The organism is Ensifer sp. 22521 (assembly GCF_052044795.1).
GTDB lineage: Bacteria > Pseudomonadota > Alphaproteobacteria > Rhizobiales > Rhizobiaceae > Ensifer.
On the sequence record NZ_JBQENM010000014.1, the window covers coordinates 115344 to 161053 of the forward strand.

The 45710-nt window shown below is 62.4% G+C and carries 13 protein-coding genes; 8 read left to right on the forward strand and 5 right to left on the reverse strand.

What is annotated here, in order from left to right:
- Window positions 1-42: 42 nt before the first annotated feature.
- Complete coding sequence (locus ACTJKE_RS22115; RefSeq protein ID WP_057249556.1) at window positions 43-870, forward strand: bifunctional allantoicase/(S)-ureidoglycine aminohydrolase; 828 nt, start codon at window positions 43-45, stop codon at window positions 868-870.
- 100 nt (window positions 871-970) lie between these two features.
- Here the strand turns inward: ACTJKE_RS22115 and ACTJKE_RS22120 are convergent, their stop codons facing one another.
- Window positions 971-2779, reverse strand: coding sequence for an ABC transporter ATP-binding protein/permease (locus ACTJKE_RS22120; RefSeq protein ID WP_113512333.1), 1809 nt, complete (start codon window positions 2777-2779; stop codon window positions 971-973).
- A gap of 205 nt (window positions 2780-2984) precedes the next feature.
- Between ACTJKE_RS22120 and ACTJKE_RS22125 the strand changes: the two genes are divergently transcribed.
- On the forward strand, window positions 2985-3830 hold the full coding sequence (locus ACTJKE_RS22125; RefSeq protein ID WP_112994930.1) for a methyltransferase domain-containing protein: 846 nt from the start codon (window positions 2985-2987) through the stop codon (window positions 3828-3830).
- Between the two features lie 65 nt (window positions 3831-3895).
- Here the strand turns inward: ACTJKE_RS22125 and ACTJKE_RS22130 are convergent, their stop codons facing one another.
- A complete protein-coding gene (locus ACTJKE_RS22130) occupies window positions 3896-5194 on the reverse strand; it encodes a S41 family peptidase (protein ID WP_440636172.1) in 1299 nt (432 codons plus the stop codon).
- 644 nt (window positions 5195-5838) lie between these two features.
- On the opposite strand from ACTJKE_RS22130, the gene ACTJKE_RS22135 reads away from it, so the two are divergent.
- The 6 genes from ACTJKE_RS22135 (at window position 5839) to ACTJKE_RS22160 (ending at window position 40673) form a co-directional block, all read left to right on the forward strand.
- On the forward strand, window positions 5839-32811 hold the full coding sequence (locus ACTJKE_RS22135) for an LEPR-XLL domain-containing protein (protein WP_440692392.1): 26973 nt from the start codon (window positions 5839-5841) through the stop codon (window positions 32809-32811).
- Window positions 32812-32975: 164 nt separating this feature from the next.
- Complete coding sequence (locus ACTJKE_RS22140; RefSeq protein WP_440692394.1) at window positions 32976-34721, forward strand: HlyD family efflux transporter periplasmic adaptor subunit; 1746 nt, start codon at window positions 32976-32978, stop codon at window positions 34719-34721.
- A gap of 10 nt (window positions 34722-34731) precedes the next feature.
- On the forward strand, window positions 34732-36879 hold the full coding sequence (locus tag ACTJKE_RS22145; RefSeq protein ID WP_440692396.1) for a peptidase M50: 2148 nt from the start codon (window positions 34732-34734) through the stop codon (window positions 36877-36879).
- A gap of 110 nt (window positions 36880-36989) precedes the next feature.
- On the forward strand, window positions 36990-37811 hold the full coding sequence (locus ACTJKE_RS22150) for a SapC family protein (protein WP_113512323.1): 822 nt from the start codon (window positions 36990-36992) through the stop codon (window positions 37809-37811).
- Window positions 37812-37831: 20 nt separating this feature from the next.
- On the forward strand, window positions 37832-39808 hold the full coding sequence (locus ACTJKE_RS22155; RefSeq protein WP_440692398.1) for a preprotein translocase subunit SecA: 1977 nt from the start codon (window positions 37832-37834) through the stop codon (window positions 39806-39808).
- A gap of 4 nt (window positions 39809-39812) precedes the next feature.
- Window positions 39813-40673: an efflux RND transporter periplasmic adaptor subunit gene (locus ACTJKE_RS22160; protein WP_162764656.1), complete on the forward strand. Its 861-nt coding sequence runs from the start codon at window positions 39813-39815 to the stop codon at window positions 40671-40673.
- Window positions 40674-40877: 204 nt separating this feature from the next.
- On the opposite strand, the gene ACTJKE_RS22165 is transcribed toward ACTJKE_RS22160, so the two are convergent.
- The 3 genes from ACTJKE_RS22165 to ACTJKE_RS22175 form a co-directional block, all read right to left on the reverse strand.
- Window positions 40878-42416, reverse strand: coding sequence for an HlyD family type I secretion periplasmic adaptor subunit (locus ACTJKE_RS22165; RefSeq protein ID WP_113512319.1), 1539 nt, complete (start codon window positions 42414-42416; stop codon window positions 40878-40880).
- Window positions 42417-42419: 3 nt separating this feature from the next.
- Window positions 42420-44186, reverse strand: a complete 1767-nt coding sequence (locus ACTJKE_RS22170; RefSeq protein ID WP_440692401.1) for a type I secretion system permease/ATPase — start codon at window positions 44184-44186, stop codon at window positions 42420-42422.
- 61 nt (window positions 44187-44247) lie between these two features.
- A partial coding sequence (locus ACTJKE_RS22175) for a DUF5801 repeats-in-toxin domain-containing protein (RefSeq protein WP_440692403.1) occupies window positions 44248-45710 on the reverse strand: 1463 nt, incomplete at its 5' end.

Here is a 45710-nt window from a genome sequence, read left to right on the forward strand (position 1 = left end):
TGATAAGAGGAGGCGGTGCCTGCCAGCAGACTGAAGGAAGATATGACCAACCGTAGTTACTATGCGCCGCATGGCGGCAACCCGCCGCAAACCCAACTTCTTTCGGATCGCGCGGTCTTCACCGAAGCCTACGCCGTGATTCCAAAGGGGACGATGATGGATATCGTCACCAGCTATCTGCCGTTCTGGGACAAGACCCGGCTGTGGATATTGTCGCGACCGCTCTCCGGTTTTGCTGAAACATTTTCACAATATATCATGGAAATCGCTCCGGGCGGTGGCAGCGACAAGCCCGAACTGGACGAGGGAGCCGAGGGCGCGATCTTCGTCGTCGAAGGCGAATTGACCGTCACGCTCGACGGCAAGGCGCACAAGATGCAGCCGGGCGGCTTCGCCTTCATCCCACCGGCCAGCAACTGGAGCGTTCGCAATGGAAGCGAAGCGCCGGTTCGCTTCCATTGGGTGCGCAAGGCCTATGAGTATGTCGATGGCTTGCCTGTGCCGGAAGCCATCTTCACCAATGAAGCCGAAATCACCCCGTCGCCGATGCCTGGCACCGACGGCAAGTGGGCGACGACGCGCTTCGTCGATCCGGCCGATCTGCGCCACGACATGCACATGACAATCGTCACGTTCGAGCCCGGCGCGATCATTCCCTTCGCCGAGACACACGTCATGGAGCATGGCCTTTACGTGCTGGAAGGCAAGGCGGTCTACCGGCTCAATCAGGATTGGGTCGAGGTCGAGGCCGGCGACTACATGTGGCTTCGCGCCTTCTGCCCGCAGGCCTGCTACGCCGGTGGTCCGGGCAAGTTCCGCTATCTGCTCTACAAGGACGTGAACCGCCATATGAAGCTGCGGGCGCGCTAAGGAAACTTACGCTAGGTAAAGCAAAACCGCGCATTCGACGAATGCGCGGTTTTCTATTTTCCTCAATGCGTTACTGGCGCTTCCGAATGGCTCGCTTGCTTCAATCCACCAATTGCGGATCGGCGGGCTGAAGGCTCCTTGGCTGCAGTCGCCGTAGCGTATTGCCTGCCGGGTTCTTGTCGAGGTGTAGCACGCGGGTGAAGAAGTCATTGCCGCGTTCGGTGCGTCCGATATTGACGATCGCGACACCTTTGAGCTCTTCATCCATGAACTTCAGAACGCGCTGGTAGGCGTCGTCCTCAAGCGTGTCGAGCGCCTCGTCGATGATCAGCCACCGCGGCTTGTGCAAGCTGAGCCGGGCAATCGCCAAAAGGCGCTGTTCCGCTTCGCTGAGGTTCATCTCCTTTCGCGCATCCTGGTCAAGCCGGCCGCTGAGGCGACCAAGCCCGACCTTGGAGAGCACCGCTGCAAGTTCACCCTTGCTGTAGCTATCAGTTGGACCGGGGTAGGCGAGAACTTCGCCCAGGGTCCCGGGTGGGAAGTAAGGTGACTTCGGAACGAAGGCGAGGCCATCATCGACCGGCAGTGCAATGCGGCCGTGACCCCAGGGCCAAAGGCCGGCGATCGCCCGGAAGAATGGCGCCTTCTCCACCTCAGGCGCACCGGTGACAAGCACCCGTTCGCCCGGATCGATTGTCACGCTTTGCTCCCGCAGCGTGATGCAGCCCGTCGGCGAGACGATTTCGATATTGTCGAAACTCATCTGCGACGTTTTCGACGTCTTGAAGTCGATACGTTTGTCGCCCTCGTGCCTTTCGTCGGTCATCAGCAATGCGGAACGGAAGGCGGCAACGCGTAGCAGCGTGGCACGCCAGTCGGCGATCGCGCCGATGTTGTCGACGAACCAGCGCAACGACGCATGCACCTGGTTGAAGGCACCAACCGCCATCATCAGCCCGCCGAAGCTCAGGTCGCCGGCAAAGTAAACCGGTGCCGCAATGACGATCGGGGCAACGACCGTGATCCAGCCATAACCGCCCGTCACCCAGGTCAGGCGTGTCACCGCGCGCAACAGGCCGTAGCTGATCTCGAGCACCGAGGCGAGATCGCGCTGCAACCGCTTCTTTTCATTGGCCTCGCCTGAAGATAGAGACACGGCCTCGATATGCTCGTTAACGCGCATCAGCGAGAAACGCAGCGCCGCCTCACGGGCATAGTGTTCACCGTTCAGCGCCACCAGCGGACGGCCGACCAGCCAGCTTAGCCACGAGGCCGTGCCTGCATAGAGAATGGCGGCCCAGACCATATAGCCAGGTATGGCGAAGGCGTAGCCCGCCACATGGAAGACGAAGCCGTCGGACAGCGACCACAACACGCCGATGAAGCTCACCAGCAAAATACCCGATTGGAAAAGGCCGATTGAAAGCCCGGCTGACAGATCAGTCAGGTGGCGTGCATCCTCATGGATGCGTTGATCCGGGTTGATGCCGATTGCGCCGGCGTTCGCCAGACGAAACGCGCGCGAGGGGCGCATCCATTCGGTTATGAGATCGTCCGTCAGGCCCTCGCGCAGCCGCAGCTTGATGACCTGTCCGAGCCAGGTTTGCAGGACGTTGAGGACGAGAAGCACGCCAGCGATCTGGGCGAAGACGACCAACTGATGAAGAAAGGCGGGCAGGTCGCGTCGCTCGAGCGTGTCGTAGAATGGTTTGTACCATCGATTGAGGATGATCTGGCCGAAGGCTGTCACAACGATAACAACGACGATGGTTATGCTGAGCCAAATGATCTTATTGCGTAGCGGCGAGGCCATGAATGCCCGATGCATCATCCGCAATTGATCACCGAGGGATTGTTCGTCGCTGGGCTGTATCCGGCCGCTATTCTTGACGTTCGTCCGGTTCGACATCGGTGCGAATCTCTCCCTCCCGGTATCTTTAATTGGAATATAGCGTGCCTTACGCTCTCACCCTAGAGCGGATTGTCTAAGCTCACATGTAACCGCGGTCACAAAGGCCCTCGTATCCCGGCGCAAAATTGATTTGTGCCATTCGAAAGCGGGTTCATAGTTTCGCCAGACGACGTCGAAAAACGGCGCCAAGGGAGGAACCTGTATGTCCGCGCATCTCGATCAAATCCGCGATCAGCAAAGAGAAACCTGGGACCGCTTTTCCGCCGGTTGGAAGAAATGGGACGCTCTCGTTCTCGGCTGGCTTGCCCCCTTCGGCCAGGCGATGATCCGCCAAGCAGCGATCAAAGACGGCGATCAGGTGCTTGACGTCGCTGCCGGGACAGGCGAGCCGGGACTGACCGTCGCCGCCTCGATCCCGAACGGGCGCGTCACCGTCACAGATCTATCCGAGCGCATGCTTCAGGTGGCGAGCGAAAACGCCAGGAACCGCGGTCTGACGAACTTTGAAACCAGGATCTGCGACGCCGGCGCATTGCCTTTCTCCGACGCTACGTTCGACGCTGTTCTTTGCCGGTTTGGCTTCATGTTTTTCCCTGATGTTGCGGCAGCAGCCGAACAATTGAAGCGGGTCGCGAAACCGGGTGCACGTGTTTGTGCCGCCGTCTGGGCCTCGCCTGACAAGAACATCTGGGCAACGACGATCATGTCGACCATTGCGCGCCACGTGGAAATGCCGAAGCCGCCGGCGGGAGCGCCCGGCCTGTTCCGCTGTGCGCCCGAGGGCCTGATGACTGCCGTCTTTACTGACGCGGGCCTGCGAGACGTCCGTGAGGAAGAGGTCACGACCACGATGGTTCACGACACGCCCGAAGACTATTGGACCTTCATGACCGAAATCGCCGCACCCGTGGTCGCGGGGTTGGGCCAGGCCGATATTGCAACACGGGAGCGTATCAAGGCTGAGGTTCTGGATCTTGCCCGACAGTCGATCCGGGCGGGCAAAGTCGAATTGCGCTCCACCGCAACAGTCGTCGCCGGTACGTGTTAGCCGCTAGAGCGCGCTTGCGCTCGAGGCTTTGGCGTGAGGCGCCTGGGGCATGAACATTGAGCGGACTAGCGTGTCAACGCTGGGTCGAGTGGCGCGGAAATCCGGCCATTTTTGCCGGCGGCGAGCATCCGGGCCATCCCGTTGATCGCCGCCTCCCGCTGTGGATCCCTTCCTGCCGCATAGGCAAGCGGCGACGCCACCGAAATATCCGGCTCGATGCCGACAGCTTCGAGCCGAAGATCGTTGTCGATCACCGCATCGGAAACCGCGAGTTCGAACAGACTGTCATCCGGCAAGACATAGGCGCGACCTGCGAGCAGGGCGCCCGCCGTCCGTTCACCGACCAGCGGGATGGCATTCTGCCTGAGGGCGTAGGCGAAGAGCTCCAGGCCGCTGCGCGTGCCTTTATCGATCAGCGCGATCACCGGCTTTCGCCAACGGAAGTTTGCGAGTGTCGCATCCCCGCGGCGCGGCACCAACCGGAAGGACGGCGTGTCGCCAACGAAAAGCTCCGCCGCATCGGCAGGGCCACCACCCCAGCGCCCGCGCAAGTCAACGACAACACCCTCGGCGTCCTTGAGGCGGCCGGTCGCAAGCGCTTCCGCGACAATATCGAGGCCATTGCGCGTTGAGAGCGTCCACATCCGCACGTAACCGATCTTGTGGCCATCGCGTTCCTTGAGTGTCATGCTCTCGTCGATCGCCCGCTCGAACATCGGCAGCGGCCGCAAGCGCTCCACCTGGACTTTCGCCGAAATCGGTGCGGCGTCGCGATGGCGTCGAAGCCGGATCTCGACGCTCCGACCTACCTTATCGGCGAAAGAGCCGATTTCCCGGTAGGGGAGCCCGTCCACCGACAGGATCTCGTCACCAACGAGCAGGCCGGCCTTCTCGGCCGGCGATCCATCGTAGACATCGGCAACGAAGCGACGATCACCATCAACGGCCGTCACCATGCCGATGCCGGGATAGCGGACCTCGCCATCCGGCGGAAAGAGGCGGCGCACGTCATTCCGAATTGCGAAACGGAAAATGTCGGAGAGTTCGAAATAGTCGATCGTATCGGGCTTGTAGCGTCCGGTATGCGAGACCCGAAGGCTGGAAAGGACCGATGTGATTGCGTCGTCGACGTCGCTGGGCGAACTCGCGGCCGCGATCGAGTGCAACCTCCCGTCGATTTGTGCCCGGGCAGCGGCGGTAAAGCGGGCCAGCGCCGTTGTGTCGTAGAATTCCTTATCCACCAGTTCGACGACGCGGTCAAACACAGGCTGGCCCGAACGCGTAACGTCGGCAGCGTGGGGAGCAGTCGGCTCCGACAGGAGCAACGAAAAGGTCAGCAACGTACCTGCGAAGCCAGGGCGCATAGCTCGTCCTCCGGTTTCCGATCGCTTGATTATCGGCCAAACACGGCTTCTTGGGAGGCGGCCTGATTGCAAAATCGCGTGATCTCGGCAGTGGCCGCCGGCCGCCCTGTGGTTCCGCTCGTTTTCAGATCGGAGTTCCCGGTGGCAGGCAAGGCGTCGCAACGATCGTAGACTATTGGAGTGCAATTGTTGATTGCAATCCAATCGATCATTAAACGCGAGGCGATTAATCGACACCCGAATGGCGGTCATGTGGCGTACGAACCGGCGCTGAGCAGATCGGGCCTCTGATCACTTTGGGTCATCAAAAAGAGGCGGCCGAATTAGCTCGTAGGAGCTATAAAATCCATTCAAACCAATCCGTTAATGGCGACAGATCTATTATGAAAATTTTGTAACGCAGTTGTCATATGCTTTCCGGTTTAAGTAAAAATCGAGCGGATTATGAAGATTTATTGACTGCGAAAGATTACGGCTTGTCTTTCCGCATTAGAGTTTGTTAACATTCGAATATAGGGGTTTCATTACAGCTTTGAACGCGGGAGGGTGGCATGCCGCTGTCGTCGATGCTTGATTCCAAGAATTCCCGACACCTCCGCCGAAAGTCAGCCGCACAGGATGGGCCACCTCCCCAGGAAACGGCGATGATCGAACGCCTTTTCCGGTGGTTCGGTGGCAGGAAGGCACGAAGCTTCACACCGCGCTCGGAAACCAGCCATCTAACCGGGCTCGCGCTCGAGACGCTTGAGCCCCGTTATCTGTTGTCTGCCGATATCATGCCCTTTGCGGTGGACATGGTCGGTGATGGCGGCGCTGACTACAGCCTGCGCTATGACAACCTGATCCAGGCGGTCCAGGTTTACGACAACAGGTCGAGCCTCCTCGTTGCACAGCGGAATGCTGCGGAAATCGACTATATCCGGGTGACCGGTACTGCTGCGAACGACACGCTGACAATCGATTTCGGCACGGATTTCCTTCAGGCGCTCGATATCGATTTTCAAGGCGGCGCCGGCGACGACAGACTCTCGCTGACCGGCGGCGTGTTCGATCTCGTCGAGTTCGCGGTCGATGGTGCAGGCTCCGGTGTGTTTACCGCCGTAGACGGCGAGATTAGCCATCGGATCGGTATCGGTGGCGTTTCGACCGTGACCGATGCGACAACCGCGCAGGAGCGGATCTTTGCCGACATGACGGGCGAGGGGCAGACTTTGCGTCTCAGCGATGCCGGCACGCCGGGAGACGGGTTCTCGACGCTTGACAGCATCAATGGTGGCGCGCTGGTGTCCTACACCTTTGCTTCGCCTAATCTGAAGCTGACGATCGACACCGGCGCCGGCGACGACACCTTCGTCCATAATGGATTCGACAACGCCGTTTCGGGCAAGGTCCTGCTGAGCGGTGGGGCCGGCAGTGACGCAGTGATCGGACCGCCGGAAGATACCGACTGGAACATAACCGGATTGAATTCCGGCAACGTTTCAGGGGTGTCTTTCGTCGAGGTTGAGAATCTCAGGGGTTCTGCCGACAACGAGGACACCTTCTTCGTTTCAGCTGGCGGCGGTCTGACCGGCGTCATGGACGGTGGTGCCGGCGGCTTCGACAGTCTCGTTCTCGATGGCGGCGTCTTCCATTCCGTCACCTACGTTGCGACCGGTCCCGCGTCCGGCACGATCACCCGCGATGGTCAGGTTCTGCGCTACGATGGCCTGGAGCCGATCACAGACAATACGGTCGTCGCCGATCGTATTATCGCGACCAGCGATTTCGACGACGAAGCAAGGCTGAAGGATAACGGTGACGGCACTCTGACGCTCGAGTCGCTGTCGCTTATCCCGACCTTCGAGAAGGTTACCTTCGCCAAGCCCACCAACAGCCTGACAATCAAACTTGGCGCCGACCTCGGGATCCCGCTGCTGTCGAAGGATGTCCTAACGGTTACCGGTGTCAATCTCGGGGCTGCAAGCTTTACTGTTTTTGGCGAGAACGCTGCCGATACGGCTGGCGATGACGGCAAGGACGAAGTCTTCATCGAGGGGACGAACACATTCGGCGCCCTGGCGGTTCATGCCGAAAAGATCACGGTTTCAGGTGGTGTTTCGGCGACGACGGTCACCCTTGTGGCGCTCGCCGAAGACGACGGCAAAATCACCGGCGGCGCCTATTTCGCGACACCCGAGGCGATCATCGACCTCAGCGGCGCGACCATCACCGCCTCTGGCGCCGTGCAGATCTCGGCGACGGCGGATGCGACCGTTTCGGCTTCGACCGCGGAGGTAGGGCCGCTCGAAGGTGTCATCGTTACCGTTCTGCCGGAGGCGAGGATCAGATTTGACAACAGCACGTTGACGGCCGCGAGCCTGACGGCCGGCAGTTCGGTCAGCATTTCGCTGACCGCGGCAGACGAAGGCGATGCAAGCGAGAACGACACGACCAAGGATGCTGCGGTTTCCGTGACGGTTGTTCTCAGCGATTCCATCACAGAAGTGCTGGGCGGCAGCGCCCTCAACGTATCCGGCGCCGTTTCGCTGACCGCCGACACCCAGCTGGCACTGACGACAACCGCGGATGGCGGCTCGGGCTCCAAGGGCGCGAGCGTTGCCGTTTCGGAAGTGAACGCGACGACGCGCGCCTATATGGCGGGCAACTCGTCGCTCAACGCCAATGGCGGTAACTTGCCCGATTCCGCCGCCTTCAGCGCGACTTTGACCAGCAATGTCAGCACCACCGCGATCTCCAGCGCCGGTGGTTCGAACCAGGGCGATGGCACGAGCGAATCCGAAAAGCGGCTCGCCGACCCGAACCAGGACAGCAATACCTCGGACAAGGCGGCGACCAGCGGCGGCGACATCACCTTTGCAGGTGCCGTCACGGTTTCCGATTACCGGACAACGACGGAAGCCTATCTCGATAGTTCCACCCTCGTTTCCGCAAGCACACTTGCCTTGACGGCGACCTCCACGGAGAGCGTCACGGCAGCCGCCGACGGCTCGGCTACGGGCAGCGCCGGGACCGGCGTCGGCGTGGCTGTCGCGCTTGGCATCGCCGATGTAACCACCCGTGCCTATGTCGCTGGAACGTCGGATCTGACGGCGAGCGCCGTCAACCTCAATGCCACGCTGAATGCCGGCGACAGCTTTGTCGTGACGGCGGAAGCCGGTGCGGGCGGCGCCGAAACCAATGTCGCCGGGGCTCTCGCGATCAACATCATCATGACCGACGTCGAAGCCGTGATCGAGGCCGGTGCGACGGTCGATCTCAATGGCGCGGACCTCAGCCTCACGGCCTCGTCGACCACTCACGCCGAGACGGCCGCCACCCCCAATGGCGATGATCTCGGTGAAGCCGGCGAGACCGGCATCGGTGGCTCGGTGGCTCTTGTCGTCATCGACAACAATTCCATCGCGGAGCTCGAAAACGGTGCGACGGTCACGGCCGCAGACGACGTGACGCTTTCGGCAACCGGCAGCCATGAATCCGAGACGACGGCGGAAGCCGGCGGCACCGGCGGCAGCACCGGCATCGGTGGCGCAGTGGCGATCGACGTGATCGACAACACCACCCGCGCCTCGCTCGGGACGGACGATGTCGAGCTCGACATAACCGGTGATTTCTCGGCAACGGCAACACATCATGGGCTGAGCACGACCACGGCTGACGGCACGGCGATCGGTTCGACCGCGGTCGGCGCCGCGATTGCGCTTGCCTTCGTCGACAACCGTGCGATTTCGACCACGAACCGGAATCTGCGCGCCGACGGTTCGGTCAGCCTGTCGGCGCTCGGCGATGGCTCCAGCAAGGCGGAAGCGAAAGCCAGCGCCAAAGGCGCCGACAAGAACGACGAATCCGCCGATGGCAACACCAAGGCCGATCAGCAGAAGCAGAAGCAGGTAGACTTCGCCAACAGCAAATCCGGCGATGCAGACAACACGAGCCAGACCGCCAATACCGGCGGTGGCAGCGGTGGCGATGTCGGCGTCGCGGCCGCGCTTGCGATCAACGTCTCCGACAGCGAAGCGCTGGCCAGCATCGCCATTGGCCGCACCGTTACGGCTGGCGACGGCGCCGGAACCGGCGGTGTTAGCCTGCAGGCGAAAAACAACATGGATGCCTCGGCCATCGCCGATGGCAGCGCGACGCTCGAAAGCGAAACCTCGGGCACGGCGGTCGGCGCCGCCGTGGCGATCAACGTCGCGGACATGAGCAACAGGGCGATCATCGGCAACGGTGCGGTTGTCAACGCCGACGGCGGCGTCATCCTGTCTGCCACCATGAAGAATGTCGGCGGCGACCAGAAGAACGTCTTCGAAGCGCATTCGACCTCCGGCGCCAGCGGTGGCGACACCGGCGTTGCCGGATCGTTTGCGCTCAACGTGTCGGATGCCACAGCAGAATCGGCGATCCGGCCTTCCGCCAGCGTCACGCTCAGCAGCGACGACGCTTCGCTGACGGTCTCCAATATTTCGGAAAGCAGCGCGGTCGCCGAGGCGGATGCCGAGAGTGCCAGCACCGGCGTCGGAGCCTCCTTCGCCATCAACGCAGCCGACAACACGGCATCGGCCAAGGTCGAAAATTCCGTGGTCCTCACCGGCCTCGACGACCTGACGCTCAACGCCACCGGTAGCCACAAGACCACCACGACGGCGGAATCCGGCGCGACAGCCGAAGATGGTACCGGTGTTGGCGGCGCCATCGCGATCACTGTTGCCGACAATGTGACGGAGGCAAAGCTCGGCACCGGCGGCCTTATCGACCTTGACGGCGCCTTCGCCGCGACCGCGACCCACCATGGCGACAGCGCGACTTCCGCACTCGGCGACGCAATCGCCGGGAATACGGCCGTCGGCGCCGCTATTGCGCTTGCGTTCGTCGATGACAGCGCGACGGCGAGCACCGCCCGCAACATCACCGCGGATGGCAATGTCAGCTTCTCAGCCCATGGCGATGGCGCGAGCAAGGCCGAGGCTACAGCCAGTGCCGCGGGTGCGGACAAGGATAAGGAAAGCGACAGCGGCAACACGACCGCTGACGACCAGAAGAACAAACAAAAGCAACTCGCCAACGAGAAATCGGGCAAGACGAACACGGGTGACAAGTCCGCAACGAGCCAGGGCGGTACCGGCGGGGGCCAGGTAAGCGTCGCCGCAGCGCTCGCCCTCAACGTCTCCTCGTCGCTTGCCGTCGCCTCGATCGGTGATGGCGTCACGATCATTGCCGGGCAAGGTGGGGACACCGGAGCGCTTCAGCTCCAGTCCTCCAACAACATGAATGCCAGTGCCACGGGCGACGGCAAGGCGACGACCACGAGCAGTGGCACCGGCGTCGGAGTCGCCGTTGCCATCAACGTTGCGACCATGCGCAACGAAGCTTCGGTCGGCGCCGGCGCGCACATCACGGCCGACGGCCTCACCGCATCGGCGACGATGAAGACGGTCGGCGGCAATGCCGAGCACAATTTCGGTGCGAAATCCACGTCAGGTGCGAGCGGCGGCGAAACCGGCGTGGCGGGCTCGTTTGCGTTGAGCGTTGCAACCACCAATACGCTCGGCACGATTGGGCTCGACCACGGCGGTGGCGGCACGACGTCCGTGACGCTCACTGGCGGCAATGTCAGCCTGCAGGCAACCAACACGACCAAATCGACGACGGAAGCGACGGCGCATGGTGCCGGCAGCGGCTCAGGAAGCACTGGTGTCGGCGCATCGATAGCGCTTGGTATTTCGCTCAACACGACCTTCGCCGGGATCGAAAACGGCGAAACGATCAGCGGCAACACCGACAACTTCCAGGCATTTGCCACCTCGAACGATACGGTCACCACCACGGCAAAGGCGGGCGCAGCCGGCAACACTGCCGTCGGTGGCGCAATTGCAGTCGCCTACGTGGATAATGACACGGATGCACATATCGGCTCGGGTGCTGGCGGTGCGATCACGCTGACCGGAAATCTCGCCGCGCAGGCGAGCCATGCCAGCACGATCCACACGCTCGGCGACGGCGAAGCGGCCGGCAGCAATGTCGGCGTCGGCGTTTCGCTCGCTTTGAATATCGCCGAAGTGACCAACGATGCCTTTGTCGGCAGGAACTTCTCCGGCCCAAACAATGTCAGTGTCACCGCCACGTCGACTTTCGACACGAAGGCAGAGTCCAAGGCGAGCGCTAAGGGAAATGATACCTCGAAGGCGAATTCCGACCAGGAGAGCAGCAACCAGACGAACATGGCGCAGAACCAGAGTGGCGGCTCGAAGGCGCCGACCCAATCTGGCAGCAGCAGTCTCGGCACCGCCGATAGCAATAGCACGAATGAGACGGGTAAGTCGACACAGGGCGGGACCAGCGTCGCCGCAACGATCGCCGTCAACTTCCTCGACGCCGACAACACCGCGACGATCGCAAGCAATGTCGTGATCGGGTCTTCGGGCGCGATGGAAATCGCTGCGACCATGACCACCGATGCGCGTGCGCTCGGCACGGCGACGGCGACCAACACGAGCGCCAATACCGGCGTTGCCGCCGCTGTCGGCCTCAATATCGCCTTGCTCGACAATACCGCGCAGGTCAATTCCGGCGCCGATCTTACCGCCGGTTCGATCAAGGTGCGGGCAATCACGGCCGATGGCGAAAGGAATACCTTCCAGGCGCGGGCACTGGCAGGCGCCGTCTCGAAGAACACCGCCGTCGGCGGCTCCGTCGCGATCAACTATCTCGACGTCAATTCGAGTGCCATCATCGGCAACAACGCCGATCTCGACGCCAACGCCGGCGGGATCGCTATCAATGCGGTCAGCGTCAACGAGATGCAGAGCATCGCCGGCGGCGCGGCGCTGAGCCTCAATGGCGGCACCGGTGTCGGCGTCGCGGTTTCCATCAATATCGTCAACGATCTCAACACCAAGGCCGACGTCGGGACCGGCGTCGATGCCGAGGCGAGCGGCGCGATTGGTGTCACGGCCCATGCCGAACTGCTGCCGATTACGGAGAGCATTCCTGTCATCGGCAATCTGGCGGTGACCAGCTTTGCTGCCGGCGTTGCGGCAAGCAACGGAACGGCGGTGGGCGGTTCCTCAAGCGTCAACGTCGTCTTCATGGAGACGCATGCCTTCATCAATGACGGCTCCGATTTCGACGGCATTGGCGGGGTGACCGTCGAAGCGACCGATATCTTGACCATGGTCAGTGGTGCTGGCGGCATCGGACTGTCCGGCGGCAGCAATGCCGGTGTCGGCATCGGCCTCGACGTGAATGTCATCATCCGCAATACCAGCGCCTGGGTCGGCGGAACTGCGGATCTAGGTGCCATTGCCGGCAATATCCTCGTCAATGCCGATTCGTTCGACACCATCACCTCGATTGCCGCCACCTTCGGCTTAAGCCTCAGCGGCTCTGGCGTCGCCGCGTCCGTCGGTGTCGTCGTGCTCGACACCTCGACCGAAGCCTATCTCGAGACGGGAACAGCACTCAACAAATCCGAGCTTCATGCCGGCGGAAATGTCTCCGTCAAGGCAACCGGTGACGCCAAGATCTTTGCGCTCGCCGGCGGCATCGCCTTCGGGCAGGGGGCCGGCATCGGCATCGGCGGCACGGTCTTCGTTCACATCGACGATGTGAAAGCCGAGATCCGCGGCCACGCCGACGTTGAAACCGGCGGCCCGGCAGGCCTCGACGTCTCGGCCATTTCGACCGAGGACGTGACCACGATCGCCGCCGCCGGTGGTGTATCGACCAGCAGCGCCGCCGTGGCTGGTTCTGTCGCTGTCACGGTGCTGACGGAAACGACGATCGCGCGCATCGGCTCGAATACGGCGGTCACGGCCCAGTCCGGTGCAAACGATCCGGGTGTTGCCGTCTACGCCTATGGCGAGACGGATCTCCTGACGGTTGCGGGATCGCTTGCTGCGTCCGGCGGCAGCGCCGCAGTTGGCGCCGGCGTGAATATCGCGACATTGATCAAGACCACGCAGGCATCGATCGATTCCGGCATGGATATGGATGCCGATGGCAACATCAAGGTCGAAGCGACCAGCAACGAGGACGTCGGCTCCTTCTCGGTCGCAGCCGGCGGGGCCTCCTCAGCCGCAATCACGGTCTCGGCGGATGTGTTCATCTTCGACGTGAAGACTCGCGCCTTCATCGGCGACGATCCGATCGACGGCATTGGCAATGCGGGCCTGACCGACGTTCGCGCCCTTGGCAGCGTGCTGGTGCAGGCGGTTGATGAAACGGAGCTCGATCTGATCGTCGGCGGCGTTGCCGTCGGCGGCAGCGCCGGCGTCGGTGTCGCAGCCGGTGTGGCCGTCGTCACCAAGACGACGGAATCGTTCATCGGTGAAGACGCGCGCGTGACCGGCGAGGGCCAGCACAGCGTGGCTGCACGCACTGGCCGGTTCGACATCAGCTTTGCCGGATCGCAAAGCATGGGCGATGGCTATGACCCGCAGACCGACGGCCAGGTCAGCAAGGACAGTCTCGAAGCGGGGGTGCCGGTCAAGCAAGGGGGCGGGGGCCTCGGCCAGTTCAATGACCTCGACCAGGATGAGAGCGATGACGGTACCCCAACCGATCCGGGCTTGACCCAGCAGCGGACGGCGACGGCCGCCGTTGATGGCGGCTTCCGCGGGGTGGCGGTTTCGGCAAGCACGAAGGACGATATCGAAACGGCGGCCATCAGCGTCGGCGGCGGCGGGTCCGTCGGTGTCGCCGTCGGTGCGGCGGTCAACGTACTCAACACGACGACGACCGCGCTGATCGGGGAAGGTGCCCGCATCAATCAGGACATGAGCGGCAGCGGCAATGCTGGACAATCGGTTCTGGTCGCGGCGGCGAGCGACTTCAGCCATCTGGGCGTTGGCGCAGGTGCCGCCGTCGGCGGATCTGCTGCTGCCGCTCCGGCCGTCGACGTGTCGGTGGTAACGACGAAAACGACGGCGATCATCGGCGATGACAGTCTGGTCGATGCGAACAATGACGTCGCGGTCATTGCGACGGCGAAGGAGAAGGTTCTCGTCGTCTCCGCCGGTCTGGCGCTCAGCGGTGCCGTCAGCCTTGCCGGCGGCGTCTCGGTCGTCTCGATCGATGCGGACACCTTTGCGCGCATTGGGGATTCGACCGTCGAGGCCGGGGGCGACGTTGCCGTCATGGCCAAGGACGACTCGCAGTTCACCATCGTTTCCGGTGCGGTCGCCATCGGTCTCGCCGGCGGTGGTGCCGCTGGCTCCGTTGGCGTCGTCAACGTCACCAAGGACACTGAAGCGACGATTGGCGAGAATGCCTCGATCGATGCGCGCGCCAACGGCGCGGGCATCGCGAATGTGCTCAACGGCAACATCGCCACGAGCGGTGGCGACCCGACCGGCTTCTCGACGCTTTCGGGTGAGGCCCATGGTGTCATCGTCCAGGCGCAATCGTCCGAAGTCGTCACCCACATAGCCGTTGCCGGCGCGGGCGGGCTTTATGTCGGCATTGCCGGCGCGGTCAGTGTGACAATCATCGATTCCGACACTTTGGCCGCGATCGGCGATGGTGCCGCGATCAACCAGGGCTTTGCCAACTACAAGCTCCACCCGGCCAATGTCGGCCTGGCACAGGGTGTCTACGTCAACGCAGCCAATGATGTTCGTATCACGTCCTTTGCCGGGTCGGCAGCCGTCGGTTTCGTCGGCATTGGCGGCGGCATCGATTTCGGCAGCATCAAGAACGATACGACCGCCTCGATCGGCGCGAATGCCGACATCCTGGCGCGCAACGATGTCGCCGTCAGCGCGGACTCGATCCAGGTCCTCAAGGGCTTTGCCTTCAGCGGCGTTGGCGGCGTCGTCGGCCTCGGTGCGTCGGTGTCCGTCTGGTCGATCGGCCAGGACTTCAAGGACGGTTATACCAACGAGAAAGAAGGCACGTCCGACAATGCTACCACGGGCGGTGGCGACACCGCCGCTTCTGATGCTGGCGAGAAGACCGACGGCGGCGTCGGCGAACTGACCGGTCAGATGACCGGCTTCAGCGGCGACGGAAATGCGCGTACAGCCGATTCCCGCGTCCGGGACAATATGCAGGGCGCATCGAACCGGTTGAGCGACCCATCGTTCTTCTCTGCCGCCGACCTGAATGCTGCCCTGGCTCCAACGAGTGAGGAGCATGGCACCACTGCGACCATCGAAGCCGGTGCGGAGGTGGAAGCCGGCCACGATATCCTGGTCGTATCGCGCCAGAACATGAAGGTCGATCTGCTGATCGGCAACGCCGCCGTCGGTCTGGTCGGCGCCGGCGCAGCTGTTACGGTTCTCAATGTGTCCGAGCAGGTCAAAGCAAAGGCCGGCGGCAATCTCAAAGCCGGCAACCAGATCAAGGTCGAAGCTGAACTCGACGAAGAGATTGATGTAACCACCGTCGCCTTCCAGGGCGGGTTTGTTGGCCTCGGCGCCTCGGTCATCGTTATCAACGATACCAGCCGCGTACAGGCGCGCCTGCTCGATGGAACCGTGGTGGATGGCGCAAACCTGCTGTCGGTTACCGCATCGAACACGCAGGATTTCGACGTCACGACGACGGGCATACAGGCAGGCCTATTGGCGGCCGGCGCCTCCTATGTCGACCTCAATATTGGCGATACCGACGACAACACGATCGAATCTCTGGCGAGCATCGGGGCTGGCAGCCAGATCGGCCAGACCGACACGGTCGGTGCGATCACTGTGCATGCGGACTCGACCGTCGACGCCAAGGCGGAGACCTTTGCGCTCGCCGGCGGTGCGCTCGGCCTCTCGTTCAATTTTGCGCTGATCGATGTCGAGACCAACATCGAAGCATCGATCCTTGGCGGCGCAAACATCGATGCCACCGGCACCGTGACGCTGGAAGCGCTTTCGAGCCACAATGCCAAGGGCGATGTTTTCGCGCTCACCATCGGTATCGGCGCGGTCGGCACGAGCTTCGTGACGGTGAATGTCGTACCGACGACAAGTGCGCTGATCGGTGGCAATTCGACTATTACAGCCGGCGGCATCGTCATGCTCGCCTCCCACAATTTCGCCGGCGAAACGGCGACGGATCGTGGCGCCAAGGCCTTTGCCGAAGCCTCGGGTGGCGGCCTGTTCAGCGGCCAGGGCGCCGTGCCCACCGCCAAGGCCAACGCCATCGTCAACGCTACGATCGGCGCGGGCGGCAGCCTGACCATTACTAACGACATCGATATCAAGTCGCGCCTGCGCAACTACGCCGTCGCCAACACCGAGGCGAATTCCTTCGGTGCGGCCGCTGTCGGTGCAACCGATGCCGAAGCGACCGCTAACGGCCAGTCGAACGCAGCGATGAATGCCAATATCGTTTCGGTTCGCGACATCGGGGTCGACGCGCTTGCGATCAACGGCGCGCTCGCCGTTGCGGAAGCGACAGGCGGCGGCGTCCTCGGGGCGCTGACGCTCAACAGCGCCACGGCAACCGCAAGCCCGTCCTCCGTTGCGGCGACCATCGGCAACAACACGTCCGTTCAGTCCGCACGCCATATCCGGCTCAAGGCACTCGCTAACACGGAAGGGGATTCGAAGGTCGTCGGCGTGACGATCGGCGGCGTTTTCGGCGCCGGCGATTCCGATGCCACGACCAATGTCAGCCCGACCGTCTCCAGCACCATTGGCACTGGCAGCGTCATCAATGCGACCGGCACGGTTTCGGTCGAGGCGATTGCAGCGCCCATTCCGGGCACGCAGCCCGACTATGCAGTCGTCGACGCCGATGGTGTCGCCAACACCATCACCGTCAACAACCATGGTCTCGTGACCGGCGATACCGTCGAATACGATGCCGGCAGCGGTGGCGCGGTGATCCCCGGTCTTAACTGGCCTGATCCGCAGGATCCGGCGGTCAACCGTCAGTACAACGTCATCAACGTCATCGATGGCGGCAATGTCGACCCGAACAAGCTATACTTCGGCTCGACTTTCAATGCCGCAAGCATCGATTCCGAAACCGAGATTATTACTTTCCAGGGTGCGCATAACTTCATCAGCGGCGATGCCGTGCGTTACTATGCCGGGCCCGACGAAACGGTTAACAGCTTCGGCCTGACAGAAGGCAATCTCTACTACGTATTGGTTATCGACGAGTCCCATATCAAACTGGTCAATACGCATGACAAGGCGGTCAACCCGCAAAACTACTTCAAGAACTTCCAGCCCGACGACATCGCCGGCAATCAGATCACGATCTCCGGTCATGGGTTCACCAATGGCATGGCCGTCACCTATGACGCGCCCGACGCCAAGACCTTCGTCAGCCGGCAGGTCGATGTCCATCCGACGGCACTCAATCCCGATGGCTCACCGATTGACGACGGCACGCAGAACAACATTCGCTTCTTTGACGACAACGGCAACGCGCTGAACCATGGGTTCAGCGAGGGCGAGCACGTCGTCTACAACGTCGAAACGGAAACGGGAGCGCCCGGAACGCCGATCGGGGGGCTGTCTGATGGCCAGACCTACCGTGTCCACGTCGTCAATTCGACGACGATCCAACTGAAACGCAATGACGTGGTCACCGAACAGGTTCAGTTCGTCCGCAATGGGGCCGGCGACCGGATCATCCGTACCGATGGCGAGAACTGGGCCGATTTCGGTTTTGGAACTGGTACTCTGTTCATCAGCGGCGCCGGTGCCAACAGCGGTACCTACACCGTTACCGGCGTCAGCGGCAGCACGCTGATCCTGTCGGTCGTCAACAGTGTTACTGAAACGACGCTCACCAAGACCTTCGATCAGTCGATCATCACGCTCACGCCCAACAAGGCGAAGACTGCCGACGACATCCATTCGCTGATCAACGCCAAGAATCTGCCAATCGGCGGGCTCGAAGACGGCAAGACCTATTATGTCCGTGGCGTCAGCGGGCCCGGCGACGATACCTTCGAACTGTGGGACGCGCCTTCCGGCGGCACGCAGATGACGTTGACGCCGACCGGGCTTTCCGGCCCCTACGCCAACCATCGCATTGGCGCGCTGGCCGTCGACATATCGAGCGACAGCACGAGCGAGCAACAGCTTCGGATCGACATCAACGATGCAGTGACGTCGGTAGCTGGCGGCCAGTTCCTGTTCGGCCCAGGCGAGGTCTCGCTCAGCGAAATCGCGCCGCAGTCAGGCGACGGCGTATCCTCGGCCTATTCAAAGGGTTCCGGCGGCGGCTTTGTTGGCGTCAACGGCAATGACGCCAATATCACCAGCAATCCGAACGTGACCGCCACGATATCGGCGACGCTTGTAACGACGAGCGGCGATGTCTCGATCACCACATCGGCCACCACCAATACGACGGCGCACGCGGTCAACGGCACCGGCGGCTTCGTCGCCGTCGGCGACGCGGATGCCAACAGCTACCAGGACATCAACAGTGTTGCCTCGGTTGGGGACGGCACGCGCATCGTCGCCGGCAAGAACGTCACCGTTGCATCCAGCACCAATGCCAATACCGGAGCCTCGTCGCATGCGAGCGCCGGCGGTGCCGTTGGCTTGGCTTCGCCGACGACCGTAGTCTGGATCGAGTACAACAGTGCCGCGACGATCGGCGCCGACGCGATCGTCGTCGCCGGCGAACTGGCACGGCTAACCGCCTATTCCGAAGCCGGCGTTTCCGCCAAGTCGACCGGTTCAGGCGTCGGCTTCGGCGGAGATGGCGACGCCGTCACGCATGTCTATATCGGTGTTGCGGATCCGAACCCCGATCCGGATCAGGCCGACACGATCGCAACGCTCGGCGACCGGGCTGTTCTGAGCGCCAAGCGGGCCGTTGCCAGCGCGAAAGTCGGGCGCTTCGACGTCTTCGCCGGCAGCGACGGCCGCGGCGCCGGCTTCTATGGCGAAGGCCAGGCCGAAAGCACCATAACGGCCCGGCCGAAGGCGGAAGTGCACATCAATGCCGACGCCGAACTGACCGGCTGGGAGGGCGTCGACCTCGTCACCCGCTACGACAACGTCAAGACGCATGCCAAGTCCTATGCCCGTGCCACAGGCCTTTTCGGCTTCGTCGATTCCGATGCGCACAACGACACCGACGTGGCGTCGAAGATATTCGGCGCCGCCGGCGCTCTGATCACGGCCGGCCCGCGCGACAATGCGGATGGTGTTCTCGGCCATCCGGATTACCCGCAGGAGCCCGCGGCATCGAGCGAACACCTGGCGCTCTATGCTTCCACCGTCAACGGCTCGATCTCGCAGACGGATGACGCCGACCACAGCAAGCGTTCGCTTGCCGCCGGCGGCTCCGATGGCAGCAGCCCCGACGAGCGGCCGCAACAGATCGACTTCAATTCGGATGTCCTCATTCTCTCCGGCCGCTCGCCAGAACTGGTTGTCAAACAGCTCGTCATCGGTGCTGACGGCCAGATCGACGTCGCGGTCGAGGTGACCGTCAACGATAGCGCCAGCGGTGGTGGCAGCAGCGAAGGAGAGGGCAATACGATCCAGAGCGCCGACATCGTCGTCAACGACATCGTCAATCCCGGCCCGGGCGACGTCGTCTTCGATTCCGACACGATGGTCGGTTCCGGCGGCACTTGGACGTTCCGCGACACGCTGCAGCGCGTTACGATCCGCAACGAGTCCGACAAGGACATCGTCATCAACAACATCGATGTCGTCACCGACGAGCAGCCGCTTGCCTGGTTGAACCCGTCGAAGACAGTGACCCTGACGTTCAACATCGAGCGCGAGGTGGCGCCGACGCTGATTGAGATCACCGACACGGGCGGCCGGTCGGATATCTATATCAACGGCACCATCGAAAACCCGATCGGGACCACCTCGATCGTCAATACCGACGGATCGGTTTTCGCGACCAACGATCGCGGTGTGCTCGGCAGCGACGGCCGGGAATCCCTGATCCGCACGCACATCCTCAATATCCGGGCGGACGAAAACGTCGGCACGACAGGGAACCGCGTCAACATCGACATCGTCGACAGCGCCGGCCTGCCGCAGCTTGTCACCTTCGATACCGGCCGTGTCAGCGGCTTGACGGAGCAGATCTTCCTCGGGCACGAAAACCGCTTCTATACCGGCCAACTCGTGCGCTATGACGCGGTCAGCACAGCGATCGGTGGGCTCGTCGATGGCGGCTACTACTATGTCATCGCTTCCTCCGACGGCCTGAGCGTCAGGCTGGCAAGCACGCTGGCGAATTCCCTCGCCGGTGTCGCGATCAATCTTTCGCCGAGCGGGCCGCTCACCAACCAGCACAGCCTGATTGCGGCGGAGACATTTACCGTCGATGCCGTCCAGAACATCAACCTCGACCTCAAGGCCCTGTTGCGCGAAGACCTCGGCGGCGGCTACTACATTGTCGAAATCGACCGGATAAGCGCCGGCGATAGCGCCAATGTGCTGCTACAGGCGAGCCTCGAGCAGAGCGGCGCAGGCGCCTCGGGCGGCGTGCTCGTCAAGGCGCCGAGCCAGGCAGCCGGGATCACCCATTACAATTTCTTCCGGCCGGACAGCGGCCTTCCTGAAGAGCTGAGCCGCGGCGTTTTCGGAACCGGCAACATGCCGATCGCTTCCACCTACGACTTCCGTGGCATCGATCCGGCTACCGGCAATCGGTCTCTGCCCGGCCTCCAGGCCGGAGCGGTCACCAGCGGTGGCGATATCATCGTCGCTGCAGCAAATCCCGATCCCGGCGCAACGACGATCAATGTCCTCGGAATCACCGAAATCACCGGAAACGGCGATATCGATGTGGTGACCAACGGCTATATCGCCTTGAGCGAAAAGACCGGCGACATGCGCGTCGAGCGGATCAAGTCGACCGCGTCGGACGTTCTGCTCTATTCGCCGCGACGCATTCTCGATGCGCGCGGCCTGACGGAAGGCGATGTCGAAGCCGATGTCGCCGGCCGCAACATCACCATGGCCGCCGGTGTCGGTCTCTTTAACCCGAACCATGCACAGGTCGCTGCGCAGGTTCTCAACCCGACGCTGCTCGACATCAATTCACCGCTTGGCGGTATCGGCCTGCCGACCGATTTCCTCGAGATCAACGTCGACATCCGCAACGGCCTTGGTGGCCTCGGTGTCCTCAGGGCATTCGATACGACCGCAGACAGCACGCTCGGCATCTTCCTCGATGAAGTTGTCGGCGATCTGCTCGTCCACACGGTCCATACGACGCGTGACATCTCGCTGCGCACCGTCTCGGGCTCGATCCTCGATGCGCGCAACAACGGCGCCGGCGATGATTTCGCCGACCTGCTTGGCCAGAGCATCGATCTCGACGCCAATGGCGGCGGCTCCATCGGCGCCTTCAACAATGATCTGGAGATCGATTCCTCACGCGGCTCGTCGAACGACGACGTCGCGCTGGAAGCCGACAACAACATCTATCTGGCGGAAGCACCCGTTAATCCCGGCGAGAGCGCCGGCAACCTCAGGCTCGTGCTCGCCCATACCTATGACGGCGACATTCGCATCACCGTGCGCGAGACGGCGGTCCAGGGCGAGAACCTCGACCTGCTGCACAGCGGCAGCGCGCGCTTCTCCGAGGACGGCCTCACCTTCCCGACCTTCCAGTCTGATGCCGAGCGTCTCATCCCGCATGGCCAGATCTTCGCCGAGAAGGGCAATGTGCAGTTGCGCGTCGGCGACAACGTCACACTCGACTCCAACAGCGAGATCCTGGCCGCCAAGCGGATCGACATCTACGGCGACGTCACCGCCTTCGACGAGGCCATCACCCTGCTTGCCAATGCCGATATCGGCTTCGGTTCGGTCATGCTGCTGCGCGGGCGCATCATCGCCAACGCCGCGGTGACCCCCGGCAACAAGACCAACGGGACGCCGGTCGGGACAGCCGCGCCGAAGACGACGGCACCGCACCCGACGAATCTGACCTGGATCTTCGGCAATACCGATGTCGATACCATCCAGTTCGGCGATCCCTCGGGCGCCGGCGGCACCAACAGCCAGGGCAGCCCCGGCTATATCTTCCTCGGCTCGAAGACGCGGGCCTATGGCAGCCAGAACCTCGACCCGACCAACGCCGACGGCGAAGATCGCTTCACGGTCTACTACCTGCAGGATACAGCGACGCAGACATCACCAAACATGACGACGGCAGCCGAACATACGCTGACGCTCGACGGTGTCTCCGGCAGCGACCTCTACGAGGTCTACACGCTCGGCTCGAACAATCCGGGCCTCGGTAATGCCGGTACGGACTTCAACCGCAACTACGTCATCAACGTGCTCGACAGCGGGCGCTCCAACGACGGCGTCGATGCTCTGAACGTCTATGGCTACAACTCGGCATTCAACGGCAAGGACGGCGACGGCAACAAGCCGATCGACGACATCTTCCTGCTGCGCGGCGCGAACTATCTGCCGCATGAAACGGCTGATCGCCCGGCCTATGTCGCGATGGTCTATGGCCAGCCGACCACCTATGCGGACACGATCGAAGACAACGAACCGTCGAACGAGAGCGCACGCATCAACTACGACACGGCCCTCAATGGTCGCGTCACCGTCGAAGGCCTCGGCGGTAACGACAACTTCTATTCCGACGATACGACGGCGATCGTGTCGCTTCAGGGCGGAGCGGGGGACGACGCCTTCCAGATCGGGCAGATCTTCGGCAACAAGCGCACCGACGATCCGGAAAATGGCGTCACGCCGTTCTTCGGCGGCGGCCTGCTCGCCCAGGACGTCTTCCCGGACATGGTTGCTACGACTCGCGGCTGGCTGAGCCCCGGCATCAGTGCGCCGCTGGTCGCGCAGGGCGGAACCGGCAACGACGAGTTCCGTGTCTATTCGAACCAGGCTGAACTGAGGCTCGAAGGCGACGACAACAACGACCTGTTCATCGTGCGCGCCTTTGCGATCGCCGCTGTTGCCAACCAGGATTGGAATGGCGACGGCATGATCGACCAGGACGACCTGCCGGCTGTCACGCTCGACACCAATGGCGATGGCGTCATCAACTTCGCCGACGCCGATTCCACGCCCGACGACTACACCGACGACGTGATCGTTCGCGACGACCAGGGCGTTGCCATGCCGATCATCGGGCTCGGCTTCTCTGTTGCGCGGGCGCCCGACATCCGCGCCGGTGGTGGTGAGGACGAGGTCCAGTACAACGTCAATGCTCCGGTTTCCGTCGACGGCGGCACGGGCTTCGACAAGCTCGTCATCCTCGGCACGGAGTTCGCCGACGACTTTGCGATCACCGAACGTGGCATTTTCGGCGCCGGCCTTAATGTGCGCTACACCACGATCGAAGTGGTCGAAGTCGATGGTCTCGAAGGTGACGACGAATTCTTTGTCCAGTCGACCGCTTTCGGCGTTGCCTATCGCGTCATTGGCGGCCTGGGATCCGATACGATCAACGTCACCGGCGACGTGACCGAAGACATCGTGACCCGCGAGCTCGAAGGGGCCTCCGGTGCTGTCGATCATCTCGTCACGTCCGGTGACGCGCTCTACGACGGTGTGCTGGTCGACGGTTTCGACTACAACGTCGCTTCCGGAGAAGAGGGCATCATCCGCATCGACGAAACCGGCGGCTTTACTGCCGTGCGCGAAGGCGGCCCGGTCAATGTGGACAGCTACACGGTGAAGCTGGCAATCGCTCCGCTCGCCGGCCAGGTGGTCTATGTCACCGTGTCTGCGGCACGCTCGCCGCAGGAAGAGGAAGACGGCACACTGTTGAACCCAGCGCCCTTGCCGAACGGCCTTGGCGATACGGTCTGGCTGTCCACCGTCAACCCCGGCGGAACCGTCACCGACAGCGACTTCCAGCATGTTGTCATGGTCAACGGCGTACCGCAGATCATCAAGGATCGCGCGGTCGTGCTGCGGTTCGACAGCGGCAACTGGATGAATCCGCAGATGGTCTACGTCTATGCGCCGGACGACCCGCGGGCAGAAGGCGACCGCGTGGTCGTCATCCAGCACAGCGTGATTTCCGATCTGAGCGGCGTCGACACCAATGTCATGGACATCGATGCCGAATATCCCGACGGCGACCCCTTTGACGCGGCTGACGTCCGCAATGTTGAAGTGCTGCTCAGGGACAACGACACACCCGGGATCTATGTCACCGAGGTGGCGCCTGGCACGAACATCGAAGACGGCCGGTCGCTGGTCATCGAAGGCAGCCCGACGACCCAGTTGACGGACGAGATCCTCGTTCAGCTTTCGACGGCGCCGGAAGTGGGTGACATCATCGTCGTCAAGCTCTTCCTCAACGAGGCGAGCGACGAGGATATCCAGATCTTCGATGTCGACGATCCGACGAACATCTTCAACTCGGTCGGCGACCGCATGTACAAACATGCCGACGGCTACTGGCGCCTAACCTTCGACCATACCAACTGGGATGACCCGGTTCGCATCGGCGTTCAGGCGCGTGACGATATCCCGCGCGAAGATCCGCATACGGCGGTCATTTACTTCCAGCGCGACGACGTTCTGACGACTGACGCCGACCACGACTATGTCTTCCCGAATCTGCGCTCCGGCCCCGGCTATGTCGACATCGAAGTCATTGACAACGACACGGCCGGCGCCGTCGTGCTCGAAAGCGGCGGCACGACGCTGCTCAATGCCGATGGCAGCGACACGGACGACTACACGATCCGGCTGACGAAGGCGCCCAGCACCACCGTACAGGTCGCGATCGTCACCGATGGACTGGCGGATGCCGTCAGCGTCAACGGCGTCGCCGTCACACCCGGCTCGGGCTATACGGTGATCGGCGGGCTCCGGCCGACGCAGATTTTCGACGGCAACCTTGTCTTCAGCAATGACGGCTTCAACGGCAAGATTACCCGCGGCACGGGCGCCGATCTCGGCAGCTTCGTCGATGAAGGCTTCTTCGTCGGCCAGCAGATCCGCGTCGGCAACGCCGGCGGCAACAGCGGTGATTATTACATCACCGCGATCGACACGGTCGACGGCAAGTTCATCAAGGTCGACCGGACGTTCGGTACCGGCGGCCAGCTTGCCGATGTCATCCTCTCGGACCTCGCCAGCGATGGCGCCTTTACGGGCAATATCCAGTTCCATACGGTCATCGAGGACGGCACGCCCACCTATCGGATGACGATCGCCGGCCTTGCCGACGATGCGGACGGCTGGCTCGCCCATGGCTTCCTGGAAGGCCAGTGGATCCGTGTCTTCGACGCCGCCGACAACGTTATCGGCAACTTCAAGATCGCGATCATTCGCGGCGAGAACGACACCAAGGATGCCACGATCCAGATCACCTCGGAGAACGCTGGACTGCTGCCGGTCGGCAGCACGCTTGCGGGCGTCAAGGTGCTGCGCACCGCGGCGGTCGCGACGTTCAATCCGGGGAACTACTATATCCAGCAGACGGTCGTCCTGCAGGCGGACGACAACTACGACATCCCCGTCACGCGCGAAGGCGTGAAGGTCTTCCCGGCTTCGGGACATTATCTCTCGAAGCTGCGCGGACCGCTGGCTGTTGAAGGCGGCCCGACGGGCGCTGACCGTTCACTGGAAAACGGCCTGAAACTGCCGGGTGAAGCGGACGACTTCCTGATCGCCATCGGCGCCCAGCCGCCGGAATCGCAACAGATCGATGTCCTCAACATCTTCAACGACACCAGCAAGGAAGATGTCGACGGCATCATGACGCAGACGACGCTGACCGGCTTCAACATGGCCGATGATCTGAGCCTCGGCCTCGGTGTCACCGGCGACCCGACCTTCGGCGAATCGGGCTTCTTCCCGGGCGGCATCAGCTTCGGCAAGATCAGCGTCGGTTCTGACGGCCAGTTCGGCACCAATGCGACGCAAAGCACCATCGAGGTCGTCAATCTGATGCTCGGCGAGGGCAATGATGGTCTCGTCATCCAGGGCACGCTCGATCCGGCGCCCTCCGTTCAGGTCACCAATAATTTCACGGTGACGCCGAACGGCAGCAACGGCGGCACGATCGAGCGCGCGGGCTTCGATTGGAAGTCCGTGGGCTTCCTCGTCGGCCAGACCGTGAAGATTGCGGGGCAGGTGGGCACCTGGACCGTGGTCGCGATCAACGACGCCCTCATCGATCCGCTGCATCCGGAAGAAGGCGCCGACCCGAACGACAATTCGATCCTGGTTCTCAGCGGCCCATCGCTCGCTGGCGTTGCCAGCGGCGCACTAACCATCACCGCGATCGACAAGGACGTGATCACCGTCAACAAGTCCGTCGACGTCGCCCAGACGATTGCCGGCGGGATCATCGTGCGTACCGATGGAGGCTCATGGACCGGCTTTGCGGTCGGCGATTTCATCACTATCGACGAGGACTTCGCGAAGGGTGAATACCAGATCGTCTCGATTGTCGGCTCGACGATGCGCGTCACCGGCGGTCAGCTCGCGCTCGTCAGCGACGCGCCCCGGACCATCAACCGCATCAACCCGGTCACCAACGCGATCCTGCAAACGGTGGTCACCGATGTCAGTATCGATCCGACCTATACCGGTGGCATCGTCACCCGTCAGGACGGCATCAAGTGGGCGGACGAGGGTTATCTTGCCGGTCACCTCATCACCATGGTCGATGAAAACGGCAAGCGCGACTTCCGCATCATCGAGATCTCCGATGACGGCCTCTCGCTGAAGCTAGAAGGCGCATTGCTCGCCACACAGAACGATGCGGTCAAGAGCTTCTATGTGCAGGGTGCGCATGGCGGCCTGACGCTCGTCCACGGCGGCGGCAACATGTACCTCGAAAGCGCCGGCAAGATGAACATTGCCAGTGCCGGCGGTGGCTCGATCGTCGTGACCCGCCTCGATGGGCGCGACTGGTCCGAAGACCGGTACCAGGTCGGCCAAGTCATCCAGCTTGAGGGCGAGACCTACACCCGGACGATCCTTGCCATCGTCGACGCGACCCTTCCGCCGCCGCCGAACTCGGCCCTGACCTGGGGCGATCTCAGCGCCCTGGTATTGAGCGCGCCGAACACCCACATCGGGCAGGGCGCCGGCGTCTCGCTGCCGGCCGATGCGTTCAACAGCTACGCCGAACGCTCTCTGCATGTCGCCGAAGCACGCACGATCACGGCTTCCGGCACGATGAACGTTGCCACCAACAGCCTGACGCGCAGCGCCGGGAGCTGGCAAGCAGACGGCTTCTATGTCGGCCAGAAGGTCTATGTCAGCGGCTATGCCGGACTGTTCACGATCCAGGCGCTGACTGCCGCGGTGATGACGTTGCAGAACGTGGCGTTGACACCGGCAACGGGCGTCCAACTGACCGTGTTCGGCTATGACACCACACTCGATGGCGGCAAGCGCGTCGGCGGCGACTACATCAAGGTCAATGGCGGCGCCGGTCCGAACTCGCCGCTCGTCATCTATGGCGACACCAGCCAGGATGGCATCTGGTATTCCGGCCAGCCGCACAACGTGCTCGGCATGGAATTCGGTGAAAAGCCGTTCGATCCCTTCCCGCAACTGCAGGATGGCGAGAACGAAGACGATGAGTGGGTCTTCCCGCTCGCCAACCCCTACAAGCTCGCCGGCAACGACGTCATCGACGCCAGCGCACTGTTTGCGGGCGTTGCAGGGGGGAGTCTGCCCAGCGTCGGCCTGACGATCTATGGCGGCGCGGGCAACGACACGATCTATGGCAGCCAGGCCGGCGATCATCTGGCCGGTGGTTCCGGCGACGATCTGATCATCGGCAACCGCGGCGTCGATCATATCTATGGCGACAGCGGCGTGAACGTGAACATCTTCACCCGCCAGCTCTTCATCGACACGGTCGACAACAGCCCGCTGCCTTCCGCCAACCCGAACACCGACACCAACGGCACCACGATCAAGCCGGTGAAGTCGTCGGTCCGCGATCTCATGCAGGCAGGCCGTGACCTGATCTTCGGTGATGGAGCGTCCCATCTCGGCTACGGCCCGAGTGCCGTCGCTGCGGCCGGCGTACTCGGCGACTTCGACGACATCATCTTCGCCGACCATGGCATCATCGAGATGTTCGTGGACGATCCGAACCTGCCGTCCGGTCTCAAACAGCGAATCCAGACGACCGAGCTCGTGCTCGTGACGGCGATCAAGTCGGCCGAGCTGCAGAACGGCGCCGACGATATCGTGTTCGGCGGGCTTGACCGCGACGTGATCGTCGGCGGTGCCGGCCATGACATGCTGGACGGCGATCAGCAGGACGATCGCATCTTCGGCGACAACGTCTACCTCACCCGCCAGGGAGGCGCCGACGGCAACTTGCTGGACGACACATTCAGCAAGCGCTTCCAGACCTTGGCCGGCGCGCTGCTCTACAGCCGCACCGACAGGCCGATCCCGTCTGGCTTCGGCACCGTCACTGGCGACAACAGCGGTCTCCTCTTGGTCGACGGTATCGCACGCCGTTACCGCGACCCGGACGGCGCGCCGTGGTGGAGCGAGTATGCGGTCGACTATGCGACCCTTCACACATTCGCCTTCGACCAGGGAGCTGCCGGCGTTGGCAGTTTCGGCAACGACTACATTGCCGGCAGCGAAGGTCATGACGAAATCTTCGGCCAACTGGGTAATGACGTCATCCAGGGCGACGGCGGTATCGAACTTGCCTTCGCCGGCACGTCGCATGTCGGCGCCTCCCGGACGTCGGGCGGTGTTGCCGATCCGATTGGCCCGTTGACGGTGATCGCATCCTTTGCTGCTGCGAGCGATGGCCAGGACTACATCGAAGGCGGTGGTGGCGATGACCAATTGTTCGGCGGCCTCGGCCAGGACGACCTGGTCGGCGGCTCGTCCTCGTTCTTCAGCCTGACCGATGCAAATGCACGGCCTGACGGCGACGACTACATCTTCGGCGGTACCGGCGCCGAAATCGACCGGAACGACCTCGACCTTCCGGGCGACGGCACCCTTGCGGCTGCGCGTTATGCCCGCGATGCCGACACCATGGTCGGCGACAACGGCAATATCGTCCGTATTGTCGGGATCAATGGCGTCGATATCAACCCGAACGGGCTGGCAAACCAACAGCTCTACGTCCGGTACAATTACGATGTGAACGATCCGGCCCGCACCGGCGCCGAACGCATCGTCGTCCGCGGCGTGCACCTTCTCGACTACACACCGGGCGGCCCGGATTTCCGTCCTGACCTGTTCTCGAAGACGAACCCGAACGACGCGGCCTATCGCAACGAATTCGGTCTGTGGGCGAAGAATGACATCGGCGGTCATGACGAATTCCACGGCGAAACCGGCGACGACATCGCCTATGGCGGCGGTGGCCACGACCGCATGTTCGGCGATGCCGAGAATGACGATCTAATCGGCGGTTGGGGCAATGACTGGATCTCTGGCGGTACCGGCCAGGACGGCATCCTCGGCGACGACGGACGGATCTTCACGAGCCGCAACAGCGCCACCTATGCCGAGCCGCTTTACGGCGTCCTAGCCCTCCTTGCTACCGACCCGGATCCCCGCACCAGCCAGGGCGACGTGCTCAACGAATTCATCTACACGCCCGGGCAGGTGCAGACCGAGACGATCAATATCGGCGGCCAGCTGAAGAAATCCGTCGACCTCACGCCCTATAACCTGAAGCCGAACGCACAGGGCGCAGATGATCCGCTGTTCGACGCCAATGTCGTCGACGACATCATCTTCGGCGGTCTCGGTGACGACTTCATCCATGGCGGCGCCGGTGACGATGCCGTCGGCGGCGGCGAAGCCCTGCCGCTCAGCTACACCCAGCGCTTCGAAAACGGCGTCGTGGTCGGGCTGGTGCGCACCGATTTCACACGGCCCTGGAACCCGGGAGACATCCTGCGCTTTGGTGCCGATACCGATCCGTGGAACGCACCGAAGCCGGTTCAGAGTAAGCTCGGCGAATTCTTCCTCTATGACGAATACGATCCGCGCCGGACGATTCTGTTCAATGCTGACGGAACCGTCTGGAAGTCGGGTGCTGCGCCAACACAATTCCAGTATTTCCTCAACCTGGTCGACAACGAAGGACCGTTGGTCAACGGCGCGATCGCGTTCTCGCCCAACGGCACACCGATCGCCTTCGCCGACCGCAATACGGACGGCAGTGACGCCATCTTCGGCGACCTCGGCAACGACTGGATCGTCGGCGGCACAGGACGCGATCACATCTATGGCGGCTGGGGCAATGACCTCATGAATGCCGACGATGTGCTTAGCACCAATGGCTGGATGAACGACCAGCCGGAAACGCATCCGGTCTACGAGGATCGTGTCTTCGGCGGCGCCGGGCTCGACATCCTGATCGGCAACACCGGCGGCGACCGCCTGATCGATTGGGTCGGCGAGTTCAACAGCTATCTCGTGCCGTTCGCTCCGTTCGGCATCGCGACGGTCAGCCGTCAGGTGCCGCCGCAGCTCTTCGACTTCCTCTATGCGCAAGCCTTCAGCGATGGTGTCGACATCACCCGCACGGCCGATACCGGAAGCGTCAATGGCAGTGACCAGTACAGCCATGTGTCGCAGTTCCAGGGCGGAGTCGAAGGCGAAATCGGACTCGTGACGCAGAAGGATCACGGCATCTGGCAGGATCAGACCGGCGGTCCGACCGATCCGCAACCGGGCAATATCCCCGGTGGACGACGCGACGTTCTGCGCACGGCCGACTTCAACGACGGCACGCTCGACGTGTTCGCCGCCGACCAGGGCAAGTTCGCAGTCTCGAGCGGCATGATGACCGTCGAGTCCGAGACATCATGGGGGCAGGCGGCGGCGGTCTTCTATGCCGACCAGTACCTGCCGATCTATTTCGAGATCTCGGCCAAGATCACCGCCCAGAAGCCTTTGGCGGGCTGGAAGGCCAACTCTTATGTCATCTTCGACTACCACTCGCCGACCGACTTCAAATGGGCTGGTATCAACATCTCGAATGACAAGATCGAAATGGGCTACCGCGATGCCAGCGGCTGGCACCAGGTCGCCCAGTCGAACAAGCCCGTCCAGTTGAAGGCTGGCATAGCCTATGACGTGCTCGTTGCCGTCAACGGCACGAACGTCACGGTAACGGTCGCGGGTGTGAACTGGTTCGGCTACACCTTCGCACCGAGGATCGAGGAAGGCGTGCCCGTGGGCCTCAACCGCGGCCTGGTCGGCGCCGGCAACGATGGCTCCAAGTCGAAGGTGGACAACTTCTCGGTTCAGATCCTGCCGCCAAACCTGTCGCTTGACTATACCGACAACTTCGACGCAACCAGCCGGTTCCCGATGAGCGGTACGGCGGCCACGGGCTGGACGGTCGCAGGTGGTCGCTTCGTCGGCGCCGCCGGCGCTTCCATCAGCACGTTCAACCTTGGCACCAAGCTCCGGGCGGACTCCTACCTCGAACTCGAGGCCAAGCTACTGACGGCAGGCACGGGCGGTATCGTCTTCGACAGCTATGGTCCGAACGACTACAAGTTCGTCGCCCTCGATGCCGTCAACGACAAGGTCCTTGTCGGCCACGTCAGTGCCAAGGGCGGCTATAAGATCGATCAGTCCTTCAGTCGCGTCCTTGATGTCGGCGTCGACTATACTTTGAAGGTGATCTTCAAGGGGGCGGCGGTCAGCATTCAGGTGAACGGCGGCCTCGTCGGCACCTATGGCTTCAATGCTGCACTGGTCGATGGCGGCTTCGGCACGATGTCACGTGTCGGATCAAGCTCGTTCGATCGCTTCCTGATCCGTACCAACGATCCCGCCTTCAACACGTCGACCAATCTGCTGGCGGCGACCGGCGGCACGACCGTCGCCGGTGGCGAGATCACGAGAGGACAGGCACTCTCCGTGCTCGACGATGCCGTCGCCCTCTGGGCGAAATCGGGACTGCTCGATGCATCAACCTTGGCGCGCCTCGGCACGATCGACCTGCAGATCGTCGATCTCGAGGGCGACCGACTGGCCGAGGCCGTGTTCGGCGCAATCAGGATCGACCGCAACGCCGCGGGACGGGGCTGGTTCGTCGATCTCACGCCGCAGGATTACGAGGAGTACAGCCTTGTCGACGGTAAGTGGCAGGCGATCGGTGGCGGCCCAGCCGCGGGACGCTTCGATCTGCTCTCGGTCCTGCTCCATGAAATGGGTCACGAGGCCGGATTGGTCCACTCTGCCGACGATGCTGTCGGCGGCGTAATGGCCGAAACGCTTGAGGTCGGCGAGCGCCGGTTGCCGCTGCCGGCAACCCAGTCCGAAACGCGAAACGACGCCCAGGTATTCGATGAGGAGCTCGGTCTGTTCGTAACCCCGACTGAGCGACGGCTGATGAAACTTGCCGGCATCAGCGCCTCGGATCTCCATATCCCAGGGGTTAGCGAGGCGAACGAGACAGCCGCGGCATCCGGCTGGGCCGGAAGCGCCAGAGGCGCTCTGGCGGCCGCGTGGCAACCGGCAACGGGCGGGGGCGATGGCATAGCGCGCTTCGGCAGTAGCGACGAGAAGTCATGGATCTTCGACGAGGCAACCGGCACGTTTGTCGACCCAACGGCCTGGACACAGGTCGGAGATCATGCCGCCAAGACTTCAGGCGCCGGTGAGAATGATGCGGATGCGAGTGAGCAAGAAGTGTTGAACGGCATAATCGAGTGGGAGGCCCGAAAGGGACTGCTTTCTCGACTGGTCAGTCTCTTTGGAGGGCGCTAGCGTGCAAGTAAACTGTCTGGCCACCGCGTGCCGGCATGACTGATCACATCGCCAGGGAATATGCACCACCGCCCCCGGTCGAAGGCCCGGGGGCGGTGAAGTATGCTATTTTGGATCAAGCACTCTGGCAAAAATTCCGCAATGCGACTGAGCCAGACGAATTCATGGAGACGTGGCTGGCTATACTCTGCCGGCAGATCTCAGGCGTCGCCAGCGGCATGGTCATGCTCGGGGAACCGGACACCGGGCCCTACACGCCGATCGCCTTCTGGCCGGAAAGGGCCGCCGACGAGGGGTTGACGGCCGCCGCCGAGAGGGCGCTGAGCCAACGCCAGGGCATCTCCACCGGAACGACCGGTAGCCGTATGGTGCAACTGATCGCTTCGCCGTTGATCGTCAACGAGCGCTTGTATGGCGCCTGCGCGCTTTCGCTTTCCGTCGAGCCTGCTGCCATCAACGCGGTGATGCGCAAGGTGCAATGGGCCTCCGGCTGGGTCGAGGTCCTGCTGAGGCGCCAGCTCCAAGTCGAAAACGAAGAAATCAGCGAACGCAACAGGCTGGCCTTCGACATGCTTGCCGCGGTGATCGAGGCAAAAGGTTTCGCCGAAGCGGCCACCGCGCTCGTGACGGAACTCGCCATGCGGCTTGCCTGCGACCCTGTCAGCGTCGGTTTCGTCCGCGGACGGCGATGTCGTGTCGCGACGGTCTCGCATGCGGCAGGCTTCGGCAACAAAGTAAACATCATTCGCGACATCGGCGCGGCGATGGACGAGGCTGTCGATCAGCGCGCCATCGTTCTCTACCCGCCGCAGGAGCACTGGGAGTATCGTGTCCTTCGGGCGCACGAAGAGCTGGTCGAGACGCACAAGTGCGGAGGCGTGCTGACGATCCCCCTGCAATCTGGGCATCAGATCGTGGGCGCTCTGACGCTGCAGCGCCCACGCGGTAGTGCCTTCGACGAGACGACCGTCGACCTGTGCGATGCAGTGGCAGCGGTCGTCGGACCGTTACTTGAGGAAAAACGCCGCAACGACAGGAACGTCTTGGTGAAGCTTTGGGAGGCCGCCGGCAACCAGTTGCGGCGCCTGCTGGGCCCAGGCTATTTCGGCCGCAAGCTCGCGACGCTGATTGCCGTCATCCTGGCCGCCTATTTCAGCGTGGCCACGACGGAATACTCCGTCACGTCTTCGGCCGTCGTGCGCGGTACAATCCAGCGAACGGTCGTGGCGCCATTCAACGGCTATGTATCCAGCCAGTCGGCAAGGGCCGGCGAAGTGGTCAAACAGGGGCAGATCCTGGCGCAGCTCGACGACCAGGATCTGACACTGGAACGGCTTCGGCTGACGACCACCCGACAGCAGAAGACGACCGAATATGACCGGGCGCTGATGCAGCACGAACGGGCCGAAGCGCTCATCGTCAAGGCGCAGATCGATCAGGCCGACGCCCAGCTCGCTTTGATCGACGAACAGCTCAAGCGCACCCGGCTGCTCGCTCCCTTTGACGGCTATGTCGTCAACGGCGACCTCAGCCAGTCGATCGGCGCTGCGGTCGAGCGCGGGCAGGAGCTCTTCACGGTCGCACCGCTCGAGTCCTATCGCGTCATCCTCGAAGTCGATGAAAGCGACATTGACGATGTCGAGATCGGCCGCCAGGGAGTCCTGCGGGTTTCCGCGCTTCCGCAGGAGACGCTCACCTATCGGATCGAGCAGATCACCGCGATTTCCACCCAGAAGGAGGGACACAATTTCTTCAAGGTCGAAGCAGCTCTGGATCATCTGAGCGATCGGCTCCGGCCCGGCATGGAGGGCATTGCCAAGACCGCCGTCGACGAACGGCTCCTGATCCGCGTTTACACCGACAAGATGGTGCAATGGGCCTATCTCGCCGCGTGGCGCTGGATGCCGTGAGGGCGCGGACATGGAACGGTCCTACTTCAGCTCATCCTGGTACCGCGTCGCGCAACTGAAGCTGAAGCTGCGCGGCCATGTACGCATCCACCGCACGGTCTTTCGTGATCAGCTCTGGTACGTGCTGCAGGACCGGACATCCGGGCGTTTCCATCGCTTCACGCCCGAGACCTATCTCATCATCAGCCTGATGGATGGCCACCGGACGATGCAGGCGATCTGGGACATCGCCTGCGACAAGCTCACCGACAAGGTCGTGACCCAGGATGAGGTCATCCAGCTTCTCGGGCAGTTGCACGCGGCGGACGTCCTGTTCGGCAATGTTCCGCCCGACATCAATGAAATCGCCGAGCGCGGCAAGAAGGCGCGCAATCGCAAGCTCTTGATGAGTTTCGGCAATCCCCTCGCCATTCGCTTTGGCCTTCTCGACCCGAACGAGTTTCTGAACGCCACCGCCATTGTCGGCCGGGTGCTGTTCTCATGGTTCGGCGCGCTCGTCTTCATCTGTCTTGTCGCCTATGCCGCCGTTCTTGCCGGCATGAATTGGAACGCGCTGACCGCCAATGTGACCGACCGCGTTCTGTCAACGTCGAACCTCTTCCTGATGCTGATCGCCTATCCCCTCATCAAGACCCTGCATGAGCTAGGGCACGCCTACGCAGTCAAGCGATGGGGCGGCGATGTCCACGAGGTGGGTGCGATGATGCTGGTCTTCATGCCGGTCCCATATGTCGATGCATCCGACAGCCTGGCTTTTGCCAGCAAGTGGCAGCGCGCCCTCGTCGGTGCCGCCGGCATTTTCGTGGAAATGACGCTCGCCGCGGTCGCCCTCATCGTATGGGTCAATGCGCAGGAGGGGCTCGTGCGGGCCTTCGCCTTCAACGTCATGCTGATCGGCGGCGTGTCAACCTTGCTCTTCAACGGCAACCCGCTTCTGCGCTTCGACGGTTACTACGTCCTGAGCGATCTTTTGGAGATACCCAACCTCGCGAGCCGGGCCAATAAATATCTCGCCTATCTCGTTCAGCGCTACGCCTTCAAGATCGGCTCGGTCAATTCGCCGGCGACGGCGCCTGGGGAGGAGTTCTGGTTCGTTCTCTACGGCGTCTCGGCGTTCTTCTACCGCCTTGTGGTCACCGGCGCGATCATCGCGCTCGTCAGTCAGAAGTTTTTCATCGTCGGTACCTTGCTCGCCATCTGGGCGCTCATTCTGATGTTTGCAGTGCCGCTGGCAAAGGCTTTCTGGTTCCTGCTGACGAGCCCGCTCCTGCGGCGAAGCCGGGGCCGCGCATTCGCAGTGGTCGGCTCCGTCCTCGCCGCAGTCGCGCTGGGAGTCTTCGTGTTGCCCATTCCGCACGCGACTGTCGTACAGGGGATCGTATGGTTGCCAGGTGATGCAATCGTCCATGTTCAGACCGATGGTACGGTCGATGAAATCGCCGCCGCACCCGCCGCTGAGGTCAAGGCTGGCGATCCACTGATCCGGCAGGAGGATCCGCTGCTGTCGGCGCGCGTCGACCTGCTGCAACTGCGTGTCGCCGAGCTCCAACGGCGTCTTACCAAGCAGGATCTGTCGGATCTTGCCCATGCGAGCATGGTCAAGGAGGAATTGCGGCTTGCGCGTGCCGATCTCGACCTGACACGGCAAAGGCAGGAGAATTTGATCGTCCGAGCACCATCGAGCGGCACGCTGATCCTGCCCGACGATCGCGACCTGCCCGGCAAGTTCGTGCGACGTGGCAAGGTGATCGCCTACGTTGCGCACTTCGACAAGCCAACCATTCGGGTCATCGTCCCGGAGGAGGACGCCGACCTTGTCCGTTCGCAAACACGGGACGTAAGTCTGCGCTTCGTCGAGGATTTTTCGAAGATCTACAGGGCGGTCGTTGTCCGCGAGGTTCCGGCGCTAACCGACACATTGCCCAATGCGGCGCTCAGCACCGCCGGCGGCGGCGCCATTGCGCTCGACCCCCGCGACACGTCACAGCGGCGGGTGCTTGCCAATCTTTTGCATCTCGACCTGATGTTGACCGAGAGCCCGACCGTGCCTCGAATAGGTGGGCGTGTCTTTGTGAGGTTCTCTCACGGGTCCTCGCCCGTCGCCAGTAGAATTTATCGTTCAACGCGACAGATATTCCTGCGTTTATTTAAAGTTTGACTGGACACGAAGTCTAATAAAGTGTTCGATCAAATTAGCCTGAGTAAAAATCTGGCGATTGCCTTTTATAATACCTGAGTGACACTTACAAGATACTAGAGGAAACCACCATGACAGCGCAACTTCTTTTCTATCAAGACGTGCATCCTGTCTCGGCAGATCGCCATAAGGATGTGTCAATTAAAACCGGAACTTCGTACAAGTTCGCAAAAGAAGTGAACTCGGTTCCGGTGACGGCCATCGAATTTGCTCAGGCTGCCGCCGAATATCCGATCGTCTTTGCCGGCACGGACGACACGGTGACACCTGCGGTGGTTCTCGGCGCCCAGCAGACGCAAAACCTCTTCGTCGGCGACGACGGTGCCTGGCTCGGCAAATATGTGCCGGCGTTCGTGCGCCGGTATCCGTTCGTCTTTTCAACGGACCGCAGCGGCAAGACGTTCATCCTTCACATCGACGAAAGTTTCGACGGCTTCAATCGCGAAGGCCGCGGCGAGCGCCTGTTCGACAGCGAGGGACAGCAAACCCAATACCTGAAGAGCGTGCTCGGCTTCCTGCAGGACTATCAGGCAAGACACCAGCGAACCCGCCAGTATTGTGAGCGGTTGAAATCACTGGGGCTGCTGCAGCCGATGCAGGCCCAGTTCAACCTCAACAGCGGCGAACGCCGGTCGCTTTCCGGATTCATGACGGTCAACCGTGAAAAGCTGAAAGCGCTGGCAAGCGAAGACCTGCAGGCCATGTTCACCAATGACGAGCTGGAATGCACGTACCTGCATCTTCACTCGCTCAGGCATTTCTCCAGCATGCTGGAGCGCATGCCCGAAGCCGTGGATGCTGCCGGTAAGGGAGACGCTCCGCCCGCCGTACCGAAACAGCCGAAGAGCTACCGGAACGGCCAAGATGCGCCCGTCGAGGAAGCGAGCGCCTAAGGCGGATTGGGCAAGCGACCATGAATATTCTCGTCCCGAGCTGGTCGCCGCCTCCATTGGTCGTCTACCCCGAACGCCAGGACAGACCCGAGCACTGGCTTGACGGCATCGAGAAGATGGTAACCAGCGTTCCGCAGATGGTTGCCGGTCGTTTGCACCGGCGCCATCTGAGGGAACTTGTCCAGAAGATCAATGCGGCGGGAGCAGCCCTGGGCGACGAAACCAGGCAGGGGCTCGCTACGCGCATCAGCGAGGTCCGTGCGGCGCTGCGGTGCCATGGCCTCACCGATGCCAATATTTGTCTCGGCTTTGCGATCGTGCGCGAAGTTTCACAGCGTACCATCGGATTGCGCCACCTCGACGTGCAGATACTTGCCGGCCTTGCCATGCTGAAGGGGCGCGTGGCGGAGATGGACACGGGCGAGGGCAAGACCTTGACCGCCGGCCTGCCGGCGTCGATCGCGGCGCTTGCCGGGCTTCCAGTCCACGTCATCACCGTCAATGACTACTTGGCGGCGCGCGATCGGGATATACTTCGCCCCATCTACGATTTTCTTGGGCTGACGACTGGCCTCGTCAACAGTACTGTGCCAAGACCGGATCGGCCGGCCGCCTACGCGTGCGATATCGTCTATGCCAGCAACAAGGAAATCGCCTTCGACTATCTGCGCGACCGCATCACTTTCGGCGGCCAGCCACGGCCCGTTCACGCGAAGGTGAACCGCATGCTGGACGAGCGCCGGGGCCAAGAGCCACCTTTTGTCATGCGTGGACTGCATTTCGCCATCGTCGACGAAGCCGACAGCGTACTAGTGGACGAGGCGAGAACGCCGCTCATCATTTCCCAAGAAACGGACGCGGACGGCGAGCGGCAATGGGTGGAGCAGACCTTCGCGCTGATCGACGGCTTCAAGGAGCCGACCCATTATCTGCTGCTGGTCGACGAGCGCAGGCTGGAATTGACCGAAGCCGGAAAGGCCAAGCTTGCAGAACGTGCCGAGGCGATCGGCGGCATCTGGCGCAATCGCATCCGGCGTGAGGAGGCTGCCAGCCAGGCGCTTGTCGCGCTGCTGCTCTTCAGGAAGGGCGAGCACTATCTCGTCAGCGACGGCAAGGTGCAGATCATCGACGAGTATACCGGCCGCGTGATGCCCGATCGCTCCTGGAGCGACGGCCTGCACCAACTGGTCGAAGGAAAGGAAGGCTGCGCGATCACCAGCCGCAAGCTGACAATGGCGAGGATGACCTATCAGCGGTTTTTCCGCCGCTACCTCCACCTGGCGGGAATGACGGGAACCGCACGAGAAATTACCGAAGAACTCCGGCATGTCTACGGGTTGCAGGTCATGCGCATTCCCCCGAACGCGCCCTCACGGCGCACGAAACTGCCGACGACGATTTGCCCCACGCTCGACGACAAATGGCTTACGATCGTGCGACGCGTCCAGGAACTGCAAGCCGCCGGCCGCCCGGTCCTGATTGCGACGCGCTCAGTCTCGGCCTCCGAGGCAGTGAGTGTCGTACTGCAGGGGCAAGGGATCGAGCATCGGGTGCTCAATGCAGAACAGAGTTCGGAGGAGGCCGAGATCATTGCGCAGGCCGGCGGCGTCGGTCGGGTGACGGTCGCCACCAACATGGCGGGCCGCGGCGTCGACATCGCCGTGGTCCCGCAGGCTCTCGCGCTGGGTGGCCTTCACGTTTTGCTCAGCGAACGACATGACGCGGGGCGCATCGACAGGCAGATGGAGGGACGAACCGCCCGCAAGGGGGACCCGGGAAGCACGGAAGCGATCCTGTCTCTGGAAGACCCGCTGCTTGATCTCATTCCCTGGCAGCCGCTGCGTCTGCTCGGTCGATGCGGAAAGCGTGCCCGGCTATTGCTTTTCGATCTGGCCCAGCAGCGGGCGGAACGAACGCATGCCAAGGACCGAAAGAACCTTCTGGCCCAGGATCGACGCCTGGGCACATTGCTGGCCTTTTCAGGCTTGGCGGAGTGACGCTATGACAAAAGACAAGACGGCCGAACAACGACCGGAAAGGCGCAGCAGGGCAGGGCGGATGCTGGCTGCTCTCGCCTCGCTTTGTGCTGCGCTGCCTCCTTCGGCGCAAGCTTTCGATTGCGTCATCGATCCCTCCGTCGTCGTCCGCGTCGGCAGCCCCGTCCCGGGCCTTTTGAAAGAGGTGCTGATCGCGCGCGGCGACCATGTGACCGAAAACCAGGTCATTGCCAGACTTCACGCCGATACGGAGCAGGCGACCGTGGCGCTGATGTCCGAGCAGGCCGCGAGCACCTCCGAAATCGAAGCGCAGAAGGCGCGCCTCGACCTAGCCCGTAGCCGCATGAAGCGGACCGAGGCGCTTCTCGCGCGTAACGTGGCCTCCACCGACAAATTGGAAGAGACCTTTGCCGAAATGGAAGTCATCAGGAAGGAACTCGCGACGGCGGAAACCCGCAAACGCAGCGCCGAGCTGGAACTGCGCCGGGCGCAGACGGTCCTTGAGCAAAGGACCATTCGCAGCCCGATCAGTGGCGTCGTTCTTGAACGGTCGCTCTTCGATGGCGAATATCTGGATCAGGACGGCAAGCTGGCGACCATCGCCAAGCTCGACCCGCTCTATGTCGAAGCCTTCATGCCGGTCAGCGAGTTCGGGAAATTGCGGGTGGGAATGAATGCGCAGGTGCTGCCCAAGGCCCCGATCAAGGGCAGATTTACCGGCAAGATCAAGGTGATCGATCAGGTTCTGGATGCCGCAAGCGGCACGTTCGGGCTGCGGATAGAGCTCCCCAATCCGGACAATTACATACCAGCCGGGCATCGCTGCACGGTGAGCTTCGAAGGCGACGCCGCAAATCTCGAATAACGGCGAACATTCGGTCGATTCTCTTGCTCTGCTCGTGCATCAACAGGATTGCGACCGGTTTGCGGATACACCTGATAATTCTGATATTCTATTTTATTTACAATCTATTGCCGAAGATTCTTTAGATTTCGAATTACCTCCCATGAGTATCTCGGGCGAATTTCCGCATTCACGGTATTTTCATCAAGGACCAACAGCCCAGTTTCAGTTCTCGCGAAGACTTCGCCGGCTGCTGTCGAGTATCGGAGCAAGAAGGTACGCGAAAAGGCTCTGTTCACCGTCCATAAGCATGACCTCGGCCGGCATGCCGGGAATAAGGTTTACGTCCTTGAGCTTTGCGAGGTCCGCCGGAGCGACCGCCACTTTCGCCAGGAAATAGGTCACGCCCGTTCGCTCATCCGCTATCGCATCCGCAGAGATCGAGCGCAGCTTGCCATGAATGAGTGGCAGGCTACGTTGCCGATAAGCCGTGAGAATGACGCGGGCGGACATGCCGGGCCGGATGCGCTCGATGTCGGTCGGTCGAACCCGGGCGTCGATTACCATTCCACTGTCATTCGGAACGAGGTCGAGCAGCCGCTGTCCTGGCTCTATGACGCCGCTCTCCGTCGTGACGTGGAGATTCATCACCGTGCCGGCAAGCGGAGCGCGAATAACAGTGCGCCTGAGTATGTCCTCGCGCGACGGCAGCTGGCTCTTGAGTTCCGCCAGGATCCGGCGCATCTCGGCGAGCTCCGCTCCGATCTTTTCCTGGCGCTCTTCGGTTATGGTAAGCAGCTGTAGCCTGGTTTCTCCAACGGCTTGTGCATTCTCGGCGATCTTGGCGCGGTTGGCTGCCTTCGCGGCCACGATATCGGCACGATGACGCTTGAGAGCCAGTAGTCGCGGTTTGCGCTCCAGGTTCTGTTCGAGAAGTTTCTGGGAGGCCGATATTTCTTCGTTAACCAATGTGATCTGCTCGGCTTCAGCGGCGATCACCTCCCGCAGGCCAGCGTTCTGCTCCTCGAGTTGGCGAATGCGCGCCTCCAAGATCTGGATGCGACCCTGATGCGCTGCACGCCGGCTCACGAACAATTGCCGCTGCCCCTCCATCAATCGCTGCAGGCCCGTGGAACTGTTGCTGATGAGAAGGTCGGGGAAGCTGATTTCGGCAGCGTCGGTCCGCTCGGCCTCGAGTCGGGCCTCGGTCGCAAGAATGTGCACAAGTCGCTCCCGGACTTCCGCCTCGAGGGACCTCGCCTTCGTGCCATCGAGCGTAATCAGCGGATCTCCAGCCCTGACCACGTCACCCTCGCGGACGTGGATCGAGCGAATGATCCCGCCTTCGAGATGCTGAATGGTCTTGCGATAGCCGTCGGGGCTGACGACGCCCGGGGCGAGGGCCGAGCTCGCCAGAGGGGCGAGGGCTGACCAGCCGCCCAGCACCAGAAGGAACAGCGTTATCGTCAGGAGCGCCAGACGTCGCGGCATCCTGGTGGCAGCCGCGAGCGCGTTTGACGACTTTTCGGCGCTGCGGCGCATGCCAAAGCGCAGCATCCGCGCGAGGGCGAAAACAGTGACTGCTGCAATAGCTAAAACGATGAGTTCAATGGCTGTTTCGCTCAATGTGATGCCGGCAAGCGACAACTGGTCACGGATTGCGGCGATCATCGCGGCATAACCGGCCAGAAGCCTGTCAATGGCGTGGGATAGTTGCATTTGGACGTTGCTAACAACAACGCTGAGATCCACCTGATCAGACATGCTTCATTCCCCCGCGGAAAGGCGGTTCTCACCGCCGAGGACCTGCGATGGCTCCTCGGGACGAACAGCCTGCAAGGGCCTCGCTGCCGTCAATCCGGCCGGCTGTACCTGCCGCACCATCTGCTCGCGCGGGCCGAAGCCTGCAACGATGCCGTTGTGAAGTGCCAGGACCTTATCCGCGCACTTCAGCACCGAAGCCCGGTGGGTGACGATCAAGACGGTCGTTCGCAGCTGCTTGAGTGTCGTCAGCACTTCGATCAGAGCTCGGTCTCCGGCCTCGTCCATGTTCGCATTCGGCTCATCCAGGACGACGAAGGCCGGATCGCCATACAAGGCACGCGCAAGACCGAGGCGCTGCCGTTGGCCCAATGAGATACGCTGCGAGTGCAGCGCGATCTCGGTTTCGTAGCCGTCCGGCAATGAGAGGATCAGTTCATGCACGGCGGCGATCTGCGCCGCCCGGATCAGCGCGCTGCTGTCCACCTCACCGAAACGTGCGATGTTCTGGGCCACAGTGCCCGGCAGGAGTTCGACCTGCTGCGGCAAATAGCCGATATGCGGACCGAGATCCTCCGGATCCCAGTCGAAAACGTCCGCCGCGTCGAGCCTGACGTGACCCTTGGTTGGCTTCCAAGCGCCGACAGCGAGGCGGCAGAGGGTTGATTTGCCAGCGCCGGATGGCCCGACTACGGCACAGTTCTCGCCCGGCTGAATCGCGAAGCTGACGGCATTGAGGACCGGTTCCTGACTGCCGGGAGGGACATAGACCACGTTCTCGAAAGCGAGCCCGCCTTTGGGGCGGGGGAGGACGACGCGGTCGCACGCATCGCGTGACGTGCCGGCGAAGAGCTCCTTCAGGTTTGCATGCGCGCTCCGCGCTGCGACGAAGGCACGCCAGGCGCCGGTCGCCCGTTCGATCGGGGCGAGCGCCCGGCCCATGACGATTGAGCCTGCAACCATGGCGCCCGCGGTTATCTCGCCGAGAAGGACGAAGTAGGCGCCGACAGCCAGGATGGCAATTTGCAGGATCAGCCGGAGGCTGCGCGAAATCGAAAGGATCGTGGTGGTCCGATCGGCCAATAGCTGCTGTTCGGCCACCACCTCGGCCTGACGACGGCGCCAGCGCTCGAAGACGGCCTGCGCCATGCCGAGCGGCGCGATCGTCTCGCCAGCATCGACATAGCGCATGGCATTCTCCTGGTGGGTTTTGGTGACGGCTGCGACGCGCTTCTGCCGGTCCCGCGTCAAGGCGTCGTTTGCCAAGGCGAGCCCCAGCAGGACGACCGCACCGGCCGTGGCGACCAAGCCCAGTGCCGGGTGCAGAGCCCAGATGAAGGCGAGGAAGATCATGCTCCAGGGCATGTCGAGAAAGGCGAGGACAGCGTCGCCTGCATAAAAGGTCCGCAGATCTGCCACGTCGCGGGTGCCGGCGCGCCCCTCCTTTCCGGCGAGCCGCACGTCCATGGCGCGCCTCAGCATCGGCACGTTGAGTTCGCCGTCGAGCCAGCCGGCGGCGCGGCTGAGAACCACGCGCCTTGCCTGCTCGAGCGCACCGTAGATTACGATGGCAAAGATCGCGATCAGCGTCAGCCACAGGAGCGTGTCCAGAGATCCGCTTGACAGCACCCGGTCATAGACCTGCAGCATGTAAATGCTGGCGACGAGGAGCAGTAGATTGAGAAGGCAACTCAGCACAACCAGTAGGGGTATCTCCCGGCGTACAGCGGCCATGACCTCCGCGAGACAGGTGGTGCTTGTATGAGGTAGCATTCAATGACCTTCCGTGACTGAATACTCTGCTGGGAAGGGTGCGAGCCCGCNCGCCACCGTGTCAGACGACCGTCTCGGCAAGATCGATCGTGAACGAGTCCGAACTGCTGTCGCCATCACCGTCGAACAACGTCGCGGTGAAGTCCATGCTCAGCGGTTCCGGTTCGAATGCCTGCTCGACGGAGAACGCGATCACTGGGACCTTAATGGTTCCCTTCCCCATGGTGAGCTGGATCGCGTCGATTTGCTTGGCCCCGCCATCGATCTCGAAGGAAACGCCGCCCGACGCCACGCCTGAGGTGACCGGGGTCAGCATGCCGGCCGTGACCTTCACCGGGGCCTGGACGGACCCGTCGGTAAAATAGACGGTGAAATACAGATCCTCGGTGGCCGGATTATAGCCGCCGACGGAGTTGTCGATGAACACCGTCACCTTGTCCACCACCTTTTCCGGGTTGACGACGAAGCTCTCGTCGCCCGAGGTGATCGTGGTGCCTGCAAACGCTCCAGTCCCGGCGCCCTGATCCGCGCCGTTGAGATTGTTGTTGTTGACGCCGATGCCCGAGGTCGACACGTTCATCTGCGTCCCTGGGGTGATCAGGCCTGGGAGCGGGAGCAGCGCCTCGATCTGCCCCTCCGTCAGGTCGGTGGCTCCAACAACAACGAGATCCTCGATGTCGTTAGTGGCGGGGGGTGGGGTCCCGTTTTCGAACGGCGCGGTTGGGACGACGCCGAAGAACACGATGTCGTCGGCTCCCGCCTCGCTGCCGCCGAACAACAGAGTCTGCACCGCGTCGGGACCGCCGGCCTTCAGCGACCCCTGCGAGGTGTCGAAGGTGATGATGGTCGTAGGCGGAGTCGTCACCTCGAGGTCGTAGGTGTTGGCCGCCCGATTGAAGGTGAGCGTGAACTCCACGGTCTCGTCGATCCCGTCGCCGTTGAAGTCGTCGGTGATGGATCCGTCGAAGGCCAGGCCCGTCTGCGTGAGCGCGCTGCCGGGTTGGGCACCGTTGGCGTCGATCTCGTAGCCGTCAAAGGTCACGCTCAGCGACGCGAACCCGTCGCTGCCGGGATCGTCGTCGGACCAGGTCCCTTCGGCACCTGCCGCGTATGTCCCGCTGGTGTCATTGACCGTGACGGCTGGCCCGTCATCCTCGAACTTGAGCGTCAACGGGTTGACCGCGGTCGCGCTGTCGGTATCGCCGTCACCGTCGGTGATGTGCTGCACCACGAACAGGTTGGCGGTGGCCGCCATCGTCAGCGCGTCGTCATGCGCTGCTGCGCTGCTGCCGTCGGTCGTGTGCTCGAGCGTCGCGCTGCTGCGGGTAAGGGTCACCTCGCCCGTCGAGCCGTTGATCGAGACGGTGAAGGCAAGCGTGCCACCCACTACACCCTTGTGGCCCTCCCACAGGGTGTCGCTGACCTTGAACAGCCGGATCTCGTTGGCCGCGCCGGACTCGCCGGTGAGCCACAGCCCCGTCTGCGCGTTGTCGGTGCCCGACAGCGTGTAGCTGACGCTGCCCT

Bases quoted from the DNA above. Each gene is read 5' to 3' on its own strand.
- ACTJKE_RS22115 (WP_057249556.1), top strand. From the start codon at position 43: ATGACCAACCGTAGTTACTATGCGCCGCATGGCGGCAACCCGCCGCAA.
- ACTJKE_RS22120 (WP_113512333.1), bottom strand. From the start codon at position 2,779: ATGTCGAACCGGACGAACGTCAAGAATAGCGGCCGGATACAGCCCAGC.
- ACTJKE_RS22125 (WP_112994930.1), top strand. From the start codon at position 2,985: ATGTCCGCGCATCTCGATCAAATCCGCGATCAGCAAAGAGAAACCTGG.
- ACTJKE_RS22130 (WP_440636172.1), bottom strand. From the start codon at position 5,194: ATGCGCCCTGGCTTCGCAGGTACGTTGCTGACCTTTTCGTTGCTCCTG.
- ACTJKE_RS22135 (WP_440692392.1), top strand. From the start codon at position 5,839: ATGATCGAACGCCTTTTCCGGTGGTTCGGTGGCAGGAAGGCACGAAGC.
- ACTJKE_RS22140 (WP_440692394.1), top strand. From the start codon at position 32,976: ATGGAGACGTGGCTGGCTATACTCTGCCGGCAGATCTCAGGCGTCGCC.
- ACTJKE_RS22145 (WP_440692396.1), top strand. From the start codon at position 34,732: ATGGAACGGTCCTACTTCAGCTCATCCTGGTACCGCGTCGCGCAACTG.
- ACTJKE_RS22150 (WP_113512323.1), top strand. From the start codon at position 36,990: ATGACAGCGCAACTTCTTTTCTATCAAGACGTGCATCCTGTCTCGGCA.
- ACTJKE_RS22155 (WP_440692398.1), top strand. From the start codon at position 37,832: ATGAATATTCTCGTCCCGAGCTGGTCGCCGCCTCCATTGGTCGTCTAC.
- ACTJKE_RS22160 (WP_162764656.1), top strand. From the start codon at position 39,813: ATGACAAAAGACAAGACGGCCGAACAACGACCGGAAAGGCGCAGCAGG.
- ACTJKE_RS22165 (WP_113512319.1), bottom strand. From the start codon at position 42,416: ATGTCTGATCAGGTGGATCTCAGCGTTGTTGTTAGCAACGTCCAAATG.
- ACTJKE_RS22170 (WP_440692401.1), bottom strand. From the start codon at position 44,186: ATGCTACCTCATACAAGCACCACCTGTCTCGCGGAGGTCATGGCCGCT.